The organism is Algicola sagamiensis DSM 14643, assembly GCF_000374485.1.
In the GTDB taxonomy this organism is placed as follows: Bacteria; Pseudomonadota; Gammaproteobacteria; order Enterobacterales; family Alteromonadaceae; genus Algicola; species Algicola sagamiensis.
Genome location: NZ_KB894491.1, coordinates 27,651 through 85,321, shown reverse-complemented (window position 1 = coordinate 85,321; position 57,671 = coordinate 27,651). Strand labels below are relative to the sequence as shown.

General features: G+C 42.3%; 44 protein-coding genes (1 of these 44 only partly in view). 29 read left to right on the top strand and 15 right to left on the bottom strand.

The features are described 5' to 3' along the window. Positions 1 to 1,246 carry the 5' portion of a signal peptide peptidase SppA gene (gene sppA, locus C505_RS0100345; RefSeq protein WP_018690604.1) on the bottom strand. The gene continues 653 nt to the left of window position 1, outside the view, so only the first 1,246 of its 1,899 coding nucleotides appear in the window; the start codon lies at positions 1,244 to 1,246; its stop codon lies off the left edge, out of view. Between the two features lie 208 nt (positions 1,247 to 1,454). Between sppA and C505_RS0100340 the strand changes: the two genes are divergently transcribed. The 3 genes from C505_RS0100340 to C505_RS23290 all read left to right on the top strand — a co-directional run bounded on the left by C505_RS0100340 (position 1,455) and on the right by C505_RS23290 (position 4,763). Then, entirely contained in the window at positions 1,455 to 3,488 is a 2,034-nt protein-coding gene (locus tag C505_RS0100340) for an oxidoreductase (RefSeq protein WP_018690603.1), read from the top strand. 97 nt (positions 3,489 to 3,585) lie between these two features. Then, entirely contained in the window at positions 3,586 to 4,014 is a 429-nt protein-coding gene (locus C505_RS23295; protein ID WP_018690602.1) for a DUF4124 domain-containing protein, read from the top strand. A gap of 140 nt (positions 4,015 to 4,154) precedes the next feature. Beyond that, a complete protein-coding gene (locus C505_RS23290; RefSeq protein WP_169336976.1) occupies positions 4,155 to 4,763 on the top strand; it encodes a class I SAM-dependent methyltransferase in 609 nt (202 codons plus the stop codon). A gap of 58 nt (positions 4,764 to 4,821) precedes the next feature. Here C505_RS23290 and C505_RS0100325 read toward each other — a convergent pair whose 3' ends face one another. Continuing rightward, positions 4,822 to 5,556, bottom strand: a complete 735-nt coding sequence (locus C505_RS0100325; RefSeq protein ID WP_018690600.1) for a substrate-binding periplasmic protein — start codon at positions 5,554 to 5,556, stop codon at positions 4,822 to 4,824. Between the two features lie 102 nt (positions 5,557 to 5,658). Beyond that, the gene (fur, locus tag C505_RS0100320; RefSeq protein ID WP_018690599.1) at positions 5,659 to 6,102 is read right to left on the bottom strand and encodes a ferric iron uptake transcriptional regulator; all 444 of its coding nucleotides are present in this window, start codon (positions 6,100 to 6,102) and stop codon (positions 5,659 to 5,661) included. A 156-nt stretch (positions 6,103 to 6,258) separates the two neighbouring features. Here fur and C505_RS0100315 point away from each other — a divergent pair, with 156 nt between their 5' ends. Next, complete coding sequence (locus tag C505_RS0100315; RefSeq protein ID WP_018690598.1) at positions 6,259 to 7,068, top strand: substrate-binding periplasmic protein; 810 nt, start codon at positions 6,259 to 6,261, stop codon at positions 7,066 to 7,068. Between the two features lie 161 nt (positions 7,069 to 7,229). Next, positions 7,230 to 9,557, top strand: coding sequence for a hypothetical protein (locus C505_RS0100310; protein ID WP_157368689.1), 2,328 nt, complete (start codon positions 7,230 to 7,232; stop codon positions 9,555 to 9,557). Between the two features lie 345 nt (positions 9,558 to 9,902). Here the strand turns inward: C505_RS0100310 and rsmF are convergent, their stop codons facing one another. Then, positions 9,903 to 11,345 (bottom strand): 16S rRNA (cytosine(1407)-C(5))-methyltransferase RsmF, encoded by a 1,443-nt coding sequence (gene rsmF / locus C505_RS0100300; protein WP_026317618.1) that lies wholly within the window; start codon positions 11,343 to 11,345, stop codon positions 9,903 to 9,905. 395 nt (positions 11,346 to 11,740) lie between these two features. Here rsmF and prpB point away from each other — a divergent pair, with 395 nt between their 5' ends. The 3 genes from prpB to C505_RS0100285 all read left to right on the top strand — a co-directional run bounded on the left by prpB (position 11,741) and on the right by C505_RS0100285 (position 15,351). After that, positions 11,741 to 12,631, top strand: coding sequence for a methylisocitrate lyase (gene prpB / locus C505_RS0100295; protein ID WP_018690594.1), 891 nt, complete (start codon positions 11,741 to 11,743; stop codon positions 12,629 to 12,631). A gap of 81 nt (positions 12,632 to 12,712) precedes the next feature. Then, positions 12,713 to 13,837 carry a bifunctional 2-methylcitrate synthase/citrate synthase gene (gene prpC / locus C505_RS0100290; protein ID WP_018690593.1) on the top strand — a complete coding sequence of 375 codons (1,125 nt, stop codon included), beginning with the start codon at positions 12,713 to 12,715 and terminating at the stop codon, positions 13,835 to 13,837. A gap of 65 nt (positions 13,838 to 13,902) precedes the next feature. Next, positions 13,903 to 15,351, top strand: a complete 1,449-nt coding sequence (locus C505_RS0100285) for a bifunctional 2-methylcitrate dehydratase/aconitate hydratase (RefSeq protein ID WP_018690592.1) — start codon at positions 13,903 to 13,905, stop codon at positions 15,349 to 15,351. A gap of 64 nt (positions 15,352 to 15,415) precedes the next feature. Here C505_RS0100285 and C505_RS0100280 read toward each other — a convergent pair whose 3' ends face one another. From C505_RS0100280 to C505_RS0100265, 4 genes are all read right to left on the bottom strand, one after another. After that, positions 15,416 to 17,383 carry a methyl-accepting chemotaxis protein gene (locus C505_RS0100280; protein ID WP_018690591.1) on the bottom strand — a complete coding sequence of 656 codons (1,968 nt, stop codon included), beginning with the start codon at positions 17,381 to 17,383 and terminating at the stop codon, positions 15,416 to 15,418. Positions 17,384 to 17,451: 68 nt separating this feature from the next. Beyond that, complete coding sequence (chrA, locus tag C505_RS0100275) at positions 17,452 to 18,651, bottom strand: chromate efflux transporter (RefSeq protein ID WP_169336975.1); 1,200 nt, start codon at positions 18,649 to 18,651, stop codon at positions 17,452 to 17,454. A gap of 25 nt (positions 18,652 to 18,676) precedes the next feature. Continuing rightward, on the bottom strand, positions 18,677 to 19,543 hold the full coding sequence (locus C505_RS0100270) for an MBL fold metallo-hydrolase (protein ID WP_018690589.1): 867 nt from the start codon (positions 19,541 to 19,543) through the stop codon (positions 18,677 to 18,679). Between the two features lie 63 nt (positions 19,544 to 19,606). Then, positions 19,607 to 20,128, bottom strand: coding sequence for a GrpB family protein (locus C505_RS0100265; RefSeq protein ID WP_018690588.1), 522 nt, complete (start codon positions 20,126 to 20,128; stop codon positions 19,607 to 19,609). Between the two features lie 125 nt (positions 20,129 to 20,253). On the opposite strand from C505_RS0100265, the gene C505_RS20935 reads away from it, so the two are divergent. After that, positions 20,254 to 21,144, top strand: a complete 891-nt coding sequence (locus tag C505_RS20935) for an MBL fold metallo-hydrolase (RefSeq protein WP_018690587.1) — start codon at positions 20,254 to 20,256, stop codon at positions 21,142 to 21,144. 72 nt (positions 21,145 to 21,216) lie between these two features. Further along, positions 21,217 to 21,909, top strand: coding sequence for an SIMPL domain-containing protein (locus C505_RS0100255; RefSeq protein WP_018690586.1), 693 nt, complete (start codon positions 21,217 to 21,219; stop codon positions 21,907 to 21,909). Between the two features lie 7 nt (positions 21,910 to 21,916). Here C505_RS0100255 and C505_RS0100250 read toward each other — a convergent pair whose 3' ends face one another. Next, positions 21,917 to 23,686 (bottom strand): ABC transporter ATP-binding protein, encoded by a 1,770-nt coding sequence (locus C505_RS0100250; RefSeq protein ID WP_026317616.1) that lies wholly within the window; start codon positions 23,684 to 23,686, stop codon positions 21,917 to 21,919. Positions 23,687 to 23,813: 127 nt separating this feature from the next. On the opposite strand from C505_RS0100250, the gene C505_RS0100245 reads away from it, so the two are divergent. The 13 genes from C505_RS0100245 (at position 23,814) to pyrD (ending at position 45,569) form a co-directional block, all read left to right on the top strand. Then, positions 23,814 to 24,281 carry a GAF domain-containing protein gene (locus C505_RS0100245; protein WP_018690583.1) on the top strand — a complete coding sequence of 156 codons (468 nt, stop codon included), beginning with the start codon at positions 23,814 to 23,816 and terminating at the stop codon, positions 24,279 to 24,281. Between the two features lie 9 nt (positions 24,282 to 24,290). Further along, entirely contained in the window at positions 24,291 to 24,581 is a 291-nt protein-coding gene (locus C505_RS0100240; protein ID WP_018690582.1) for a hypothetical protein, read from the top strand. Between the two features lie 13 nt (positions 24,582 to 24,594). Next, entirely contained in the window at positions 24,595 to 25,263 is a 669-nt protein-coding gene (gene proQ / locus C505_RS0100235) for an RNA chaperone ProQ (protein ID WP_026317615.1), read from the top strand. A 17-nt stretch (positions 25,264 to 25,280) separates the two neighbouring features. After that, positions 25,281 to 27,302, top strand: a complete 2,022-nt coding sequence (prc, locus tag C505_RS0100230; RefSeq protein WP_040439067.1) for a carboxy terminal-processing peptidase — start codon at positions 25,281 to 25,283, stop codon at positions 27,300 to 27,302. Between the two features lie 162 nt (positions 27,303 to 27,464). Further along, a complete protein-coding gene (gene nhaC, locus C505_RS0100225) occupies positions 27,465 to 29,045 on the top strand; it encodes a Na+/H+ antiporter NhaC (protein ID WP_018690579.1) in 1,581 nt (526 codons plus the stop codon). A 2-nt stretch (positions 29,046 to 29,047) separates the two neighbouring features. Beyond that, complete coding sequence (pepN, locus tag C505_RS0100220; RefSeq protein WP_018690578.1) at positions 29,048 to 31,642, top strand: aminopeptidase N; 2,595 nt, start codon at positions 29,048 to 29,050, stop codon at positions 31,640 to 31,642. Between the two features lie 98 nt (positions 31,643 to 31,740). Next, positions 31,741 to 31,974, top strand: a complete 234-nt coding sequence (locus C505_RS23975) for a DUF2835 family protein (RefSeq protein WP_083938169.1) — start codon at positions 31,741 to 31,743, stop codon at positions 31,972 to 31,974. A gap of 474 nt (positions 31,975 to 32,448) precedes the next feature. Next, a complete protein-coding gene (locus C505_RS0100215) occupies positions 32,449 to 34,635 on the top strand; it encodes a DUF1302 domain-containing protein (protein ID WP_018690577.1) in 2,187 nt (728 codons plus the stop codon). A 15-nt stretch (positions 34,636 to 34,650) separates the two neighbouring features. After that, on the top strand, positions 34,651 to 36,015 hold the full coding sequence (locus C505_RS0100210; RefSeq protein WP_018690576.1) for a DUF1329 domain-containing protein: 1,365 nt from the start codon (positions 34,651 to 34,653) through the stop codon (positions 36,013 to 36,015). Positions 36,016 to 36,084: 69 nt separating this feature from the next. Continuing rightward, the gene (locus C505_RS0100205) at positions 36,085 to 37,095 is read left to right on the top strand and encodes a WD40/YVTN/BNR-like repeat-containing protein (RefSeq protein ID WP_018690575.1); all 1,011 of its coding nucleotides are present in this window, start codon (positions 36,085 to 36,087) and stop codon (positions 37,093 to 37,095) included. A 2-nt stretch (positions 37,096 to 37,097) separates the two neighbouring features. After that, entirely contained in the window at positions 37,098 to 39,428 is a 2,331-nt protein-coding gene (locus tag C505_RS0100200) for an efflux RND transporter permease subunit (RefSeq protein ID WP_018690574.1), read from the top strand. A gap of 225 nt (positions 39,429 to 39,653) precedes the next feature. Further along, a complete protein-coding gene (locus tag C505_RS0100195) occupies positions 39,654 to 44,492 on the top strand; it encodes an NAD-glutamate dehydrogenase (protein WP_018690573.1) in 4,839 nt (1,612 codons plus the stop codon). 54 nt (positions 44,493 to 44,546) lie between these two features. After that, positions 44,547 to 45,569: a quinone-dependent dihydroorotate dehydrogenase gene (gene pyrD / locus C505_RS0100190; RefSeq protein ID WP_018690572.1), complete on the top strand. Its 1,023-nt coding sequence runs from the start codon at positions 44,547 to 44,549 to the stop codon at positions 45,567 to 45,569. Positions 45,570 to 45,590: 21 nt separating this feature from the next. Here the strand turns inward: pyrD and rnt are convergent, their stop codons facing one another. Beyond that, positions 45,591 to 46,256 (bottom strand): ribonuclease T, encoded by a 666-nt coding sequence (rnt, locus tag C505_RS0100185; protein WP_018690571.1) that lies wholly within the window; start codon positions 46,254 to 46,256, stop codon positions 45,591 to 45,593. 159 nt (positions 46,257 to 46,415) lie between these two features. Here rnt and C505_RS0100180 point away from each other — a divergent pair, with 159 nt between their 5' ends. Next, positions 46,416 to 47,279, top strand: a complete 864-nt coding sequence (locus C505_RS0100180; RefSeq protein ID WP_026317613.1) for a flagellar protein MotY — start codon at positions 46,416 to 46,418, stop codon at positions 47,277 to 47,279. Positions 47,280 to 47,317: 38 nt separating this feature from the next. On the opposite strand, the gene C505_RS0100175 is transcribed toward C505_RS0100180, so the two are convergent. The 3 genes from C505_RS0100175 to C505_RS0100165 all read right to left on the bottom strand — a co-directional run bounded on the left by C505_RS0100175 (position 47,318) and on the right by C505_RS0100165 (position 48,837). Further along, on the bottom strand, positions 47,318 to 47,659 hold the full coding sequence (locus tag C505_RS0100175) for a hypothetical protein (RefSeq protein WP_018690569.1): 342 nt from the start codon (positions 47,657 to 47,659) through the stop codon (positions 47,318 to 47,320). Between the two features lie 216 nt (positions 47,660 to 47,875). Continuing rightward, positions 47,876 to 48,421, bottom strand: a complete 546-nt coding sequence (locus tag C505_RS0100170; RefSeq protein WP_018690568.1) for a heme NO-binding domain-containing protein — start codon at positions 48,419 to 48,421, stop codon at positions 47,876 to 47,878. Continuing rightward, positions 48,418 to 48,837, bottom strand: a complete 420-nt coding sequence (locus C505_RS0100165) for a response regulator (protein WP_026317612.1) — start codon at positions 48,835 to 48,837, stop codon at positions 48,418 to 48,420. The genes C505_RS0100170 and C505_RS0100165 overlap by 4 nt, the downstream gene beginning before the upstream one ends. Positions 48,838 to 49,383: 546 nt before the next feature. Here C505_RS0100165 and C505_RS24165 point away from each other — a divergent pair. Beyond that, positions 49,384 to 49,545 (top strand): hypothetical protein, encoded by a 162-nt coding sequence (locus tag C505_RS24165; protein WP_018690566.1) that lies wholly within the window; start codon positions 49,384 to 49,386, stop codon positions 49,543 to 49,545. 133 nt (positions 49,546 to 49,678) lie between these two features. Here C505_RS24165 and mnmC read toward each other — a convergent pair whose 3' ends face one another. Further along, the gene (gene mnmC / locus C505_RS0100155; RefSeq protein ID WP_018690565.1) at positions 49,679 to 51,667 is read right to left on the bottom strand and encodes a bifunctional tRNA (5-methylaminomethyl-2-thiouridine)(34)-methyltransferase MnmD/FAD-dependent 5-carboxymethylaminomethyl-2-thiouridine(34) oxidoreductase MnmC; all 1,989 of its coding nucleotides are present in this window, start codon (positions 51,665 to 51,667) and stop codon (positions 49,679 to 49,681) included. Positions 51,668 to 51,800: 133 nt separating this feature from the next. Here mnmC and fabB point away from each other — a divergent pair, with 133 nt between their 5' ends. Next, the gene (fabB, locus tag C505_RS0100150; protein ID WP_018690564.1) at positions 51,801 to 53,012 is read left to right on the top strand and encodes a beta-ketoacyl-ACP synthase I; all 1,212 of its coding nucleotides are present in this window, start codon (positions 51,801 to 51,803) and stop codon (positions 53,010 to 53,012) included. Positions 53,013 to 53,089: 77 nt separating this feature from the next. On the opposite strand, the gene C505_RS0100145 is transcribed toward fabB, so the two are convergent. Continuing rightward, complete coding sequence (locus tag C505_RS0100145; RefSeq protein WP_018690563.1) at positions 53,090 to 53,659, bottom strand: hypothetical protein; 570 nt, start codon at positions 53,657 to 53,659, stop codon at positions 53,090 to 53,092. A gap of 134 nt (positions 53,660 to 53,793) precedes the next feature. On the opposite strand from C505_RS0100145, the gene C505_RS0100140 reads away from it, so the two are divergent. The 3 genes from C505_RS0100140 to C505_RS20930 all read left to right on the top strand — a co-directional run. Further along, a complete protein-coding gene (locus tag C505_RS0100140; protein WP_018690562.1) occupies positions 53,794 to 54,915 on the top strand; it encodes a 4-phosphoerythronate dehydrogenase in 1,122 nt (373 codons plus the stop codon). A 13-nt stretch (positions 54,916 to 54,928) separates the two neighbouring features. Continuing rightward, complete coding sequence (locus C505_RS0100135) at positions 54,929 to 55,945, top strand: aspartate-semialdehyde dehydrogenase (protein ID WP_018690561.1); 1,017 nt, start codon at positions 54,929 to 54,931, stop codon at positions 55,943 to 55,945. A gap of 134 nt (positions 55,946 to 56,079) precedes the next feature. Continuing rightward, positions 56,080 to 57,671, top strand: a 1,592-nt coding sequence (locus C505_RS20930; RefSeq protein WP_040438987.1) for a FimV/HubP family polar landmark protein, incomplete at its 3' end; no start/stop codon positions are given.

Below are 57,671 nucleotides of genomic sequence, written 5' to 3'. Positions count from 1 at the left end.
AAGCGATGACCGGTTTGCCTGCGGCTTTGATTTGCTCAACTTCTTGGCGGATTACTTCTGAAGCAAAAGCACTACCACCTGGGCTATCAACACGGAGGACAACCGCTTTAACCTTATCGTCCATGCGTGCTTTTCTCAACAGTCTTGCTGTTGATTCACCACCAATTAATCCGGGTTCTTGTTCGCCATCTAGGATCTGTCCAGAAGCAACAATGACCGCGACCTTATCTGTTTGTGGATTTTCAATGGGGAATGGCAGCTTATATAAGCTCAAATAATCGTAGAAGTTCACCTGTGCAAAGGTCTCTTCATTCTCTTTATCTTGGCCGACAAGTTCAATCATATATTGGCGCATTTCATCACGATTCTTTAAGCCATCGACCCAACCATATTGAAGGGCGAACTGCGCAAAGTCTGCATTGACACGTTCGTATTTCTCGATATAGCCTGCATAGGTCTCGTCGACATTGGAAATGTCCATGTTCTCACGACGTGAGACAATTTCTTCTTTGTATTGTGTCCAAAGCTCACCTAACCAAGCTTTCGCCGATTCTTTCGCTTCTGGAGACATGTCGTCGCGCATAAATGGTTCTACTGCAGATTTGTGTGTGCCAACGCGGAAAATATGTGTTGTGATTTTTAGCTTTTTCAATAACTCGCTGAAGTAAATGCGATAGGTGCTATATCCATCAATCAGTACACCACCATATGGATTGATGTAGATTTCATCTGCGTAACTTGCGAGGAAGTAAGGCCCTTTACCGAAGTAGTCGCCTTGTGCAATGACCTTTTTACCAGATGCCTTAAACTCTTGAAGCGCTTCACCAATTTGACGAAGCTTATCGAGGTGACCAGAAACACCTTGCACTTTGAGTAAAATAGCTTTGATTCTGTCATCTTTTTTTGCTTCATGAATGGCAGTGACAAGATCAGAAACAAGCACTTCTGTTTCTTGTTTTGGACCGCCAAAAGCTTCTGAGGTAATTTCGTCCATCGGATCGACGTAGGTTTTCTGTTCAACAAGATGGCCAGATAAATGAAGTACAAGCGCTGCGCCATCTGTTGGGATAGTGACTTTTTTATCGTCACTCGTCATTGCGCCAATCACAGCAATGAGGATCACGAGAAAGAATAAGTTGACGATTACATTACGGGAGAAATTAAAAGCATGCCAGATGAAGCAGAAGCCTCGTTTTACAATCCCCGGCTTGGGCTGTTTTGCATGCATGGCTGGATCATACGTCATAGTTACATCCTTTATAAAACGAATACTAAGTATAGATAATGCTATTTTACCGGACATGATAATAAAACAGAATTTAGATTTGTAACGAATTGTGTAGATCGTCAGCAGAATATACGCTTATGAGAGCAAATTACACTGCAATACTTGCTGAGGATGGTCAAAAAGGGTAAATTCCTTGCTAAGCAACAGGTATGACCAGATTAGTTGGATGGGCAAAATGACTGTGAATTCAAAGTATCCAAATCTATTGAAACCATTAGATCTTGGATTTACGACAATAAGAAACCGCGTGCTCATGGGCTCAATGCACACCGGTTTAGAAGAAGAAAAAAATGGGTTCGATAAGCTGGCTGCATTCTATGAAGAGCGTGCCAAAGGTGGTGTTGGGATCATTGTCACAGGTGGTATCAGCCCTAACCTACGTGGCCGACTCGCCCCTCATGGCAGCCAGATGAGCCACTTCTGGCATGTCAATAAGCATAAAAAGATCACAGAAGCAGTTCATAAATATGACAGTAAGATCTGCTTACAACTCTTACATGCGGGGCGCTATGGGTATCATCCATTTTCAGTTGCTCCCAGTAAAATCAAAGCGCCAATTTCTCCATTTTCTCCTAGTGCAATGAGTGACCGAAGCATTCGCGGAACGATCAATGATTATGCGAAATCATCAAAGCTTGCAAAAAAAGCAGGCTACGATGGCGTTGAAATCATGGGATCTGAAGGCTACCTCATTAATCAGTTTATCTGCTCAAGAACAAATAAAAGAGAAGACCAATGGGGAGGCAGCTTTGAAAACCGAATGCGCTTTCCTGTTGAAATTGTCAAAGCTGTTCGAGAAGCAGCGGGTGAAGACTTTATCATCATTTACCGCTTATCCATGCTGGATTTAGTCGAAGATGGCTCGACTTACGAAGAAGTGGTTGCTTTGGGGAAAGAAATCGAAAAAGCAGGGGCAACTCTGATTAATACCGGAATTGGCTGGCATGAAGCGCGTGTCCCAACGATTGCGACATCTGTGCCAAGAGGTGCATTTACTTGGGTTACTGGTAAGTTAAAGAAAGAACTGACTATTCCACTCATCACAACAAACCGAATCAATGATCCAGAGTTTGCTGAAGAAGTCTTGGCACGCGGGGATGGGGATATGGTGAGTATGGCAAGACCATTTTTGGCCGATCCTTATTTTGTGACCAAAACGGAAGAAGGAAAAGAAGAAAGCATCAATACCTGTATTGCATGTAACCAGGCTTGTCTTGATCATGTTTTCCAAGGAAAACGTGCCAGTTGCCTTGTCAACCCTCAAGCTTGCTATGAAACAGAACTGAAGTTTTATCCAACACAGGCGAAAAAGAAAATTGCGGTTGTTGGCGCAGGCCCTGCTGGGATGGCTTTTTCTTCTTATGCTGCTGAAAAAGGCCATGAAGTCCACTTATTTGATAAAAATCAAGAAATTGGTGGACAATTCAACTATGCCAAACAGATCCCGGGTAAGGAAGAGTTTTACCACACGATCCGGTACTTTGCTGACCGATTAAACAAAGCAGGTGTCCATATTCATTTGGGTGAAGTGAAAACAGTCGATGATCTCGCAAGCGGGTATGATGAAGTCATTCTTGCAACAGGCATTCAGCCACGTGATATCACGATCCCTGGTCATGATCATGAAAAAGTTTATGGCTATCTGGATGTGCTTCGTGATCACAAGCCTGTGGGCGAACGTGTTGCTGTGATCGGTGCTGGTGGCATTGGCTTTGATGTCTCTGAATATTTAACTGAATCAGAGTCATTGACGCTTCAACCAGAAAAATGGATGGCTGAATGGGGGATTGACCCCAGCTATGAAAATCCAGGCGCAATCAAACGACCTGAGCATCAGCCAGCATCAAGGCAAGTGTATTTGTTACAACGTAAGCAAACAAAGGTGGGTGCGGGCCTTGGCAAAACAACAGGTTGGATCCATCGTTCTACCCTCAAAAATAAGCGTGTAGAAATGCTCGCTGGTTGTACTTATAAGGAAGTGAACGATCAAGGGTTAATCATAGAAATCGATGGGCAGGAAAAGCTTCTTGAAGTCGATCATGTCATTGTTTGTGCAGGCCAGGAGCCGCTGCGAGATATGTATCAGGAACTGGCGGATAAGGGGGTTTCTGTACACATTATTGGTGGTGCTGATGTCGCATCTGAGCTGGACGCAAAACGTGCAATCCGTCAGGGAGCAGAACTCGCCAGCGAAATATAGTTTTGTTTTAAGGAAGGCAACGTCCGATTGCCTTCCTCATTCCCTTCTCGGAACCTATACTTGAATGAGGTATACTTGCAGTTTTAGGAGGTGTGCCATGAAGTTTCATTTGTTCTTTACGCTTTTATTTTTGCCGATACTCAGTCAGGCACAGGTTTATAAATGGGTCGATGAAAATGGCAAAGTCCATTATTCAGATAAACCGATGAACAAAAATGCGGTTGCTGTCGAACTAAAAGAACCGACGAATATGGGCGTTGTAAAGCCTTTACCAAAGAAAACGCCCAAAGAACCAGTCAAAAAACAAGTTGCTGCGAGTACGGATGATCCATGTGGCACAGGGTTGTCTAGTAGTGAGATGAATATTGTTCAATCCTACGTGAACAAAGTCATGGACTTATTTGATGCGCGTTTAAATACGTTAGACCAGTCAGAAAAGCAAAATTTAAACCAGCCGATAGATAAGAATAAAAAACCGATCAAAACAGAGCGTCCTTGCGCTAGTGATCTACTTAAAAGTAAATAAAGTTTACATACCAGATGCATACATAATTATAATTTTAATAAATTTTTCCGATAACAAATGACTGGTATTCATTTCAGGTGCTTGATATAACGTTGATGTACATTATTTTGGTACTTAGCTTTTTTTTGATGGTGTTTGAAATGGATGAATTGAATAGTATAAAGCTCACCTATGACCGAGATTATTCACTGCGATACGACGTAATCTCACAAGATCCAACGATGAACCATGCCCAGTATTTTTCTCATGTAACAACACTCTTTGAGAAGAATCTCTGGGGGACTGGTGATGTGTTGGATATCGGTTGTGGAACAGGCTTATTAAAAGAAATGCTCCTGGGTAACTTCCAGTTTACAGGGGTTGACTTGTCCAAAGATATGCTCAAGATTGCAGCAAGTCGAGGATATCGAGTTTATGAAGGGGCGGTTCAAGAATCTCTGTATGAATTCAAAGAGAATCAATTTGATTTTGTTTTTGCAATGAGCCTGCTCTATCACATTAATGATGTCTCAGAAATCATCGAACGTTTTCGAGCGATAGCCCGTAAAGCCGTGATTTTTACGCTTGAGGATATTCCGGAATGTTTTGAAAAGGCAACTTGGGAAACGCATCAGTTTCATATCTATAATCATTTTTCGCTGTCGTTTGACAATGCTCATCTAGACATGACGTTAGGTGGGTGGCAATCACCCAGTCGAAAGGAAAATTATGTGCCGCGGATGCGCCTTGTTTGCTTGACGGCTGAGTAAGTAGATAGGAATCGAAGTGGGCGCATACTGCGCCCAGATTATTCAATTGAGTGGGTGTCTATAAACCGTATTTCTTCATCACCTTATCAAATGTTCCATTCGACTTAATCTCTTTTAAACCTTCATTAAAAGAAGTAATGATTGTTTTATAGAGTTTATTCTTATAGCCAGATGTAACATGAAGATCGTTTTTTGATAATGGGGTCGGGCAAAACTCAATTTTCTCTAGAGCACTTGGATCCTCAGCTTTGATGAGTGCTTTTGCAACAACTTCATCTTCTAATGTCAGATCAACTCGGCCAGAGATAAGTTTACGGATATTCTGAACTAATGTGACCGTTTCTGAACGTTTAAAGTTTTTTGCTTGAAGAAACTTATCACCATAACCGTACCCTCGAACTGTACCAATAATTTTTCCATCTAGGCTTGGAATATCTTTATAACAGAAGCTATCGCCTTTCTTTTTGATGAACTTAATTTGGTTGGAAAGGTAGTGTTCACTATATTCAAGGAATTTATCCCGCTCTTCTGTATACCAGGTCGCGACGAGAATATCATAGTTTCCTTCTTTGACACCTTCGAGTGCTCTAGCCCAAGGCACAATTTTCATTTCAATTTCATGTCCCTTTTGCTGAAATGCAGCACGAACAATTTCAAGTGCAATTCCCCCATTTTCTGCTTTAGGATCGATGAAAGGAGGCCACGGATCACCTGCTGCTATCAGCTTTTTTGCCGCTAGGTTTTGTGAAAAAAGAGTGCAAAGGATGAGGGCTATTTGAATTATGTATTTCATAACTATCTCGCAGAGTTTAAAAACTAAGGAGATCTATAGTCAATGATAGGGTGGTAAGCAACTTGGAATGAGGCGGGTTACGTGCCCGCCAAAGGGAAAAAGCTAGCTGTTTTGGTTGGCGTATGCTTCACAGGCATCTGTATCTATGCATTCGCCATAAAGATACAAGCTATGGTTTGTAAGTTTAACACCATTTTTTTCAGCAATTTGCAGCTGTCTCTCTTCAATCACGTCATCTTCGAATTCGGTCACGCGGCCACATTTAAGACAAACAAGGTGATCGTGATGTTTTTTACTGGAAAGTTCAAAAACAGATTTACCACCTTCAAAGTGATGTCTTGTCACAATGCCAGCGTCATCAAATTGGTTCAGTACGCGGTAGACTGTAGCAAGGCCGATTTCTTCTCCCATGTCCAACAGGATGCGATAAACATCCTCTGCGCTGATGTGTTGATTTTCGGGCATCTGTAAAATTTCTAGTATTTTGACTCTTGGAAGAGTAACTTTGAGCCCGGCTTTCTTTAGTTCTTGATTATGATCTGACATTTAATGCTTATATCCCACGTCGACATTTCATCGCAGATTATAAAGCATATGCGGAGAATTAAAATATAGAAAACAGATAAACCTGGGATCGTTTTTTATTTTTTAACACTCCAAAGCTAAACTTGAGTCAGGTAATTTGCCGTAAAGGCTCCTTGAATGCGACTGATTGGCTTTATCTGGATCATAGTTTTCTTACCAAGTTTTAGCTTTTATACGGAGGCGAGTGAAAAGACAGTCTCTGTAGCTACACTCTATGGCTATCCTCCTTATACCTTCTTAAAAAAAGGACACAAACGTGGGTCTACTGAAATGATCTCAATTGGTGAAGATTCCGAGGCATTAAAGGGGATGAGCTGGGATTTGTTAAGAGAAGCTTTTCATAACCAAGGATACCGTATCAAGCTGAATGTATCTCTTTGGGCAAGAGCATTATCTGATGTGAAGAAAGGACATATCGAATTACTTTTCCCAGCTGGCAAAAACTCAGAGCGGGAAGCATATTTCAGTTATTCAAAATACCCAGTCAATGAGGCAACGTTTCTCGTTTATGTTCTAGCAGACTCAAAAATAGAATGGAAAGGATTAAGTTCTATGAAAGGAAAAACAATTGGTGTTGTTCGTGGGTTTAATCTGGGCGATAAATGGAATCAACAAAAATCCGCCCTATCAGTTTTTGATGTGCGTGATGTAAAAAGTGGTTTTAAAATGCTGGAACGGAAATATATAGAAGGTTTTGCAGGATATGAAACTAACTTTGATATGGTCATCAAACAGAATAAATGGCAAGGCAAATTCAAAAAATTGCCTTCATTTGGGGGGTCTGCTGAATATGTTGTTGGGCTAAAAAAATCTGAGAAGACGTTTGTTGTATTACAAGCTTTTGATCAAGGTATTGCTCAGATTAAAGAAAGTGGTCTCTATCAGGAAATCGTTGAAAAATGGCAATCCTATTCTCCCCAAAAGTAACGAGTGATCCAAGCCCTCTATTTAGGTCAACATCATTGAACGCAAAAATTAACCATAAATTTAAAATGTGAACAAAAAGAAAATAAAAATTTACTTTTAAATATTGTTCGTGTAATATCCTCGGTGCTTCAGACGGTTAAATGCTGTACTTGGAGGGGGATATGAAGCCAAGGTTTTTACCATTTACATATGTTGTATTCGCATTATCTGCATTTTCAATTCAGGCAGAAACAATGTGGGAGCACCAATCGCAACCAGATCACCATCTGGTAGATACCCCTTTATTGAAAAAGGCCAGCATTTACTCCTTAAAACAGGACGTGATGTTGCAGTTGTTACAAGATACAGAAGTTGTTGACATTCCGTTACCAGATGGAGAGACACTCAGCATTCGTATGATTGAAGACGATGTGCTGGATGAGCAACTCAAATCACAATTTCCACAGATCAAAACCTATATTGGTACACGTCAGAAAGATGGGCAACGCATTGGGCGCTTCAGCATGACGCAAGCTGGATTCTATGGAACTTTTCGTCATCTTGGTCAGCTTTATCTGATTGACCCGATTCAAACTGACAATGAGCGTGTTCATCGTGTTTATAAGGTGGAAGATCTTCAGACTGAAGAGGGCAATGTAGTTTCCTTCGAAAATGCACTCCAAGACCTCGAAAATACAACTGAAGAGAAACTGACACGTCATGTGTTAATTGCCTCGGAGCATCAGGCAACGCAGAGTAATGGTAATCGTGTTGAATCTTCAATCGGAAAAATAGCTGTATTATTAAATCGTGCGAATGAAATATTTGAGTCGGAAAAACGAATTAAACTTAAGCTCAGCCATCAGTCGACCAAAATGATCTTTACCCAGGAAGAAACGGATCTTTTCCATCGAAACAGCCTTCCTGTACAACCTTTATTACAAAAGCATATTGAGAAGACACACTATGATGTTGGATTGCTTGTTACCCAAACTGAAAGTATTTGTCTTGGTGACCCAAACTATTCGATAGTTCAGAGTCATACTCCACAGGTTGAAGGTCTTGTTTTAGCGCAATTTATACAGAAAGTTTCAGCTCAGCTTATGACTCCTGATGAAGCGGATGAGTCAGTCTGCCAGGTAGCTATGGAGAAAGTAGGAGCGACACCTGTTGAGAATAAAGCTCCAGTGATTGAGCTTCCTGAAACATATTCAGTACCAATGAATACTGCTTTAAAACTCACAGCGCAAGTGACGGATCCTGAAGAAGGTGCAATGTTGTTCTCTTGGGAACGCCAACTTGATAAGAGTGCACCTGTCTTGAAAGATAGTTTTTATGAGTCGGATATCTCTCATCAGAGTGATGAGGCTACCCGCTTTTTACCTCGCTTCAAAACCGTTCTAGAAGACGCATTTTCTGAAAAAGTAAAACAAACACATGTCTTACCGGATGAGATGGTATTCCAAATATCAGCAAAAGACATGAAAGATGGTGTAGCGAAACAGGCGCTGAAAGTACAGATTGTCCAAGGTGCTGGTCCATTTAAGGTTTTATCAAACTTTACAAGCGAGACATTACGTGGTGGTCGTCAGGAAAACTTCCTTTGGGATGTTGCCGGAACACTTGAATCACCGATCTCATGTGAAAAGGTCAATATTCAAATCGTAGAAACATCAGAAGATGGTCAGACACACGACGTTATGATGGAAACAGAAAATGATGGTAAAGCAACGATAACATTACCGAATAAGGATTTAAAGGGTGCAAAATGGCAAGTCAGCTGCCATGGAAATATTTTCTACGCTTTATCTGAAGGTACATTCTCGATAGAAAAAGATACGGCATATAATGATGACTCAGTAACCGTCACGAAAAGGTCAAATAGCTCGAGTTCGAGTACAGCTCCTGTCAATGCAGCACGTGGCGCGAGTGAACCAACACCTGCGGGTATTCCTGGATTTCCAGCAGAATCAGAGACGGCACAATCTGAGTCCAGCCAATCATCCGCGACTTCTTCCTCTGCGACTGAAGCAACTGGGAAAGAAGGTGCGCCAAAAGAGTCTCTTGTAGAGAAAAAGACAAATAAAAAAGGAAAGAATAAAAAAACAACCGTGAAATCCAACCTTGGTGCGTTAACAGCAGGCACGGCTAATCAGTCATCAGTGAATATTACGATGGACAGTGTTGATGTTTACACACCGACAGCAACCGCTTATACAGCTTGGCAACCGACGACGACTTCCACGACCACACAACGCAAAACAACAACAACCGTGAAGACAACCTCAGAACGTCCTCTTGTGGCACAAAAGTTAATCACAACGACTCATGTCCGTGAGGATGAGGTGAGTTATGACTTTAGCGCTGACGATACGTCTTTTGACTTTGAAGAGTCGACGGATAGTGAAATGATGGGTGGGTCAGAATCAGGTGGTGCATTATTCTGGTTGATTTCTATGCTTGCTTGTTTTGGGCTTGCAAGAAAAGAGTTATCAAAACTAGAAAGTTAGTTTATTCACAATAAAAGCATATGAGCTTCCGTATATTGTGAATAACTATAATGATGGATTTTACGTTCAATGAATTGGATGCGGTTTGGAAGGGCATGCTTTTTGAGATAAAAAATGCCCAGAACGAATCCGCATTGTTCTGGGCTTAGGGGAATGGCTCATTGTTGAGCCGTGCGCTAACTCTTTACTGTGTGTGGCTGTCTTGCCAGGAAGTTATTTAAGTGTAGACAAGACCCTCTTAAAAGGGAAAAAAATGCTCAAAAAATAACCTCTTTAATATCAGTCGTTTAGCTTACCCTTGATAATTTTATTCATTTTTTTACACAAAGATTTCAACGCTTATCCTCACGTTATTAACCTCTGGTCACGAACAAGTTCTCGAGGCAGGTTATTCTTTATCCTGCTTTTTTGCCACTTTCCAATGCCAACCGGATGGTTGTCATACATTAGGATCACCTCTCCCTGTTTTTGGGTTGTGCTTTGCAGAGGAACATCTTTACCTTGATACACAACCTTGAACTCTTCTGTGGATAAGTTGTATATATTTTGTGTGCAATCTGTGCCAAACGTCATCGCAAACTCATGGCTCATACGAAAGCCTTTCGTAAACTTTTCCGCAACTTTCAAGCCGATACGGTCAAATTTGATTCTCCCAAACAGTGGGATAATTTCATTTGGCACAATCCAATACTCTTTTCCTCTGATCATCAAAGACATTTGAATGGGCAAGGTCAGCTGATAATGCTGTTTCAGGTATTGAGCGAACTCAGAAACTTGCTTTTTCGTTGCAAAGTCAAAAGGCAGCTTACCTAATTTGCGTGTTGGGGATTCAGGCAAGGGGACAGGCTCAGTTTTGCGGATCCTTGCCACAAAAAAACCTTCGCTATCATAAACCTGTGGCCAAATGTGAAGAAAACCTTCCTTAGTTGTACATTCCTCGGCTCCAGGAAATAGTGTCGTCAAAGGTTCAAATGAAACCGATTCAGGAAACTCATGCAAAAGGTATTCACAAATGTCTTGGTTTTCTTCGTGGCTTAACGTACAGGTTGAATAGACGAGTAGGCCACCTGGCTTTAATGCATGAAAGGCATTTCGGATCAGATTTTTTTGAACGTCTGCAATCGCGAGAATACTTTCCTGATTCCAGTTTTTTAATGCATCTTCGTCTTTTCTAATCGTTCCTTCCCCAGAGCAAGGGGCATCGAGGAGAATACTGTCGAAAGTCTCAGGAAGGTAAGGACCAAAGACGCAGCCATCAAAATGAGTCAATGCAACATTGCGGATACCACACCGTAAAATATTGGAGTAAAGCCCTTTGATACGGCTGGAGGAAAACTCATTCGCGATAATGAGTCCTTTTCCTTGGGTATATGCTGCCATTTGTGTTGTCTTGGAGCCTGGGGCAGATGCAACGTCCAAAAATCGCTCGCCTTCGAGCATACCATCATTCAACATAGCAAATGGCGGCATCATGGAACTGGCTTCCTGAATATAGAAAAGCCCAGCCAAGTGTTCTGCGGTATTACCTAGTGGAATTGCAGCTTCCTCATTTTCAGGTCTTTGTATCCAGAAGCCTTCGTGGCACCAAGGTACAGGCGTCAACTGCCAAGACTTTTCTTGGACGCGTGATAGAAAGTCTTTCACAGAAATCTTTAGTGTGTTGACACGGATGCTCTTTCGCAGTGGCTTTTGACAGCTTGAAATGAAATCTTCCATCGACAGGTGTGCGGGCATGATGCTTGCCATTTTCTGTAAGAATTCATCAGGAAGGTAGCTGTTTGGATTCACTTTCTGGTCCTATCATTCAATCAAAAATCCGCGCGATTCTAACATAAATGCCAGGCTCTGTTGATCTTTCATCATATGTGAAAAATTTTAATATTGATGGACCAATGAAATCATACTTTGAGGTGATAAATTGAGTGACTATTCATGCTTGTAAACGATCATATACATGCAAAATGATGATATTACTCTTAGTCTGTTGACATCACAGTCAATAGGGCATCCAATAGAATGATTTGGTTGTACCCTTCGGGCGATCATGTTGTATTGTTGGATCACATAAGAAATAGTTATGCAAAAAGGCTTAGGCCTTGGATCCCTTTGATGCCCCTTGGCTACAGGAAGTACCAAATTGCATTGCAAAGATACATACTGACGAAGCGATAGGGGAGCCATGTATGTCGAAACAACTCTCACCGGGTAAAAAGCTCAAAGACGCCATTTCGGAAAATTCACCTTTGCGGGTTGTCGGAACCATCAATGCTTATTGTGCGATGATGGCAGAAAGACTGGGCCATCAGGCGATCTACCTCTCTGGCGCTGGCGTTGCAAATGCTTCCTTCGGACTGCCAGACCTTGGGATCACTTCAGTGAATGATGTGACGGAGGATATACGCCGGATCACAGACGCGAGTTCACTGCCATTACTTGTTGATGCAGATACAGGATGGGGCGGTGCTTTTAATATTGCTCGAACGGTCAGAGAATTTGAAAGAGCGGGTGCGGCTGGACTACATATCGAGGATCAGGTTGCACAAAAGCGATGTGGCCATCGACCAAACAAAGAAATTGTGACTGCTGCTGAAATGGTTGATCGTGTGAAAGCCGCTGTGGATGCGAGACGGGATGAAGACTTCTTGATTATGGCAAGAACGGATGCACTCGCGCAAAAAGGCCTCAATGCAGCAATTGATAGAGCACAAGCCTGTATAGAAGCAGGTGCAGATGCAATTTTTGCAGAAGCAGTGACTGACTTAAAGCATTATCAAGCATTTTCTACCGCTTTGGATGTGCCAATTCTGGCAAATATTACTGAGTTTGGGAAAACACCGCTCTATGACACAAACCAGCTGGCAGAAGTTGGTGTTGATATTGTCCTGTATCCGTTAACTGCATTTAGAGCAATGAACTTTGCTGCAGCAAAAGTGTACCAACACTTATTGGAACACAATGACCAAAGCGATTTAGTTGATCAAATGCAGACGCGAGAAGAGCTGTATGATTTTCTCAATTACCACGACTTCGAGAAAAAACTCGACGCGCTGTTTTCTCAATCCAAACAAAAATAAACACATCAACGCTTGATCATCAATGAGGGATCCATGATGAGAACAGGCCGAACTGTACCCGAATAAAACTCAGGGGGAAACATGGTTGACAAAAAATTAGGTGGTGCTGGTTTACGTGGGCAAGTGGCTGGGCAGACGGCATTGTGTACCGTTGGTATTTCTGGAACTGGGCTCACTTATTGTGGATATGACATTCAGGACTTGGCGGAGAACACGACCTTTGAAGAAGTCGCTTATTTGCTCAAACATGGCGAGTTACCGAATGCAGGCGAACTGGCAGAGTACAAAGCAAAACTCAAATCATATCGTGGTATGCCAACAGCCTTAAAAGAAGTCTTAGAAAGGATCCCGAAAGACGCACACCCAATGGATGTGATGCGTACGGGATGTTCCATGTTAGGCAATTTAGAACCCGAAGAAAACTTTGACCAAGCAGGTGATCGCATTGACCGTATGGTTGGGGTTTTCCCGAGTATTATCTGCTACTGGTATCGCTTTAGTCACGATGGCGTTCGGGTCAAGACGGAGACGGACGACGACACTATTGGTGCTCATTTCTTACACATGCTCCATGACGAAAAACCTTCAGCACTCCATGAGCGTGTGATGAGTGTTTCTTTGATTTTATATGCTGAACATGAATTTAATGCATCAACGTTCACAGCACGGGTTTGTGCATCGACCTTATCTGATATTCATTCTTGTGTTACTGGCGCGATTGGATCCTTGCGTGGGCCGCTCCATGGCGGTGCGAATGAAGCAGCGATGGCATTGATTGAAACCATGAAAGATCCTGATGATGCAGAGCAATCCTTAATGGGAATGCTTGAGCGAAAAGATAAAATTATGGGATTTGGTCATGCGGTTTACCGCGAGTCTGATCCGAGAAATGCTATTATCAAGAAGTGGTCAAAGGAACTTGCGCAGGAATTCGGAGACTCCCGTTTATATGATGTGAGCGAACGCTGTGAGGCAGTGATGTGGCGTGAGAAAAAACTCTTTCCGAATGCTGACTTCTTCCATGCCTCTGCCTACCACTTCATGAAAATTCCAACCAAACTGTTTACACCAATTTTTGTGATGTCGCGTGTTACAGGGTGGACATCTCATGTTTTAGAACAGCGCTATAACAACCGGATCATTCGCCCAAGTGCAGAATATACAGGGCCAGGTGAGCGCAAAGTAACCCCGATTGAGCAGCGTTAATTAATTGATGAATAACCCGCCATTGGCGGGTTTTCTGAATAAAAAAGAATTCAAAGGAGTACGCAATGAGCATGAATGTAGAACAAAATGAACGCCCGGATTATGATCGTGTGATCCAGGATATTGCAGACTATGTGATGGACTATCAAATTGACTCTCTGGAAGCGATGAATACAGCGAGGAATTGCCTTATCGACACACTCGGTTGTGGGTTATTGGCGCTGCGCTTTCCTGAGTGTACCAAGCATCTAGGCCCAATTGTCCAAGGTACAGTAGTGCCAAATGGGGCACGCGTTCCAGGGACTCAATTTGCGCTTGATCCGGTCAAAGCGGCCTGGGATATCGGGTGTATTATTCGCTGGCTTGATTTTAATGATACCTGGCTTGCTGCGGAGTGGGGGCATCCTTCAGATAATTTAGGCGGAATATTGGCTGTTGCGGATTATTTATCCCAATCAAGAGTGTCGCAAGGGCTTGAGCCGCTGACGATGAAGACTGTTCTTGAAGCAATGATCAAAGCGCACGAAATTCAAGGTGTTTTGGCGTTGGAAAACTCTTATAATCGAGTTGGCCTTGATCATGTGGTGTTGGTGAAAGTTGCCTCAACAGCGGTTGTTACATGGCTCAAAGGCGGCAACCGTGAGCAGATCATGGCTGCAGTGAGCCAGGCTTGGGTGGATGGCCAAGCGCTTCGTACTTATCGACATGCGCCAAATGCTGGCTCGCGCAAATCTTGGGCGGCAGGCGATGCAACCTCAAGAGCGGTTCGATTAGCGGATATTACGATGCGAGGTGAAATGGGGGTTCCTGGTGTATTGAGTGTGCCGAAATGGGGTTTCTACGATGTCTTGTTTAAAGGGAATGAGTTCCAGTTTCAGCGACCTTATGGCACATATGTGATGGAACAAATCTTGTTCAAGATTTCTTTCCCGGCAGAATTCCATGCTCAGACAGCTTGTGAGTGTGCTCGCATCTTACATCAAGAAGTGAAGGGACGATTGCATGACATCGATCGGATTGAATTAACAACTCATGAGTCGGCTATCCGTATCATTTCAAAAGAGGGACCATTGGCAAATCCAGCGGATCGCGATCACTGTTTACAATATATGGTTGCGATACCATTGATCTTTGGCCAATTAACGGCAGAGCATTATGAAAATGATTTCCATCAGCGCAACCCGATCATTGATGAGCTACGAGAAAAGATGGTAGTCACAGAAGATAAGTGCTATAGCGAAGAGTATCATGATCCAGACAAGCGCTCGATTGCGAATGCGATTCAGGTCTTCTTTCAAGATGGTACATCAACTGAACGTGTTGAGATCGAATATCCAATTGGGCATCGATTACGCCGTGAAGAGGGGATCCCAGTATTGGAAGATAAGTTTTATCGAAACCTGTTAACACGATTCCCACAGCAACATGCAGATGATATTTTTGCTCTATGTAAAGATCAACAGCTTCTTGAACAAACACCAGTGCATGATTTTATGGCGAAGTTTGTGATCTAGTTGTATCAGCTCGACGTTTCAGTCAGAGGAAACCAAGAACAGGTCCCGATTGTGCTTCTTGGTTTCACTTTACAATATAACTATCGATCTTATCACGCATATCCATTGCAATTTCAGCTAAGATGCCAGCAGATTCAGCAATTTGTTTTGCGCCAGACACGTTATCAGATGCTTGTTCATCAATACTCGTGAGGTTTGCATTGATCTCTTGGATCACGGTATTTTGTTCGCTGGCCCGGTATGCCACACCAGAGGTGATCCCTTCAATTGACTCCATATTACTCACAATAGTTGAAAGAACATGATTGACATTTTCAGCGCGACCGACTGCAATATCTGCTTTTTTCTTGCCATGTTCAATGACTTCAATTGCTTGATTGGCACCAGATTGTAACTCAGCAACGATCGTAGATATTTCAAGTGTGGATTGCTGCGTTCTTTGGGCCAAATCTCGTACTTCTGATGCGACAACTGCAAATCCACGACCTTGGTCTCCAGCCCTTGCCGCTTCAATTGCTGCATTCAACGCTAACAAGTTGGTTTGTTCTGCAACGGATTGGATCACATTGACCATGCCTGAGATGTTACCAACGCGATGATTCAGGTTTTCGATAGATTCACCAAGGTTGTCAACTTCCAAAGCAAGCTCTTGTATGCCAGCGACAGCTTGCTTGACTGCGTCTATACCAGAGCTAGTATCGGTGGCTGCGACTTTCACCGTCTCATTTCCCTCATTCATCGAATCGGTGACTTCATTCACGCTCACGCTCATTTCTTCAGCGGCGCTAGCGATGGTAGACACATCTTGTTGTTGCTTTGATAGGCTCATTTCTGTTGAGCTAATTGAAATTGCAGTTTCGTGGGTCGCAGTTGCAATTTTCGAGGCAAATTCTTGGAATGTTGATAAATCAGTCTTAAATTTATCAATGATGGCATTGATATCTTGGCCAGTCTGGCCAAGCTGATCATAGCTGATTGCTTCGACATCATTCGTTAAATCATTTCGATTGAGCACTTCATCGATGACTTCTTTGATATTTTGTGACTGGCAGCGATTGAGAGAAATCAACTGATACACAATGTATGCTGAGAGCAGAACGATTGCGCCCATTAAAGAATCAAATGAAAGCTGTTTTAGACTGTCATTTTCGATTGTGGTGGCTTGGGCTGAAATCTTGGATACAATTTTCTCTTTTGTGTCTTCCAGAAGGTTAATTCGATCGGTCGCAGCCTGAAACCAAACCATTGGGTCTTGGTTAAATCCACTTTGCCGGCTGATTGCAATTTCCCGAAACCGCTCAACAGCTTGTTGTTCAGGCGAATGAAGGAACGCTTTGTAGTAATCACGAATATTTCCAGGGGCTATTGCGTAAGACGATGTAAAATAAGTGTTTTGCTTTGTGACTAATTCAACAAATCTTTTATAGGTTTGTGGTGTAAATGCATCGCTTGCGAATACATTGCTTAAGATAGCACGTTCAATCCCAGCTTGTTCTTTCCCATAAGCGAAACTGTAAAGTGTCATAAACTCTTGTGTAATTAAGGTAATGCGCGAGTGGGTAGCTATCCAAGCGTTAAGATCAAGGACGATTTTAATTTTACTCGTGTAGTACTTGAGTGCTTCGGGGAGTTGTATATTTAGTGAGGAAATCCGTTGGCGGATATCGTCTCTTTTTTTCAGGAGTTGAAGAAATTCTTTCAAGGCTTTGATCAACTCAGGCTCGATATCATCACGATTTAAAAACTGTTCTAATTCGGCTAATTTTTTATCCGTCAGTTTGCGCTGTTCAATGATCTCGCTTTTAAATTTATTCCCTTTACTTCCTAAGTAGCCAGCAGACATGCCACGCTCTTTTTGCATTTCGTGAATCGCTTTACTTGTCAAACGAACGAGATCAGAGTAAATCACAACATTATGCGAATCTTGAAAGTTTTTCCTAGCAATATTGACCTCTATCCCTAATAAAATTGTAAACAAGATACAAGGAATAAAAATGAGTACAACTAAGTATTTGGATAGCCAGCGATACATAAAGATCATCACCTTGGTTGTTTGACTCTAGTATAGATATTGATCCGCGATCTCATCACTATTTTTAATTAAAACAATAAAGAAGAACTGCAAATCACACCAGCAAGAAGCGCAATGAGTGGAATACGGGTTTTCATGATGATAAAAATAATGAATGAAAACAAGACGTCAAGCGGTTCATGGATACTTGAAACGATGATGGGGTTAATGAGCGCAGCGCTGAGTAGACCAACGACACCTGTATTAAGTCCTGCAACCACAAACTGAACATGCACTGATTGCTGTATCTTTAGCCATAATGGCAAAATGAATATCAGTAGCAAAATGGAAGGGAGGAAAATGATAACGATTGCGATTAGTCCACCAAAAACCCCGTAACTCCCGCCATCAATAGAACTACCAAGGAAAGCAGCAAAGGTAAATAGAGGACCAGGAATTGCTTGAGCTGCGCCATAGCCGGATAAGAATGTTTGTAGCTCAACCTGACCACTCTCAACAAATTCAGCCTCTAATAAAGGAAGAACAACATGCCCTCCGCCAAAAACAAGGGAACCCGCACGATAGAATGAATCAAATACTTGAACGGCGTGAACATTAAAGCCAGCCGCGACAACTGCCCCAATGATGAATATGCTGATGAAAAGTGCAAACGCAATAAAGCTGGCTTTTTTGTTGATATCGAATGAGAGTTGTTTTGTTGATTGTACTTGGGGAATATTGCGAAGAAAGCAATAACCAAAAAGACCAGATAATCCGATCACTGATAATTGTGATAGTGGATGTTCTATCCATAAGCAAAGACATAAAGCAATGAGCACCCAAATGCGCCGACGAAAGTCAGGACATAATTGCTGACTCATTCCCCAAAGTGCATGCATAACCACTGCGATCGCAAAGAGTTTTAAACCATGAAATAGACTGAGCTCACGCCATGATTGTTCTGGAGATAAAACAAAAGCCAATCCGATCATCAGCAGTGCAGAAGGGGCTGTAAATCCAACCCATGCTGCGAGTGCACCAAGGTAACGCCCTTGCTTTAAGCCAATCGCCATACCAACTTGGCTGCTTGTTGGGCCAGGAATAAATTGGCATACTGCGACGAGGGATGCAAAATCTTCATTTGCCAGCCAATGTTTTGTTTTTACAAATGTTTGATGAAAGAAGCCGATATGAGCAAGTGGCCCACCGAATGCGGTGCAACCCAGCTTTAAAAAAGTCAAAAAAATGGTCCAGAGCGATATTGTTTGTTCGTGTTTTGGTATAGCCATTGACTGCGTCATTGATGCTGTGGTCTTAGTTTGTCTTCAGGTCAGGTCGCCACCCCATGCCAGACTCTTCGATGAGTCGTTCGTAAACACCTTCGATATTGAGTGGAAGCCATGCCTCGTATTGCCGGAAATCTTTAAATTCGTCTAAACGAATTTCCTTTTGCATCGCTTCTAATGTTTGTCCTTTTTGGATCCCAAGAACCACAGCATGATGCAGTGCTTGAAGGTAGTTGAAATAACGTCTCAGTTTCGGTTTAGTGCCAATATCTGCATGCCCACCAACGAAATGCTTAAAGTCCAGTTGAAGTACTTCATGTGTTGAATTGATGGTGCCAACAATGTCATAACTCCATAGTTTTTTCCAAGGCATTCGGCCAACAAGGGCCCAGTCAACAACGAATAATGTTTCTTCTTTCACAAAGAGCATGCTGATTGAACCGCGTCCATCATTCGGCCCATGATATCGAAGCTGCACTTCATGTTCACCAAGAAACAAAGACATTTGATCTTGAAAGGTGACTTCGGGCACAACCGTTTTTGTTTTTGTCGAAACGATATCTTGACGTGCCAGATGGTGCGCAATAAAAACCGTATGTGCCTCTTTGAACACCTCAGCACCATAAATATGGTCAGCATGATTATGACTGTATATGACATATTTGACAGGAAGATGAAAACGCGTCTGTATTTCTTTTTTGAGCCAAGTTGCCGCTTTTTGATTCATGGGATCAGTTACAACAACCCCTTGAGGGGTGACCAAAAAGACCGAGCGGTGTCTATCGTCAACAAACCGGTATAGTGAGCCGCTGATCTGCTCAATTTTAAAGGGCTCTGCAATTGCCCACCCAGCTTGCCAAACAAGAATGAGCATTCCTAGAAAATAACGATACATAATCAAAGATCCAACTCACATATGAATAATGTGAGTGTGATCAAAGAACTGCGGTTGTCCAGTTTATCGACTCTTTACCCACCCAAGGGCTTTTTGTTCATGCTTAACAACAAAGTCATGCTTATTGAGGCAGTAGATATCGTTATCATGATTGCAAGTCCGTGCGATTTCATATTTGAGGGACCCATAACTTCGAGCAATTTCAGGGTGCGCGATAAGATAATCACGAAACGCGAGATGACGAATGACATGCAGGCTTCCTGTTTCAAAAGCATGGATATGATGGGTCCGTAAATTTCCTCCTTTGGGGAAGAAACGTCGCCCAGGGATACCCAGCTCACCTTTGGGTTCATATCCGAATAAAATAAATAAGTCAGACTTTTGATCAAGCAATGTCAGATCATCGGTTTCTATCAAAATATCAATGATTGGTTTTGCAGCGAGACCAGGCACAGCGGTGCTACCGATATGATGGATTGCATAGATGCTGTCAGCCAGCGATTGTTTTAACTGCTGAGACTCTTCTTGAAATTGTATGGGCCAGTGTTCTTGATAGGGAAAAACTTCAATTTTACGTTGTAACACGATGTTCTTCTTTAGAAAAAAGTCGCAGTTTATCATATTGTTGAAAATACAACATTTGTTGAATGGGAATTGTGTGGATTGGAATTTAGGATCTGAAGGATTCAAAAATATGCGAAGGACCACCGATGAAAACAAACATTCAGCCCTTTTTTCATCCTGCCAGTTCCACCATCAGTTATATCGTTTTTGATGTTGAAAGTCGGGCTGCGGTGATCATCGACAGTCCACTGGATTTTTGTCCACAATCGGGTGTTCTGAGCACACAATTTGCGGATCAACAGATCGAATTTATCCATGCGCAACGTTTACATATATGCTGGATATTGGAGACCCACGCTCATGCGGATCACTTAACTGCGGTAAGCTATCTCAAACACAAATTGAATGCAAAGATTGCTGTCAGCGAAGACATTGTTCAGGTTCAAGCATCATTTCAATCCATCTTCAATCTATCCCAGCAGACAATACAAAAATCAAAACAAAGATTTGACCGACTTCTCTGTGATGAAGAGGAGCTGACTTTCGGTCAAACTATACTCAAAGTAATCAAAACACCAGGTCATACACCAGATAGTTTAACCTTCTTGATTGAAAATCATGCTTTTATTGGCGATACCCTGTTTATGCCGGATATTGGATCTGCTCGTTGTGACTTTCCAAAAGGGAGTGCTGCCACTTTATATAACAGTATTCAGCGAATTTATGCGTTACCCGAAGAAACAATATTGTGGATGTGCCATGACTATCAACCCAATGGTCGAGATGTTGCTTATCACATACCACTCAAAGAAATGCGGGAGAAAAACCTGCATATTCAGCACACAACAAATTTGGATGCGTTTGTATTGCAAAGAGAAGAGCGGGATCGGGGTTTAGCTGTTCCAAAGTTGTTATATCCAGCAATTCAAGTCAATCTGTGTGCGGGTACTTTGCCACAGGATGATCATGGGCAATGTTTTTTGAAGATCCCTGTGACTTTATCACAGCCAATCGAATGGGCTAAATTGAATGATTGAACATTCCAGTTCAGATTGAGTCAGACTGTCTATTCAAAGAATATATTGATCGAATAATAGGATAGTGAGAACATGAAAAAACGATTACTCCTCACACCACTCATGGCTCTTCTTGCGACTTCCCCTGTTTTTGCAGCCTCAGAGCGACTGATGGAAGATGTGCTCAGTGTGACTGGTAAAGGAAGTATTACCCATCCCGTAGATTTAGTGACGTTGAACTTTTCTTTTGAGCAGCGTTCTTCGTCGGTCGAAAAAGCAAAAGGCGTGGTAGACCATAAAGTTGATCTCTTTACTTCTCAACTTCTCAAGTTGGGTGTTGATCCATCCAATATTCAGGATGCGACCTATCGTGTTTACCCACACTACGACCAAAAGAAATCATCGAGTTCTGTTGAATTTCAAGTCACCCGTGGCGTAGCTTTAGTCTTGGAAAATTTAAAGCTTTACGCGAACGTTTTAGAAATGGCGGCAAATGTCGGTGTGACGCATATCGGTCATGCGGCTTATTCAATTAAAAATGAAAGCGAAATCTACGAGAAAGCACTCCGAGTCGCCGTAGAAAATGCGAAAAGAAAAGCGCAGCACTTGGCGAATGTAAGTGGCCGTAAGCTCGGAAAAATTATCGCAGTGACGGAACAGTCAGGATATGCACCTGCACCAATGATGGAAGGGGTGATGATGGCTGCTAAGTCTGGAGGCCGCAATTATCACCATGGGGGAAATTATGTTGAAGCCGCAGTTTCCGTCACATTTGATTTAGATTAATCGAGTCTCACCCATAGAGTGTTCGGTAAAGACCATCTTGGTGGATCAGTTCTTGGTGGTGGCCAGATTGCACAACCTGCCCATCTTCAAAAACATAAATTTTATCTGCCTGCTGGATTGCACTCAAGCGGTGAGCGATGATGATCACTGTTCTATCCGTGAAATATTCAGATAACGCGGCGTGTAATCGCGCTTCTGTTTTCGTATCTAGCGCTGATGTGGCTTCATCGAGAATAATCATATTGGGCTCAGAAAGCAGCATCCTCGCAATGGCAAGTCGCTGCTTCTGTCCACCTGAAAAACGAACGCCTTGATTGCCGATAATCGTATCTAATCCATTTTCACAGCTTGCAACAAATTGATCGAGCTGAGAAATAGCAAGGGCTTGCCAAAGGTCTTGATCAGCATGCTCATTACCCATGCATAGATTCTCTCGAATCGTGGCATTAAACATCCCCGGGTTTTGTAAGACGGTCGCAATATTTTCACGAACACGTGAATAACCAATTTCTTCAACAGGAATATTATCAAAGGCAATGTTACCTTCTTGTTTTTCATACAAGCCAAGCAATACCTGCACGAGTGTGGACTTGCCGCCACCACTTGCACCGACAATTGCAATTTTTTCGCCAGCAGGGATAGTCAGATTCACATTCTCGAGTACTTGCGTGTTTTCTTGATAGTGAAAAGAAACATTTTCCATATGAATCGAGCATGGTCGCTGTTTTTGGAATGGATCGTGAATTGCCGGGTGTTGTTTTTCTTCTTGTAAAAGAAGGACTTCATTGATCCGAAGCAACGCGGCATTTGCAGCAAAATATGAATATTGGATATTCAAAAGCTCCTGGACCGGACCAATCATAAACCAGAGGTAACCGAATACAGCGAAGATTTCTCCGACGGATAAATCTGAATAAATCACCATTAAAATGGCGATGGCTCGAAATACTTCAAAGCCTGAAAGAAAGGTGGTGAAGCTCAGTTTATTTGCAGCATCACTCTTCCAAGAAAACTGAATGGCATTCTGTTTGAGCTGATCTGCGGCATGACTGACACGATCAAAATAGCCGGATTGGCGATTCGCTGTTTTCAGTTGCTGAATTTGGTCGAGCGCTTCCGTTAAAGATGCTTGAAAAACCTCGAATGCCTTGTTTTCGTTCTTTTTCAACTCTTTGACATTTTTACCGATTGCACGAGATAAATAGATCACAAAAGGATTGAGAAGGAGGATAATCAAGCCAAGCAACCAGTCAATCCAGAGCAAAATGATTGCTGTCCCAATAATGGATAGGACACTAACGACAATTTTTGAGAGTGTTTCACCGATAAACTTATCAATGGTTTCCACATCAATGACACATCGGGAGGATAAGCTACCACTTCCCAAAGACTCGAATTCGAGCAAAGCGACTCGTTTGAGTTTTTTGGAGAGTTTTTCTCGAATTGAAAAGGAAATTGTTTTCCCAATAAACGCAAATTGTTTGGTGTGGGTAATGTTTAAAGTCAAGGATATTAAACGAAGCAAGAGTGCGATAATCAACAAAGCGACAACATAGCCAGTTGGTGTATGCCAGATTTCAGGAATGAAGGATTGCAAAAAAGGCAGCAAATGGCCTTGCTCTTTTAAGATGATCTCATCGATAGCAAGGGGCATGAGTAGAGGAAGAGGGATACCAAAACAGGTTGCTAATAAGGCAAGCGCATTTGCCGTAGATAACGCCTTTCTGTGTTTCGCCACTTGCCTGCTGATAGATTTCCAGCTCAAAATCTGCGTCATAATTGCTCACATGACCGAGAAAATTGTAAAAATCGAATGAATTTTGCCACGAGAGGTTTCTATTCTTCTTAAATAAGGTTAGTTTTAAGGGCATATTATTTCTTGATGATGTTAGTTATACCAGAGAATGGCAGAGAAAGCAGAGTTTTATACGAGTCTTGTCAAACAAGCAAGCGCGTTGTTGGAAGGGGAAAAGGACATCATTGCGAATAGCGCAAATCTAAGTGCACTTCTTTTCCAAAACCTGACGCAGGTCAATTGGGCCGGTTTTTATTTTTTAGATGAAGCCTCGCAAACACTGATACTTGGTCCTTTTCAAGGAAAACCAGCATGTGTTCGAATTCCTGTAGGACGAGGCGTGTGTGGGGCCGCTGTTGCTGAGCAAAGCATTCAACGGGTAGCCAATGTTCATGAGTTCCAAGGCCATATTGCATGTGACAGCGCGAGCGAATCCGAAATCGTGCTCCCATTTTTCCAAAATGGCCAATGTAAAGGTGTGCTGGATATTGATAGCCCCATCTTGGATCGATTTGATAACCTTGATCAAGAAGGCTTACAAAAGATCGTTTCCATCTTTGAAAAATCAATAGCATAATAGTGTGTTATGAAAGAATTAGTTGATTTGCGTGATTACTTAGTCACAGCGGAAGAGGTTGGTGATTGGTTTGGTGACGAGCAATTGGTTGCTGATCGATTGAATGAACTATATCATCTCTGCTGGACTCAAATCCCAGAAGACACTGCGCCTGACAAGGTTCGCGCAGTCCTTGATAGTATTTGGGAGCAGATAAGGGGCGATTTAACAATCGTCGAGGCAGAACCAGACGAATTGCACAGCTGGTTGTCGAATCATGTAGAAAACTGGCTGAATAGCCATGACAGCGATGGCGAATGACCAAGGTAGAATTATGGAAGCAAATGAGAAGTTAAAAGACGTAAATGAAGTAATCAGTTATTTGGCGGAGAAGTTCCCGAGCTGTTTTTTCATTGAAGGTGATGTAAAGCCCCTAAAAATCGGGATTTTTAAAGATATTGCAGAGCGCTTGGATGAGGCGGATAAAGTCAGCAAAACGCAGGTGAGACAAGCACTGCGTAAGTATACGTCGAGCTGGAAATATCTTAGAAGTGTTCAAGAAAACGACCATAGAATTGATTTAGATGGTCAGCAGGCTGAAAAGCTTGAAGAGCAGCACAAAGAATATGCTGCTAAAGTATTAGAAGAAAGCAGAGCAAAAGTTTTAGAGCGCCGCAAGAGCAAACCACGTAAAGAAGGTGGGCCTGCGAATCGTTCAAAACCACCACGTAAAGACCAACCATCTACTGGCCCACGTGGAAAACGTTTTGAAGGACAAAAAAGAAAACCGGATATTCAGGTTAAGCGTCGCGCTCCAAAGAAAAAGATTGAGCTGCAAAAGTTACCTGAAGAGCGTGTAAAACAGGGCGAAAAAGTTCGTGTTCAGCTTGGTCGAGCGCCAGTAGAAGGCGTGATTAATGAGATTAACAAGGATGATATTCATGTAGAACTCGTCACAGGCATGGTGATCAAAACTCAGATTGAGAATCTTTATTCGGCATGATGGCTAGGGGAGTTGATATGCATAGTATACGTTTAAAATTGCTGAGTGCTCTACTTTGTTCAGCCTCAATTTCCATATCTGCGCAAACAGCAGTGGAGAAAGATGCACTTCCAAAGTTGAAACAGGAAAGTCAACATGGAGTCTCAAGTGAAAGGGTTTCGCGTCACTTAACTCGGCAACATTATCTGAACGTATCTTTGGATGACCAGCTCTCTGAAAAAATGACTGAGCGATTCATCAAGTCCCTTGATTTCAATAAAAGTATTCTTCTTAAGAAAGATGTAGAACAGTTTGAAAAGAATCGTCATGTTCTGGACGATGCCGTCAAAGCAGGCAAGCTACATCATTTCTATAACTTCTTTAATTTGTCAATGGAAAGGCGATTTGAGCGTTATCATTATGCCATAAAGCTCTTAGATAAAGAGATGGATTTCACGAAAAAAGACGAATATGTCTATGATCGTGAAGACCTTGATTGGCCAAAGGATGAAGCTGAGTTGAATGAAATTTGGCGACAACGTGTCAAATATGATGCACTAAGCTTGAAGTTAACAGGGAAGAAGTGGAAAGAAATCAAAGATATTTTGACGAAGCGGTATTCCAATGCATTAAAGCGTCTGACGCAAACACAGAGTGAAGATGCTTTTCAAGTTATCATGAATTCACTTGCGCGAAGTATCGAGGCACACACTTCTTACCTCTCACCGAGAAATGCTGATCGTTTTAAAATGGAAATGAATCTTTCTTTGGAAGGCATCGGTGCAGTTTTACAGATTGAAGATGATTATACGACGATACGCAGATTGATCCCAGGTGGTCCAGCTGCACAATCGAAACGCCTCAAGGAAAAAGATCGTATTATTGCTGTTGCACAGGGTGATGAAGAGTTTGTTGATGTGATTGGCTGGCGGCTGGATGATGTCGTTGATCTGATTAAAGGCCCGAAAGGAACGACTGTACGTCTACAAGTCTTAAATGAAGGTGCAGACTCTCACCCGAAAGTCGTTGCAATGACAAGAGAGACAGTTCGTCTTGAAGATAGAGCTGCGAAGTCAGAGATATTTAAACCTGCCTTTGGCGAAGCAAGTTCAAAAATCGGTGTAATTTCTTTTCCGAGTTTCTACAACAACCTGAGTAAGGATGTGTTGAAAGAAGTTAATCAGCTGAAAAAAGACAAGGTTGATGGGATCATTATTGATCTCCGCGGAAATGGGGGTGGTTCCCTTCAGGAAGCAACATTATTAACCGGGTTATTTATCGATAAGGGACCCGTTGTACAAATTCGTGATCACAGTGGTGCAATTTCACTACAGAGAGATATGGACAACGTTATCGCCTACGATGGTCCTTTGACAATTCTTGTTGATCGATATAGTGCTTCTGCTTCAGAAATTTTTGCTGCTGCAATGCAGGATTATGGGCGTGCCGTTGTATTAGGTGAACAAACCTTCGGGAAGGGTACTGTTCAACAACATCGTGGTTTAGGCCGGATATATGATCTGTACGATAAACCATTAGGTAGCATCCAGTTCACTATTGCGAAGTTTTATCGGATTAATGGTGGAAGCACACAGCATCGCGGCGTCATTCCTGATATTAAGTTTCCAAGTGCGGTCGAGCCTGCTGAATGGGGTGAAAGCCAGGAAGAGAATGCTTTGCCGTGGGATAGCATTCATCGCGCAAAATACAATCAGGTGGATATTCTTGCAGATACGATTCATTCACTGAGAAAAGGTCATGAACAAAGAGTGAAGCTCGACCCTGAGTTCAAAATTATCAGTGAAAGAATTGCAGAATATATCAAGACAAAGGATGATATTTCAGTTTCTCTGAATGAAAAAGAAAGAATCGACAAAAAAGAACAAGAAAAGAAAAAAGACCTTGAAGTTGCCAATAAGCGTCTTAAAAGGTTAGGGCTTGATCCAATTACTAAATTGGATGATGCACCTGAAATCCTTGATGAAATTGATCCTTTCCTCCACGAAGCCTCTCGGATCACGACTGACCTGATCCAAACAAATCGTATTGCTAAAAAATAGCATTGAGCGGGTTAAAACCCGCTCAAACCCAATAGAAATCTACACATTGGACTTGTCACACACGCTGGAATGTGGATAATCCTGACTATCGGAATATTTTGATGCGCTTTTTTTGCATGAGTATTTTGACAGGGTTAAAAGGGTAATTTTTGGGTGAATCTTATGACAACAAACCGCAATCCCAGTTTATTGGATGCAATTATTCCCATCATCTCACTCATTGTGATGTTGTGTGTGTCCGTCATACTTTTTGGTAGTGACTCGTCTTATGGGCCGAACCAGATTGCATTGCTGCTTGCCGCAGGCATTGGTGCAATTATTGGTTTAAAAAATGGTTTCAAGTGGGAAGAGCTTGAGGCCGCGATGGTTGATGGCATCAAACTTTCTCTTGGCGCTGTTCTGATCCTTCTTGCCGTTGGTTCATTAATTGGTACATGGCTGCTTGCGGGTACAGTACCAACATTGATTTACTACGGGCTGCAAATTCTAAGCCCTGAATGGTTCTATGCTGCAAGCTGCATCCTGTGTGCTATTGTTGCAATGAGTATTGGTAGTTCTTGGACAACAGCAGCAACAATCGGTGTTGCATTAATTGGTGTTGCCGCGGGGATGGACCTTTCTGCACCGATAACAGCAGGCGCAATTATTTCTGGCGCTTACTTCGGAGATAAACTATCTCCACTTTCAGAAACAACAAACCTTGCACCTGCAGTTGCTGGAACAAAGCTATTTCCTCATATTCAGCATATGCTATGGACGACAATTCCAAGTTTTGTTACAGCACTTGTCATATTCCTGATTCTAGGATTATCTGGTGATACAGCAAGTGATATCAATCAGGTCGATGCTTACCTGCAAATATTGGATGAAAAATTCAATATCGGCCCAATGATGCTTGTTCCGCTTGTTGTTCTTGTGGTTTTAGCGGTGAAAAAAATGCCTGCATTTCCTGCTGTCGCAATTGGTGCAATCGTTGGTGCTGTATGGGCTGTGATCTTCCAAGGTGACATGATCCAGAGCATGTTAGCCAGTAAGCTTCATCCAATTTTGAGCCATATTAAGATTGTTTGGTCGACGCTCTTTAGCGGGTTTAGCATTGAAACAGGCAATGCAGACTTAGACTCGCTCTTGAGTGGTGGCGGTATGGCTAACATGATGAATACGGTCTGGCTAATTATCTGTGCAATGACATTTGGTGCTGTATTGGAGAAAGTCGGCCTGCTACGTAAATTCCTTGAAGTTATCTTGTCGATGGCTAAGAGCACGGGCTCTCTCATTACAAGTACGATCGCAACTTGTATCGGTACAAATATCGTGAGTTCTGATCAGTACATGTCTATTGTGATGCCTGGACGGATGTTTAAGGAAGAATATGAACGTAGAGGTTTGGATAACGTTAACCTTTCTCGGACACTTGAAGATGGTGGAACGATTACAAGCCCGTTGATCCCATGGAATACATGTGGTGCATATATGCACAGTGTTCTAAAAGTTGATCCACTTGAATATTTATTCTTCTGCTTCTTCAATCTGATCAACCCAGTGCTTGCGATTATTTATGCATACATCGGGTTTAAGATCTTGCGGATCAAACCAAAGAGTGCAATGCCAAAGCCTGAAGCAGAAGCAATGGCGCAATGCTTGAAAAATAACGCCATCATTGACAGGGCTGGAGCCGCCCTGCAATATAAGATATCGCGAAAGCCTGTATTTACAGGCTTTTTTTATATGGGAATACGATAACAATGACAACGACACATGATTTGCCGCAGGCGAAATATCTAAAAGATTACCAATCACCAGACTACACAATTTCTCATATTGATCTGGAAGCTCGATTAGATGATATGAGTACCCAAGTCACTGCAATACTGGATATAGAAAGACAAGGTAATCATCAAAAACCATTGATGCTTGATGGTTCTGATTTGGAGCTGATCTCAATCAGTCTCGATGGGATCGCATTAATGTCAGACCAATATGTCGTCTCCGAAACACACCTCACTGTCTATTCAGTTCCAGATAAATGTCAGCTACGTATTGTCAATCAAATTAGCCCGGTGCAAAATAAATCACTAGAGGGACTATACAAATCAGATGGGGCATTCTGCACACAGTGTGAGGCAGAAGGTTTCAGGCGGATCACTTATTATCTTGATCGCCCAGATGTGCTGGCGACCTATCATACGACAATTGTTGCGAAAGAGTCAGAATATCCTTATCTACTATCGAATGGAAATCTCGTCGAAACTGGTAGCTTGGAACAGGGTTATCATTATGCGAAATGGGAAGACCCTTTTCCAAAGCCTTGCTACTTATTTGCGCTTGTTGCTGGAAATTTCGATAAACTCTCAGATGAGTTTGTCACAGCTTCACAGCGTCAAGTTCAATTAGAGATCTATGTTGACCAGGGAAATGTGAGCCGTGCCGAGCATGCGATGGATTCTTTAAAAAGGTCAATGCGCTGGGACGAGGAGGTCTATGGGTTAGAGTATGATTTAGATCGTTATATGATCGTTGCTGTCGACTTTTTTAATATGGGTGCGATGGAAAACAAAGGACTGAATCTATTCAATAGTAAATATGTTCTGGCAGATAAGAAAAGTGCAACAGACACCGATTATCACGGAATTGAGTCTGTCATTGCGCATGAGTATTTTCATAATTGGACTGGAAACCGAGTGACTTGTCGTGACTGGTTCCAACTGAGCCTAAAAGAAGGGCTAACTGTATTCAGAGATCAAGAGTTTAGCGCAGATATGGGCTCAAGAGCTGTGAATCGAATTCAGCAAGTTGACTTGTTACGCTCGCGACAGTTCTCAGAAGATGCAGGCCCTATGGCGCATCCAATTCGCCCTGAAAAAGTCATCGAGATGAATAACTTTTATACGGCGACAGTTTACGACAAAGGGGCTGAAGTGATCCGGATGATCCATACGCTACTTGGCCAAAGCAACTTCCGTAAAGGCATGGACCTTTACTTTGAACGTCACGATGGTCAAGCAGTGACCTGTGATGATTTTGTTCAAGCCATGCAAGATGCTTCTGGGATTGATCTTGAGCAATTCAAACGATGGTATTTCCAAGCGGGGACACCAACAGTGTCAGCCTCGTGGAAATACGATGTTGATCAAAATCAACTAACATTAAGCTTATCTCAAAGAAATGACTCATTTCCTGAAAATAAACCCTCGGTGATCCCGGTTAAGCTTCAATTTATTTCTGAAGATGGGCAATCCATAGCAATAAATACGCAAGGAGATCAAAGCCAAGTACTGATCCTCAATGAGTCGACTCAAACCTTCCAGTTTGATCGTATTGAATCGCCAGTGATCCCGGTATTATTTGAAGGGTTTTCTGCGCCTGTGAAATTAGAACAAACCATTCCTGAGTTAGATCTACTTCGGATTGTACAGTATGCGCAAGATGGATTTGCTCGATGGGATGCCATGCAGTCATTTTGCACAAGAGTGATATTGACCGGTGAGTTGAGCTACTTTGATGAACATAAATCACTCTATCAGGCGCTGTTGCAGAAATTAGATGGTGACCTTGAACTCTATGCCGAGTTATTAGAAATTCCTGATATTCAAACACTTGCGGAACAAGTCGATGAAATTGATGTGTTCCAGATCCAAAGTCAGATTGATGCGCTTAAAGAAAGTTTAGCCAACGCTTTATCGAAGGAACTTATCGAGGCTTACCATTTGTTGAATGATGATAAATCACAGGATGAACGGCGACTTGTTGGGGTACGAGCTTTAAAAAACCAAGTATTATTGCTCCTTGCCCATTCATCTGAACAAGATGCGATCAGTGAGCTGGCAAAATTACAGTATACGTCGAGTGATACAATGACAGAACAACTGGGCGCACTCAAAGCTGCGAAAGTTGCCAATACGTCACTTTTTGCTGAACTCATGAAAGACTTTGATACGCGTTGGCAGCACGATGGTTTAATTATGGATAAATGGTTCGGTCTATACGCGCAAGTGGATGACGATGATACACTTTCAAGACTTGAAAAACTTCAATCTCACCGCTCTTATAATCCAGACAACCCAAATCGTGTACGTGCTTTAATCGGCCAGTTTATTATGAATAACCCGAAGCAGTTTCATCGTCCAGATGGAAAAGGTTATGCACTCCTCACAAGTGAGTTGATCCGATTGAATGAGTCAAATCCACAAGTTGCGTCTCGACTGATAACGCCATTATTAAGTTGGAAAAAATATAGCCAACCTCAGAAAAAACTCATGCAAATGGAGTTACAACGCTTATCAGAAGTTGATAACCTATCCCCTGATTTGTATGAAAAGGTCGAAGCAGCTCTATCATAAAATTCTTTCAGTCGATACAGGTAGGGCAATTGTTTTGTTGAGGTGTGTATGCAGCAGCACACCTCTGGCATATATTGTTGAAGTAAGGTTGAACACTGATGTCAAATAAGGTTTATTTTTTCTCAGTAAATCTCAGTAAAGAGCTTTGTTTAAGTTTCTACAGAGGCGAAACGCGTTATGTACACGTCGTCACTGATGGCGGCATACGCATCCAAATCCCTGTTCATCACTTTATGAACTTTGTGACTAACTCAGGTATTAAGGGAAGGTTCCGCCTTGTGTTGAATGAAAAAGCAACTGTGATTTCCCTCGAACAATTGACCCACAACTAGTTTTATTTTGCCGCTTAAGTCTGATCCCAATCTCAAGATTGGGGTTTTTGTGTACCTGTTCGATGGAATCAACGTTTTCTATCAGGACTATCCTTTTCGTATATATTTAGAGCAATAACTTCAAACAGTAACGGAGAGAATGGACTCGACATATGAGTTCTACAGGCTATGTTTAACAGGTTGTTCAAGAAAATACCTTTATTGGGCACTTGATGTTTAAAACAAATTATCAATAAATAGGTTCCCGAAATTACTCGGAACATGCTGAAAAATAAGTCAGAAATCTATCTTTCGAACAGTTATAGCCTTGCGGTGCCATTAAAATGATGTAATGATGTCGTCGCAATGGCTGGAGTAGGCTGTTCTGGTCGCTAGAAATAAAAAATAGGGCAGTTCAAAAACACAAACACGCCCTGACAATACGTTATCATTGCAGAACAATCACCTGTACAGGGACAGGGGAGACAATAAAATATGAGCAAAGGGCTAAGCAGCAAATTCACTAAAAACCCGATTGCCGTCGGTATTACCTCCGCTCTTTTGACGCTAACATCTCAACCGGTTTTATCCGCAAGTTTCAACTTCGGCGATTTTGATCTGACATTTGATTCCACCTTTTCAGTGGGAGCGAGTTGGCGGGTTGAAAATCGCGATATGTCAGCACGAGTTGGTAAAAGTAATAACGCAGAGCTTGACTGGAGTGATTATCAGATCACTGAGACACCAAGATATGACTCGGCATTTGTTTGGGATCAGACAGGTAGTTATTCAACCAATGGTGACAACGGAAACTTGAATTACGATCCCAGTGAAACATTTTCCAAGTTGTTTAAAGGGGTACATGATCTCGACTTCAAATATTCTGCACCAAGTGGTGAGTTTACGGGTGGGGCATTTATTCGGTTCATGTATTTCTATGACTTTGAACTGATGGATGAAGAAAGGCCTCACCAGAACATGGTTGCTTCACAGTCATCTGCACCTGTTGATGCAGGGACGGGGCCATGTGAGGACGAAGAAGCCAAAGATCTAGTTTGTCGAGATATTCGGTTACTTGATGGTTATCTTTATGGTGACTTTGAATTTGGTGAAAATGCGATCCCTGTTACGGTTCGTGTGGGGAATCAGGTACTTGCCTGGGGTGAGGCAAACCTTATCTCTCACGGGATTAATATTTCCCCTGTTGATATTGCACGTTTAAAAGCACCAGGATCAGAATTAAAAGAAGCATTTATTCCAACGGGGATGGTCTTTGTCTCTGTCGGTGCAACGGAAGACATCACGATAGAAACTTTCTATCAGTACCAATGGGAAGAAACCCAGCTTCCAGTGCCGGGAAGCTACTTTTCAACCAATGATTTTGCTGGAAAAGGAGGATATAAGAATAATGTCCAAATTTCCTTTGCTCAGCACCCAGATATGAACCTGCCGTTTTTGATTTCTCAGGTCAATGCATTTGGCTCTGGAATTGATGCATCCCAAAAAGCACTGATTGATGAATACCTCAATAGTGCAACATCAGAAACCCGCAAAAAACAAATTGGAGCAGCGCTCTCTTCTACGCTGGATAAATATGTTTTATTTGGTAGAAAAACAACATTACGTCCAAAAGATGGCGTGACTGAGCCAAAAGATGGTGGGCAGTATGGTTTTAAATTTGGAATATTACTACCAGAGTGGAATGATACTGAGCTTGGTTTTTATTACATGAATTACCATAGTCGGCGTCCACTTATTTCAGGCACAACGTCCAATTTTAACACCGCAGCGATGATTCGTGATTTGCAAAAGCTTGAACGTGGCTTAGTGACAGAGGATACGATCAGTGATTTAGAAGTTTACTCAAAAGCAACTTTATCCTATCCGGAAGATATCAAACTATTTGGTGTAAGCTTTAATACACCTGTTGGTGAATCTGCGATGGCTGGTGAACTTGTTTATCGCCAGGATGAACCTTTACAGGCAGATGATGTAGAGCTTCTATACGCAGCCGTTCCTGAGCAATTGGCTAATTCTGATTACTTGGCTGAAGGTGGCATTTCTCCAGACTCATCAGTCAGAGCACTGGAAGGGTTATCACAGCTTAAATTGAATGGAAGAAATGTGCTTCCTGGTGAGACTGCAAATGGTTTTATCTTGAAGGACTCTGTGCAAGCTGCGGTCAATTTATCCCATGTATTTGGGCCGGTTGGCTTCTTTGATAATTTGAGCTTATTTGGAGAAGTTGGTTTTCTTCATATTCTGGATATGCCACAACATTCTGAAATGCGACTAAATGGCCCAGGAACGGACAGAAATGGCGGCCTTGCAGGCAAAGAAGGTTTAGGTTTGACGATTCAAGACGGCTTTGAACAGAACCCATTCCCGAATGCTTCATCATGGGGTTATCGCTTCGTCACACAGACAGAAAATAACAATATTTTTTCTGGGATCAATTTAAAATCCCGTCTCGTTTTTTCACATGATGTGAATGGTATTTCTCCTGATCCTATTTTCTTATTTGTGGAAGATCGGCAGTCGCTTGGGATGACATTTAGTTTTAGTTATCAAAGCCGCTTATCTGCAGATTTTGCCTATAATGCATTCTGGGGTGGTGTTGGATCGACAAACACCATTGAGGATAGGGATTATGTGTCATTCAGCATCAAGTACTCAATTTAAGGGGATAAATTCAAAATGAAAAAGATTGCCCTGTTCACAACTGCGGTTACGATCGCACTGTCGAGCTACAGTACCTTGGCAAGAGTTTCTCAAGAAGAAGCACAAAAACTAGGAAAAACGCTAACACCTTTTGGTGCTGAACAAGCCGCAAATGCAGATGGGTCCATTCCTGCTTGGGAGGGAGGGGTAACAAAACCACCTGCGGAATATAAGAAGGGGATGCACCACCCAGATCCTTTTGCATCGGATAAGCCGCTTTTTACAATTACGGCACAAAATGCTTCTAGCTATCAGAAGTTTCTGACGCCCGGTGAATCTGCATTGTTGAAAACCTACCCCAAGACTTTCAAAATGCATATTTATAAGACTCGCCGTTCAGCTTCATATCCCAAGTATGTCTATGATGCGACTTTAAAGAATGCAACACGTTCTGAACTGGTCGAAGGCGGAAATGGTATTCGAAATGCTGCCGTTGGAATTCCTTTCCCGATACCGCAAAATGGATTGGAAGCGATTTGGAACCATATTGTTCGCTATCGTGGCGTTGCAGGAAAACGCTTTGGTGGGCAGGCTGCGCCAACTTCATCTGGTGATTTTACCTATATCGGATTTGATGAAAGCATTATGTTTGAGTATTCAAATCCAAATGCTTCACCAGAAACGCTCCAGAAAGACAATGTTCTTTTCCGCTTTAAGCAAAAAGTCACGCAACCTGCACGATTAGCTGGGACTGCACTGCTTGTTCATGAAACAATGGACCAGATAAAAACACCCCGACAGGCTTGGACGTATAATGCGGGCCAACGTCGTGTTCGGAGAGCGCCAAATGTTGCTTATGATGCACCGGGTACAGCTTCCGATGGTCTAAGAACAACGGATGATTTTGATATGTTCAATGGCTCACCAGATCGCTATAACTGGAAGCTTATGGGGAAAAAAGAAGTCTATATTCCTTATAACTCATATAAGTTACACAGTGATAAATTAAAGTATAAGGACATTCTAAAGGCAGGGCATATCAATCCAGAGTATGTTCGATGGGAAAAACATCGTGTTTGGGTGGTTGAAGCAACATTGAAGCCAGGAATGCGACATGTTTACAATAAGCGTATATTCTTTATTGATGAAGATAGTTGGCAGATACACGCAGCAGATCTTTATGATAACCGGAATGACCTTTATCGTGTTGCATTTGCTCATGGTTTGAATTACTACGAGATCCCAACACATTGGAGCACGCTTGAGGTGTACCATGATCTGAATTCTCGTCGCTATCTGGCCATTGGTTTGGATAATGAAGAAAAAATGTATGACTTCTCATTGAATTTTAAAAAGAGAGTTTTTACGCCAGCCCAGTTGAGACGAGAAGGTCGACGTTAATCATTCGAGGCGGTTAGCTTATGTTAGCCGCTTCTTCTCGAAGTTGGTGTTACTCTGAATAGGGTTGAAATGAAAAAGCTATTTGTTCCTATCATTCTGTCACTCTGGAGTATTGTAGCAATTGCCAGCGGTGATTTGGCAGCATTTAAGGCAAAGCTGGTCGAGAAATCTCTACTCACAGATATTGTGAAGTTACCCAATCGCAATATCGTTGCAGTCGGTGAACGTGGCCATGTGATTGTTTCTGAAGACGGTGAAAAATGGGTTCAATCAGAGGTGCCAGTTTCTTCGAACTTGACCGCAGTTCACTTCATTGATAATCGCAGAGGTTGGGCTGTTGGGCACCATGCCACAATTATTCATACCAGCGATGGTGGAAAAACATGGTTCCGTCAATTATACCTTCCTGACTTAGAAAAACCATTTCTTGATGTGTACTTCCGAAATGGTAAGGAAGGGATCGCAATCGGGGCTTATGGCCTTTTCTTTCGTACTGAAGATGGTGGTGCAACTTGGTCTGAGGAATTTCATGAAGAGTTTCTTTCTGAAGATGACCAGTTTTACTTAAAAGATTTACGTTTAGATGACGAAGAAGCTTATGAAAATGAGCGACGCTTTATTTTGGTCCACTTTAATCGAATATATGCAGATGGTGTTACGCTGTTCATGACCGGTGAAAACGGCATGCTTTCCAAAAGCAATGATATGGGTCGAAGCTGGATCAAATTACCAACAGTTTATATTGGATCGTTTTTTGATTTAATTCGAACACAACGAAGTAGTTTGCTTGCAGTGGGATTGCGAGGAACGATTTTTAAAAGTGATGATCATGGTGAGAGTTGGCACCGTGTTAATAGTAAAAGCACTTCGACGATTAATAGTGTTTTGGAAGATCAGTTTGGGCGGCTCGTCCTTGTTGGAAATGGTGGCGCAATTATGGTGAGCACAGACGACGGAAAGACGTTTCGTTCCGTACCACTTGATGGTGGAGAGGCAATCGTAAATGCAGTTCCACATAAAAACAAATTAATCTTGGTGACTGAAGCAGGTATCAAGGTCATAGAAGCTGGCGCATTGTAAGTATGAATATAACAGGTTTTGTGAATACATTTGAAGTGGCTATTTTCCGACACCGAAGTGCGGTACTCGGGATCTTCACCCTCCTTTCCTTGTTTTTCCTGTATCAAGCGACACAAATCAAGCTTGATGCGGGCTTTATGAAAAACATTCCTCTCAACCACTCCTACATGCAGACTTATCTGAAGCATCGAGAAGATCTGGGTGGTGCGAATAATATCCTTGTTGCCTTGTGTGATAAACGAAGTGATATATTCAATAAGCGCTTTTTTAATCGTTTAAAAAGTGTTCATGATGAAATGGTACAGATCCCAGGTGTCAATAAATCCCAAGTAAAGTCATTATTTTCACCTGGTACTCGCTTTGTTGAAGTCGTTGAAGATGGTTTTGCTGGAGGTCCGGTTATCCCGGCAGACTTTAAGCCGGATTATGACGGGCTTTCTATCGTTCGTTCCAATATAGAAAAAGCAGGGATTATCGGTCGGATGGTTTCCTCTGACTTTAAGTGTGCCATGGTGACGGCACAATTACTTGAAGTCAACCCGACTACAGGTGAAAAACTTGATACGATCACGTTTGCAAATACAGTAGAGCAGAAAATCCGAGGTACATTTGAAGACAAAAGTGTCACTATCCATATCATCGGTTTTGCAAAAATGATTGGTGATGTAGCGAATGGTGCAAAGAATGTCTTGGTCTTTTTTGCAATCGCAATCGGCATCACAGCCTTGATGGTTTTTTTCTTTTCTAGAAATATATTACTGACATTATTACCGATAACTTGCTCTCTTGTTGCTGTGATATGGCAAATGGGGTTATTGACGACACTCGGTTTTGGTATCGACCCGATGTCAATATTGGTGCCTTTCTTGATCTTTGCCATTGGTGTCAGTCATGGTGTCCAAATGATCAATGCTGTCGGTAAGCAAGTTGCAGAAGGGAAGTCTTCTAAAGATGCAGCACAGAGTAGCTTCCGACGTTTATTATTGCCAGGCGGCGTAGCACTGCTTTCTGACACTGTTGGCTTTATCACCCTGCTTGCAATCGATATCGGGATTATTCGGGAGCTGGCAATTACGGCAAGTCTTGGTGTGGCAATTATCATCTTCACAAACTTGATTCTATTGCCTGTGCTGATGTCTTATGTCAATTTCTCACAGAAATATAAAGACAGGGTTTCTCGTCCAAGTCAGCTCGCAGAAGAAGTTTGGCGCTTCTTTGCGTTGTTTGCTAGGCCGACTGCGTCAAAAGTGATCATCGTCATCATGATTGTTGGTTTTGTCTTTGGGTTTATTCGTTCTTTGGACATGAAGATTGGTGATTTACATGCAGGAGCGGCACCGTTGCATGAGTATTCGAGATATAACAAAGATACATTCCTGATTACAGATAAGTTTGCAATCACGACTGATATTATTAGTGTGATTGCCGAGGCTGAACCTCAGTCATGTACAGATTTTTCTGTGATGACACTGGTTGATCAATTCCAATGGCGTATGGCGAATGTTGAAGGGGTGCAGTCGACGGTCAGCTTAGCATCAATTTCTAAACTATTTAATGCGGCATTTAATGAAGGCAACCCGAAATGGCGTGTACTGCCGAGGAATGAACAAACATTGGCTCAGGCGACTTCTCGGATAGAAACAAGTTCGGGTCTATTAAATCGGGATTGTAGTGTCATGCCGATCCTTGTCTTTTTGGAAGATCATAAGGCAGAAACAATCGAGCGCGTTGTAAAGGCAGCGAAAGAAGCAAGCAAAGTTTTAGATTCTGGAAAAGTGCAATTCAAACTTGCTTCTGGGCCGGTTGGTGTGATGGCGGCGACCAATGAAGTTGTGAGTTCAGCGCAAATACCGATGATGCTTTATGTCTATGGTGCAGTCATTGCATTGTGTTTGCTGAGCTTCCGTTCTGTTCGCGCAACAATATCTGTCATTATCCCACTCTTTATTGTCTCGACACTGGCTCAGGCATTGATGACGAAACTGGAAATCGGGTTAACTGTTTTCACGCTGCCTGTCATCGCACTAGGTGTGGGGATTGGTGTTGACTATGGAATTTATATTCTTTCTAGTATGAGTCAACAGATCAGAGATGGCATGCCAATTCCGCAGGCATACCTCATTGCTTTACGTGAACGTGGGGGTGCAGTGCTATTTACGGGGATTACTCTGGCAATTGGTGTAAGTACGTGGGTATTTTCAACATTGAAATTTCAGATGGATATGGGAATTCTCCTGACATTTATGTTTATTGTGAACATGTTGGGAGCAATTGTGATGCTACCCGCAATTGCAGCAGTGCTTTGGCCCAAAAATAAGGAACAAAGGCGTTAGTCAATTTTATGAATAAAGATGGTGTGAGGGTGTATTTTTAATGCGCTTTCTCACCATTTATTGCATAAATTACTACTTTTAATGGAATGAACTCGTCTGGCCAGAAAAAAAGCTGAAAAAAGTACTCGAAATAGTTGCCAAATATTAATAAACTCCGGCTGTTAATCTAAGCTCTATATAATAAAAAAGTCCCTCTCGGGTCGGGTGATGAAATAGGAACGACATATGGCACTTAACGACGGTCAACCTCCCGTTCTCCTGGAAAATGTCAAAAGACTCATTAATCAGAAAGTCAAAAATGATCAGGCCGAACTGGTCGCAGATTTTTCCTCCGAATTATTCAGTAATATTTCTCGTGAAGATTTAACCAACCGAACAGACAGTGATTTATACGGTGCTGTGCTGAGCCTTTGGAATACGCTTTACGGATGTGGTGATACAGATGCGAAAATCAGGGTGTTTAACCCTGAGTTATCGAAGCATGGTTGGGAGTCTTCTCATACAATCATCGAGATTGTTGTGAAAGATATGCCATTCTTAGTTGATTCTGTTCGAATGGCTTTAAATCGAGTAGGGATAGCATCACATTTGTTGTTGCATACACCACTCAAGCTGTTGCGAGACAAGAGCAACAAAGTGAAAGAGATCCTTTCTCCTTCTTCGAGAAAGAAAGATGCAGTGAGTCAAACGGTCTTTCTGATTGAAATCGACCGTCAGACGGAACAAACTGCACTCGATGCACTTACAGAAGAACTTCATTCTGTCATGAAAGATATTGTTCTGTCTGTTGATGATTGGCCTCTGATGCAGCAGAAGCTTGAAGAGATCATCAGTGGTTTACCAAAGCGCACGCCATCGACATCAAAAGAAGAAGTGAAAGAGTCTGTTGATTTCCTCAAGTGGATCGCAGATCACAACTTTACCTTGATGGGCTACCGTCAATATGAAATTGATGCTGTGAAAGGTGATTATCAGCTGAAAGCAGTTGAAGGGACCAGTTTAGGGCTACTCAAAAATATTCCTTCAAAAGCGAAGTTTTTATCGAAGCTAACTGAATCCGCCCGCCATGAAGCACTCAGCTCCAGTGTTTTAGTTTTAACAAAAACAAATACTAAATCACGGGTTCATCGCCCAGCTCATATTGATTATGTGGGGATCAAGCGTTTTGATGATAAAGGAAACGTGATTGGCGAAGATCGCTTCATTGGTCTTTATTCTGCAAGTTTCTATAACAATAGTGCCGGAAATATTCCATTGCTCAAGAACAAACTTGAGCGGATCATGAAGGCAAGTGCTTTTGCAAATGGTACCCATTCATATAAAGCGCTGTTAAATATTCTTGAAAATTACCCTCGTGATGAGTTGATCCAGGCGTCTGAGAAAGAGCTGCTTGGTGTTGCACTTGGTGTCTTGCAAATGCAAGAGCGCGATATGACACGCGTATTCATTCGTAAGGATGTATTCGGGCGTTTTTACTCATGTATGGTCTTTGTGCCACGTGAACGTTATAACACTGCGCTGCGAAAAGAAACACAGCGTATCTTACAGCGGGAATTCAACAGTGATAGTGATGTTGAATTTACCACATTCTTCTCTGAGTCTGTCCTTGCGAGAACACACTATATCGTGCGGACGAAAGACAGCAACCAGACAATTAACGTGAAAGATATAGAAAGAAACCTGATTGAAGCAGCCAGAACGTGGGAAGATAAGCTTGAAGATGCGCTTCTTGGTTCATTTGGTGAGGCAAAAGGAAAAGCGTTAACGCGTAAATATGCGCTTGGATTCCCTCGAGCATATAAAGAGGCAGTGCTTCCTTCCTCTGCAGTCGTCGATATTGAAAAACTGGAACGACTTTGTGATGAAAAGAACCTGGAGATGCTTTTCTATCGTCCTCAAGAAGAGCAGGACGAGAAGCATGTCCACTTTAACTTGTTCCATAAAGATGAGCCACTACACCTATCTGATGTACTCCCAATGCTAGAGAACTTTGGTCTGCGGGTGATTGGTGAGACACCATATGCGGTCAAAGTGGGTGAAAACCGGGTTGACTGGCTGCTTGGATTTTCCATGATCTTCAAAGGCAGCAAGCCGTTAAAACTTGAAGAATGTCAACAGCGTTTCCAAGAAGCGTTTGCAGACGTTTGGTTTAACCACCTTGAAGACGATGGCTTTAACCGTCTAGTCCTTGGTGCGGGCCTTTCTGGCCGCGAGGCTTCAATCTTAAGGTCATATGCGAAATACGCACGTCAATTGGGTAGTACGTTCTCACAGAGCTACATCGAAGATACATTCGATAAATATCCGCATATCGCAGAATTGCTCGTCAAATTATTCAATAAGAAGTTCTCGCCAAAAGGAAAATATTCCGAAAAAGCGGTTGAAAAAATCATTGCGCAAGTGACAGAAGAGCTTGAGCATGTCGCGAATCTGGATGATGACCGTATCATTCGCATGTATTTAGACATGATGAATGCAACGCTCAGAACGAACTACTTCCAGGTTGATGCTGATGGGCAATTGAAAGACTATATCTCTTTCAAGGTTCAGCCAGAAATGATCCCGGATGCGCCGCTTCCATTACCGAAATATGAAATCTTTGTTTATTCTCCGAAGGTTGAGGGTGTTCACTTACGTGGTGGTAAGGTTGCCCGTGGTGGATTGCGTTGGTCTGACCGACGTGAAGACTTCCGTACGGAGGTTTTAGGCCTTGTAAAAGCTCAACAGGTGAAGAACACTGTTATTGTTCCTGTGGGCTCAAAAGGTGGCTTCGTTGGTAAACAACTACCAACTTCTGGTGATCGTGATGCCTTCTTCGAGGCAGGTAAAGAGTGTTACCGTACATTCATCCGTGGTCTTCTCGATATCACTGATAATATTGTTCATGGCGAAGTGGTATACCCTGAGTTAGTGGTTCGTCACGATGACGATGACCCGTATCTCGTTGTTGCTGCGGATAAAGGGACGGCGACGTTCTCTGATATCGCGAACGAAATCGCAGGGGAATATAACTTCTGGTTAGGTGATGCATTCGCTTCTGGTGGGAGTATCGGTTATGACCATAAGAAAATGGGGATTACCGCCCGTGGTGCTTGGGAATCTGTTAAACGCCATTTCCGCGAAATCGGTATTGATTGCCAGAATGTAGATTTTACCGCAGTGGCTGTTGGTGACATGGCTGGTGATGTATTTGGTAACGGAATGTTGCTATCGAAGCATACGCGCCTTGTTGCTGCATTTAACCACATGCACATTTTCTTTGACCCAGAGCCAGATGCAAAAACATCGTATGCTGAGCGTGACAGACTATTCAAATTGCCGCGTTCCAGTTGGGAAGATTACAACAGTAAATTGATTTCTGAAGGTGGTGGTATCTTCAGTCGTAGCTTGAAGTCAATTAAGCTAACGCCACAAATGAAGAGGGCGCTTGGGACTCAAAAGTCGAGCATGACTCCCAACGAGTTAATCAAATCAATTTTGAAAATGCCTGTTGACCTGCTTTGGAATGGCGGTATCGGAACATACATCAAAGCCGCGAACGAATCCCATGCAGACGCTGGTGATCGTGCGAATGATCCCGTACGAATTGATGGCCATGAGCTAAAGGCGAAGATCTTTGGTGAAGGGGGTAATCTCGGCGCAACACAGCTTGGTCGAATTGAGTATGCCGCGAACGGTGGTCGTGCAAACACAGACTTCATTGATAACGTTGGTGGTGTTGATTGTTCGGACAACGAAGTCAACATCAAAATATTGTTGAACAGTCTTGTCGCGGAAGGTGATATCACAGTGAAGCAACGTAATGCTTTACTTTATGATATGACTGATGACGTTTCTAAGATCGTATTGGAAGATTGTTATCGCCAGACACATACCATCTCTATTACAGCATTGCGCGGACCACAGCAGCTGAAAGAGCAAATTCGATTCATTCACGCATTAGAAAAAGCGGGTAAATTGGATCGTGAGTTGGAGTTTCTTCCATCGGATGAAGAACTTTCTGATCGCCTAGCTGATGGGAAAGGTTTGACTCGGCCGGAGCTTTCAGTCCTTGTTGCCTATGCGAAAATGGTATTGAAGGAAGAATTGGTTTCTCCAGAAATCACTGAACTACCATACTTCAAGCGTTTGCTGATTGGTGCATTTCCACCACTATTGCAAGATAAATTCAGTGATGCAATGGAAGCACACCCATTGCGTGCAGAAATCATTGCTACACAGTTGGCAAATGATATCGTGAATGACATGGGCCTCAATTTCGTTGAGCGGATGCGCGAAGAAACAGGCGCACCAATGAGTGAAGTTGTCGTATGTTATGCAATGGCACGCGAAATCTTTGAACTGCATCAAGTTTGGAATGAAATCGCGGAGTTGGATAACAAGATCCCATCGATTGTACAGACAGAAATGCTTTTCCAATTGAGAAGAACGGTACGTCGTGCAACACGTTGGTTCTTGCGTCATCGCAATAAATCACTTGGTATTGAAGAAACAGTGAATAGCTTCAAAGCAGCCTTTGCTGATTTAAGCAAGAATGTCTTGAAGTACCTTGACCCAGAAGAAAAGGATCAACTCGAATCAGTCTCTCAAGAATTGGCCAGAGAGTCTGTACCGAAGCCAATCGCAACGCGGATTGCTTTATTGAGTACATTATTCTCAGTGATGGATATTGCACAAGTTGCTGATACAGAAAATGAGAAGATCCAATTGGTCGCAGAAACTTACTTCAAGTTGGGTGCGAAGCTGGGTCTACATTGGTTCCTTGATCAAATCAATCATCAGCCTGTATCAAACCACTGGCAGGCACTTGCTCGTGCATCTTACCGCGAAGAGTTGGATTGGCAGCAGCGCGCGCTGACTTCTGTCCTTCTTCGTCAGAAGATTGAATCGAAGACAGCAACAGATATGATTGATGCTTGGGTTGCCGATAACTTGGAAGTGCTTGAACGCTGGCATCATATGCTTGCAGAGTTTAAGACAACGCAAACACATGAATTCGCGAAATTCTCAGTGGCACTTCGAGAGCTGATGCTTCTCAGTCATCACTGTGATAACGCAATGTAATGATCTTTTGAATCCAAGACCCCGGTTTTTCCGGGGTTTTTTTGAGAAAAAATAATGCTTTATGATTTAGTTCGTGCAGGGTTGTTTCGCTGCGACCCTGAATGGTCACATGATTTAGCGATTAAGAATTTAAGCCGCTTTGCTTCTACACCCGTTGACTTGTTGTGGCGTCAATGTGTGCCGAATATCCCAACGGAAGTCTGTGGGATACAGTTCAAAAACCCAATCGGCCTTGCAGCCGGATTAGATAAGAATGCAGAGTGCATTGATGCTTTTGCGGCGATGGGGTTTGGCTTTATAGAAGTTGGGACCGTTACACCAAGACCTCAGTTAGGGAATGATAAGCCAAGAATGTTCCGCCTCCCAGAAGCGAATGCGATTATTAATCGGATGGGGTTCAATAACAAGGGCGTGGATTATCTGGTTGAGCAGGTAAAACAATCACGTTTCCAAGGACCATTAGGGATTAACATCGGGAAAAATAAAGATACCCCGAACGAAAAAGGCAAGGATGACTATATTCATTGCTTAAGAAAAGTATTTACCCATGCAAGTTATGTCACTGTAAATATCAGCTCGCCAAATACACCAGGGCTGCGCGATCTTCAATTTGGAGAGTCACTTGATGACTTGCTAAGTGCAGTCCGAAATGAGCAGCTAGACCTATCTGCAAAGCATGGAAAACAGGTTCCAATCTTTGTCAAAATTGCGCCAGATATGGATGAAGTGGGCGTATCACAGGTAGCAGATGCACTAATGAAATCTGAAATGGACGGTGTGATCGCGACCAATACGACGCTTGATCGAAGCATGGTGGAAGGGATGGAACATGCACAAGAGCAAGGAGGGCTTAGTGGTGCACCCGTTCGTGAGAAGAGCACTCAGGTGATCAGGCGTCTGCGTGAACTGACCGAAGGAAGACTCCCCATTATTGGTGTTGGTGGTATTGATTCAGCAGAAAGTGCGACGGAAAAGCTGGATGCTGGTGCTTCTTTAGTGCAAGTTTATACAGGGTTTATTTATCAAGGCCCTGAGTTAGTGAAAACAATTGCGCAGGTACTAAAGCAGCAGAGATAACTTTCACTGATGCGTGAGCGATCATGATGATCGCTCGTTTTCATCCTCTGTTCCTGCTTCGATAAGTGGCCAACCACCAAGTGATTGCCAGCGATTGACGATATGACAGAAAAGCTCAGCGGTTTTCTCAGTATCATACAAAGCAGAGTGAGCTTGATGGTTATCAAAGTCGATTTGAGCAGCTTGACAGGCTTTTGCGAGCACCGTTTGACCTAGCGCAAGACCTGATAAAGATGTTGTATCGAATGAGACGAATGGGTGGAACGGGGAGCGCTTAATATTGCTTCGCTCAGTTGCAGCATTGAGGAATCCCATATCAAATGCGGCATTATGTGCGACCATGACACAACGCTGACAACCTGCATCCTTTTGGCCTTTTCTCGCGACTTTAAAAATTTCTTTGAGTGCTTCTTTTTCTGGCACAGCGCCGCGGAGTGCACTAAAAGGGTCAATCCCATTAAACTCGATTGCGGATTTCTCAATATTTGCGCCTTCGAATGGCTCGATATGGAAATGAATTTTTTCATTGGGAGAAAGCATCCCTTGGTCATCCATTTTCAATGTCACAGCTGCAATTTCTAGCAATGCATCTGTTTTTGCATTAAAGCCTGCGGTTTCCGTGTCGATAACGATAGGAAAGTAACCTCGAAAACGTTTAGCAAAAAGAGTTTGTTCTTGGTCTGACATAAGATAGTTTTGATTCTATAAAGTAATTAATACAGCTATCGCTATTATTACAAAGAACGGAGCACAAAGAAATGCGTGCGTGTCTTGACTAAGTAGGAATGAAAAAGGTATCGCGTAGTGAAGCAGTTAAAAAGAAGGTGTATGAATAAGGAGGCCGTGATGAAGACATGGTGTGCCCTTGTTGGAAGTCTATTTGTAGTGACACCTGTGGCAGCAGGTGTTCGTTATTATCAGGCGGAGCTTGATTCTTCGATATGGCAATATGAAAACCTGACGCGCCTACAGTGCTCTTTACAGCACGAAATCCCCCATTACGGCAAAGCAACTTTCACAAGTAAAGCTGGAAAAGAAGAAAACCTGAATTTTGAATTAGATATGCTTCGCTTACCTTCCAACTATAAAGTGTCGTCGGTTGCTTCCATTGCACCAAATTGGAGACCTGGTATTGCAGATGAACATGTTGCAAATATGCCACTCATGAAGCAATTTAATGGTGAGTTGGAAATGGAAAAAGCCTGGGTCTTGCTAACAGACCTTGAGCAAGGGCTGCAGCCTACATTTTATTACTCTGATTGGTATAACAAGCGAGATCATATTGCGGTGGGCCTCTCATCGATGAACTTCCGAGATGCTTATTTTGAATTTCTGTCTTGTTTGAAAAACCTGCTTCCATTTGGCTTTGAAGACATTTCGTTTACTGTACTGAATTATATTTCAAATAGTGATGAGCTCACATTAGAGTCGAAAGAACGCTTGAATATGATTGGTGAGTATGTCAAAAATGATCCAAAGATCCGCGAAGTCGTGATCCAGTCATACTCCGACAGTTATGGTGGTCGTTGGCACAACTTACAGCTTTCGAAAAAGCGTGCGAATAAAATCAAAGACTATTTTGCATCAATGGGCGTTGAAGACGGTGTGATCCAAGTCGAAGCATTTGGTGAGAAGCGACACGCAGAATCAAATAAAACAATACTAGGAAGAAATATTAACCGGAGAGTCGTGATTAAAATGGCGAAGTAGTGCTCTTCGCCATCCATTCAGAAATTCTTTTCGAAAAGTTATTGCTGTTCCATCACCATGATATCAACTTGTGTCCAGCCCTCAGCTTGGTCTGACACAATTATACGTACTTTCTTCTCATTCACGGTATAGTACAAGTGATAGTAACTGAATTGTTCCTCATTGAACTCTGGATCGCCCATACCCTCTTTGAAGTAATCGAGAACACTCATGATCGGCATTTTAAGAAATCCACTCAGGACGGCAGGGTATTGTCCCGCTAAAGTTGCTGACGTTTGGAAGTCATCCGGTAGTTCTATACCTTCAAACTGTTCTGCATTGGATGCGCTTGAGAACATCATGATGCCGAGGCTTAATAAAATTGCTGTTAATTTCTTCATCGTTGCATCTTTTAGCTAAATTAAACGGCGAACATTTTTGTCTATACAGTTCAATGTATTAGAAAAAACATCAAATATGTTTAACAATAACATATTCTTTACAAGACGCGCTACTCTCTGCGCCTTTTTTTATCGTCAAACAGAATCTGTTGTTCACCTAATGATCCGTATGCTATTAAGAATAGCGCCCTCAGGCATATTTTGTAGTTTTAAGTGCTATTCCAAACGGATCGTAAATGTCACATCTGTATGATCACCTGTTGTTGACTTATCATCGACTTCAATACTGGACTCGTAGCGGAAGTATTCCAAAGTGGCTTGGACGAGTCCATATGCAAGCTCCATCAGTGGACCAACGGATTTATATTGGATTTCGAGTACTTTTTCATCGAGCCTCCGGCAGGGTAAGGCAGGGAAGTCCGCATCGGGATAAACCTGATTCATACTGGGTCGTATACGCTTATCTACCGACTCAAGAAAGTCAAAAGGGTGCTCCATGTTCTCAAAAAACTCAGGATAAAGCTCTACAAATCGACTAAACAAGTACTCACCATACACATGGATGAGTTTTTGCTGATCGATGTTGGTTTCCCTTGACACCACATCTGCCATGGCAAGAAATTCTTCGTAGGGGTATGTTCCAACTGGGGTATAAACGCCATCATGATCGAACTGGCATTCGCGCAGAACCTGATGATGTAAATTTAGGGAAAATTGATTCTCAATCATTTCGAGAAACTCTGAGAAAACTATTCCTTTCATAGGTTACTCCAGGATAATTTTTTATGGCTCTTTTCAAAGTTTTTGATTGCTGCGCACACTTTTTCACCGGAAAAAGGCTTTGCAATAAAACCAGAAGCGCCCGCTGCAATGCTATCTCTGACATTGTCCGATGTGCATTCGCCACTTAACATGACAATGTGTAACTCTGGCTTCTCAGTTTTCATCTCGCGTAGGATGTCAATGCCATTCATATCGGGTAATTCAATGTCAAGAAAGATCAAGTCCACCTCTCGATTACGGATTGTATCCAAAGCCTCAGATCCGACTGATGCCTGAAGAATGCGAAATTGCGTACACGTAAAACACCCTTCTGCGTTCATATGTAAAATACTGTTGCGCAAAAGCTGCCTCGTGTAATCCACATCGTCAATGATGAGGACAACCATTTTCTTCATGACGCATTCCCTGAGTAATGAGGAATTTGTTAGAAAGCAGCCAAAATAATGACAGCTTCCGATATGGGTAAGTATAGAAAAGAATATAAAGAAGAGGTTAATTCTGATTTCTGAATCTTTTTACTCTCAATGGCGGGTAGAGGCTAGGCCTCTATTTTACGATAATGATCACAAAATTTGATTGGTGCTTATGATGCACCAATGCATTTGATTGGGCATTATTTTGAATAAACATGTTATTAAGTATGTGTACATTGAAACCTAGGCAAAAGAAAATGAGTATATTCACCCGATGGTGCTTTTTCTTCATATTTGCTTTGCAATGGCAGCTTAGCAGACTAAATCAGAGTAGATAAACCTTATCCTGTCAGTTAACTGGGAACTGTTTACTGGACAGCAGATTGATGGTGGGATTGTTGTCCAGATATTTTTGGCTGTACTAGTGGTATGGACCTAGTTCAATGTTGACTGGTTTTATTGATTACTTCAAAGTCGAACTTCACGGGTATTGAGCTTATACTTTTGCTAAGGAATTGAGCAATCGTCATGGTAAACATGTCTCTATTTTTGTATGTCATCATCGCTGTTATCGGCTTTCTGCTTTGCTTGGTCATATTCCGTTTGCTCCTGCCACAACTCATTGATTACTTTCTTCCTCCAATGGATGAAGAAATGAAGTACCGAAAAAAAAGTGAAACCCAAAAGTGATTAATGTGCGATAACTTTCCTTCTTATACTTGGCTTGTACAGATTTCAATAATGCTATTTTATTAAATTCTTCGAGGGCTACATTGAAATATATAGCTATAAATTCTTGTTTTTGTATTCTAAAATAATTTTGCTATTTCCTGTGTTCTGGTTTTTTTCGCATTTTTCGGATCACGAAACGATTCGGAGTGACAGCACAGTAGACATCCTTAGAAACAGGGAATGGAGAATGGGTGAGTTGAGCAACAAGAATATCTGCACAAAGTGGCGCGCTGCATAATCCACGGGCACCTAAACCATTCAGAGTGAATAACCTTGGTAAGTGAGCAGGCGGTTCTTGGTTATGCTTTTTTGTGTCTTGGTGCAGATCAGCATACTGTATTTGCTGCTTTGGGACATCGGGGTGAATACCAACCATGGGGAGGTGATCGGATGTGGTTGCACGTAGGCGGGTATTCCCCGAGTGAATCTTCATATCATTTTCATGGAATGTCGTAAATGATTGGGTGAACAAGCCGATATTTTCCTGATGTGCCCGCTCGGTGACTTCAAAATCTAAGTTCTGCTTGTTAAATGTTGCGCCAATACAATGGATATTGTCAAAGCTTGGGGTCATATATCCCTTATAACACAGTACCGTCTTTAATTGAGCGATATTTTGATTGGATTGGACATAAGACACTTGCCCTTGTACTGGGCGAATCGGTAGCTGTTGTTCTTCAGATAATATCTGCGGATATGCGCCGGTACAGAGGATCACATAATCAAATGATGCTTCACTTGCTGATGTGTTCACTTGCCATCCGTTTGTTAATTGGATGAGTTGTTCTACTTGGTCTTTTACTCGAATCTGCAACAGGTTTGTTGATTGCGCACGATCAATGATTGCGCGAATCAATGTTGGTGGATTGACCCAACCACCTTCTGGATAAAACAAGCCATCATAGTGACAGATAAATCCCGTTTTTTCGATGATTTCCTGATTCAGCATGGGGTGTACAATCGTGTCAGGGTATTGCTCAGATTGAATAATCTTCTTTTGTCGACGGTTTGCTTCATCAGAGAAGCCAACTTGCAAAACACCACACCAGTCATGTGCAAATGAATATCCTTCAGCATGAAGTCCTTTGTAGTAACGGGTCGCAGTTAAAAATGCATGACTATAAAATTCACTTGCACAATTCCACTGTGCTTGTAGCAGCGGATATACTGCGCCTTGTCTATTACTTGAGGCGCCTTGCGCAAGGTCATCTTTGCAAAATAATGTACATTGTATGCCTTTTTGGGTGAGTTTGTCAGCGATACATGCGCCAGCAATTCCGCCGCCAATAATTGCAACTTGGTCAGTGATGGAAATTGGAGTACCACTTTTGGCTTGATAATAGTGAGGTAGTGTTTGATAGGTGGGTTTATTTGTCAGCTGACCTACGCTCATATCGCGTTTGTTCCCAAAGCCTTTGGTTTTTTTGACCTCAAATCCAACTTCCTGAAGGCCCCGGCGTACGAAGCCTGCTGCTGTAAACGTTGCAAAAGTACAATTCGATTTGCCAAGTGCTGCCATGGCTGAAAAAAGCTCAGGTGTCCACATATCCTTATTTTTACTCGGTGCAAAGCCATCCAGATACCAGGCATCTACTAGGCCTTCATTTGTGGTGATTAGCTGTGCTAAGCCATCGTGGATATCGCCAATCCAAAGATCGAGTGTGATATTTCCTTCTTCAAAGACCATTCGGTGGAAGCCAGGAAGTGCGGGTGGATATTGTTCGATGAGTGACTCTGCCATTGATTTAAGTTGCGGCCAATGGGCAAGGGCACTCGATAGATCATTTTTTTGCAGTGGGAATTTTTCAAATGAAATAAAATGAAGCTTTGGTTTTGGAGCTGAGTATTGTAACCATTGTTGCCAAGTGGCAAGGAAATTCAATCCTGTACCAAATCCTGACTCTGCAATAACAAACGATCGTGCACTGTGATGATCCCAACGTTCTGGTAGCTGGTTATTTTGAAAGAAAACATACAGAGATTCTGCGAGACCATTTTCATTCGAGAAATAAACGTCATCGAACAGCTCGGAAACAGGTGTGCCGTTATCATTAAAGTGAATTTTTGCCGTATTTGTCACAGGAAAGCCATTAACTTACTTCATTATGGTGACGTATTTTACGTTAAGAAATCATGAAGTCGATAAAAGCAGACCACTTTTCAATACAAATCAGCATACAATAGAGCAATCTTAGAAAGATAGGAAATGCGCGATGACTAAAAGAGCCGTCATCACTGGTATGGGGATTGTCTCCAGTATCGGTAACAACGTGGAAGAAGTACTCAACAGTCTGAAACAAGGAAAGTCGGGTATTACTGCCTCTGAAGAATTTGCGGAATATAAATTACGCAGTCAGGTTTGGGGAAACATTAAACTGGATCCAGCGGATCATATTGATCGAAAAGCAATGCGTTTCATGGGTGATGCAGCAGCTTATGCCTATATTGCGATGCAACAAGCGATCGAAGATGCTGGACTTTCGGAAGCCCAGGTTTCAAACCCACGGACTGGTTTAGTTGTTGGTTCTGGTGGCGCTTCCTCAAAGAACCAAGTTGAAGCTGCCGACATCCTAAGAGAGAAGAATGTTAAGCGTGTTGGTCCATATATGGTCCCGCGTACAATGTCGAGTACCTGCTCAGCATGTCTTGCAACACCCTTCAAGATCAAGGGTGTGAACTACTCGATCAGTAGCGCTTGTGCGACAAGTGCGCATTGTATTGGGCATGCCGTAGAGCAGATTCAACTCGGCAAACAGGACATCATTTTTGCAGGTGGTGGTGAAGAGCTTCACTGGACGCTTGGTATGGAGTTTGATGCGATGGGTGCACTCTCCACAAAATATAATGAAACACCAGAAAAAGCCTCGCGGACGTATGATACAGATCGTGATGGTTTTGTTATCTCTGGTGGTGGTGGCATCCTCGTTGTTGAAGAATTAGAACACGCTCTTGCGCGTGGCGCGACAATCTATGCAGAAATCACGGGGTATGGTGCAACTTCAGATGGTCTTGATATGGTTGCACCAAGTGGTGAAGGTGCTGTTCGTTGTATGCAAATGGCAATGAATGAGCAGCAGATTGATTACATCAATACGCACGGTACAAGTACTCCAGTGGGTGATGTCAAAGAGCTTGAGGCAATCAAAGAAGTCTTTGGTGATCAAGCCCCACCATTGAGTGCTACAAAGTCAATGACGGGTCATGCGCTTGGTGCAGCAGGTGTTCATGAAGCAATTTATAGTCTTCTGATGATGCAACATGGTTTTATTGCACCATCAATTAATGTTGAAACTCGTGATGAAAAAGCACAAAGTTTACCTTTGGTGACAGAAACACAAGTGGCAGACTTAAATCGTGTGATGAGTAACAGTTTTGGTTTTGGTGGAACAAACGCGACCTTGGTCTTTGAAAAGTACAAAGGCTAATCGACCAACCATAAAAGCAATGGCAATGCGCTCAATGACTCAATGTATGAGCGCATTGTTTTAAATTTTCATGTTGATCACTGTAATTCACATGTGTGAAATAAGACTTTACCTTTGTACTCAACAACGGTTTTCATGACTTTCCCAGTATCTCCAAATGGCTTACGATAGATGCCATGTAGTTGTTTACCTACACCTTCTTTGAGAGGCTGGTTTTTATATGCAATGAATGCCTTTTTCAGGTAAATCGCTTCTCTGAGCGTGTTATCCATGATGGTACCTGCATAAATAGCGTTTGTTAACTCTTGTGTATTGAGTGGGTCAACAGGCTTTGTCAGATCTTTATCTTGAATCAACTCATCTTTTTTTATATTTGATAAGCGTTGAATCAAATACGCATCGGCTTTTCGCAGATATTGTGGATGTTGGGATTTATTAAGATTGATAATGGTGATCATCTCTTTAATGGGGACAATGACTTTCGCTATCTTTGTAGATTGATGATACACAGCTGGCTTATCAAAAGTAGTTGCAAAGGTGAGCTCTTGTTGTGAAATAACCTTCAATGTCGGTAACTGACACGGATCCTTCCCTACAGAATAAGTATAAAACGGCAGAAATAATAATGAGATGAGTCGCCTTTTCACACACAAGCCTTAAGAAAATGTAATGTAACATCAATCATATCCTGAAATCTATTTAACGTCTTCTTGAGATTTCTTTCCTTATCAAGTTTCCGTAGAATGGAATGACCATTTCAAGTTGATGTGAAGAAGTCACCATGCAAATATTGGTGGATGAAAATATCCCCTATGCAGCTCAGATGTTGCACCCATTTGGTCAAGTTACATCCTTCCCAGGGAGAGAATTGAAGCCTAACCAACTCAAAGATATAGATACACTGCTTATCCGAAGTATTACCCAAGTCAACGCGTCTCTTCTTGAGCATGCAAATTGTCTGAAGTATGTGGGGACGGCAACGATCGGTACTGACCATGTTGATCAGTTCCTTCTTGCTAAAAAAGAAATTTTATTCTCAAGTGCACCTGGCTGTAATGCTAAGTCTGTCGCAGATTACATTCTCTCTGCATTGTGTCACATTGAAGAAAGTGAAGGGTGGCAGTTAAGAGATAAAACGATTGGGATCGTTGGTATTGGGAATATAGGTCGCCAGGTTGCATCAATGCTCAAAGCGTTGAATGTTCGCTGCCTGCTGTGTGATCCATTGGTAGAACCCGACCCAGTATTGGGTGAGTGGGTTGATTACGCAACTTTGTTATCCCAATCAGACTGTGTGACCTTTCATGTTCCTCTCACCAAAGAAGGGAAGTTCACAACGTATCAAATGCTTTCTGATGAACAATTAGCAATCATGAAACCGAATGCGGTGATCATGAACGCATCCAGAGGTGATGTTATCGATAACCAAGCGCTGCTTCGAGCAAAGCAAGGAGGCAGAAAGATGCCACTTGTACTGGATGTTTGGCAAGGTGAACCAAAAATACTTGAGGAACTTATCCCTTTCACGCAAATTGCCACGGCACATATCGCCGGATATAGCTTGGAAGGAAAGGCAAAAGGGACTTACCAGCTGGCTCAGTGGCTTTCCCAACATGAAAAAATCACCCTCGAACAGCCGTTTTCTTCCTTTCTACCAGCATCACCATTTGAAGAAATCCATATCGGTCATCCGATGACTTGGGAAACGGTCAGAAAATTTGTTCATCTTGTCTATGATGTCCGTCGAGATGATGTTATGTTTAGACGTCTATTCAATGAGAAAGGGTTTGATTGGTTGCGTAAGCACTATCCAGAGCGCCGAGAGTTGAGCGTTCTGCCCATCAATATTGCTGATCAAGATTCAAAGCACGTTTTATCAGCATTAGGTTTCACAGTTTTATAAGGATCAAGGCAAAATGTCACGCCAGTTCAACATCGCTGTTCTTGGTGCTACCGGTCTCGTCGGTCAGCACTTGATTGAAATACTTGAAGAAAGAGAGTTTCCTGTTGCGACGCTCTACCCACTCGCAAGCTCTAGAAGCGCAGGTGGGACTGTCCAATTCAAGAGTCAAGATATCACAGTGATTGATGTAGACACATTTGATTGGTCTCAGGTTGATATCGCATTTTTCTCAGCAGGTGGGAGTGTCTCAAAAAAGTATGCACCCATCGCTGCAGAAGCGGGTGTAATTGTTATCGACAATACATCCCAATTCCGCTATGAACCAGACATTCCTTTGGTTGTACCGGAAGTGAATGCGTATGAGCTTGAGAATTATCGAAACCGAAATATCATTGCAAATCCGAATTGCTCAACGATTCAGATGTTGGTTGCATTGAAGCCAATTCATGAAGCAGCGGGAATTGAGCGAATCAATGTTTGTACTTATCAGTCTGTGAGTGGGGCTGGAAAGTCAGCACAAGAAGAGCTTGCTAATCAGACAACTGCTTTATTATCAGGTAAACCTTCTGAGCCAGAGGTTTTTTCTCATCAAATTGCATTTAATGTGATCCCTCAGATCGATACATTCCAAGACAACGGATACACCCGTGAAGAAATGAAGATGGTTTGGGAAACCCATAAAATCATGGGAGATGAAACTATTCGTGTCAATCCAACAGCAGTTCGCGTTCCTGTATTTTATGGTCATGCTGAAGCAATTCATATTGAAACCCGATCGCCTATTGATGCGGAATTCGCAAAATCACTTTTGCGTGATGCGCCAGGCATTGTTTTATTGGAAGATGATCAAGACTTTCCGACACAGGTCAGTCATGCAAGTGGGCAAGATGACGTTTATGTAGGCCGAGTTCGTAACGATATTTCTCATCCGAATGGTTTAAATTTATGGGTTGTTGCCGATAATGTGAGGAAGGGTGCTGCAACGAATAGTATCCAAATTGCCGAAGAGTTAATCCAAAGTTACTACTAATTTATTGTTTCGTGCTGCAAATGATGCAGCACGCGTCCTTACAGCATAGATAATCTATGCTAAGTAGTTTATAGTTGTAACATTGGAACACAGTTTGCAAGTTACGAATTTTCAACGAAAAGTAAGGACGATCCATGGGACGTATCGGGGTTGTTTTATCAGCAATCATTTTCACAACGATTTTAGCGTCTGCGCACCTCGTTGCGGAAGAACAAAAAATACAATTACGTGGGCCGAAGGGGACTGATCACCTTCAACGAGGTAAGAATTTTGGACCGATAGATGAAACGCATACACTATGGAGTATTGCGAAGAGTACACGACCAAATACAAGAGTAACTGTCTATCAAATGATGGTGGCTCTATTTAAGAAAAACCCACACGCCTTTGCAGATAATAACTTGAACCATATTAAAGTTGGTTCGATGCTGGTTATTCCTTCTCTTGACGAAATCAATCAAATTAACCCAGAAGAAGCGCGTTTACGTGCAGATGAGGACGAATCTGACTGGAGTTCGATTGTCCATGGTAAAGGTGTTCCCGCAAAGTCTATTGAGAAACGCACTAAGTCTAAATCTGCGAAAGTCGCTGACATCGAAAATGTTAAGAAAGAGATAAAAACGAAGCTAGTAGACATTAAAGAAAATCAGAAAGCTCGTTTTGATGAAATCAAAGATAAAGTTGTTGATGCTGCTGGCACAGTGAAAGCGATTAAAGATGAAAATGAGCAGCTCAAAGGCCAGTTAAAAGACGTCACGGATAAAATTACTGACATTGACAAGCGCCTTGATGAAGGCACTGAGGAATTCGACAAAATAAAAGATGCAACAAAAGAAATTCTTGAAAAACAGGAAAAGCAAATTGCTTTACAGGAAGAAGAACTCAATACGGCTTTTAATCAATTCAAAAAACTTGCTTCAGAAAACCTAGCTGTCCAGATTGCGCTAGGCGTGGTTCCTGCCTTAATCGCTATTTTAATGCTTGTCTTCTTCTTAAAACGTAGAAAACGTCAAGAAGAAGAGCCTGAATTTGCAATGCCAGAAGCTGCACCAGCCGTTGCTGAAAAGAGCATGCCACTAGAGCCGGATATGCCGGAAGATGATTTTGATATGGGCATTGGTGACTCAGCTGAAGACGATTTAGCGGATGACTCTGATGCCATTCAGCTTGATGTGGATGATGGGTTTGATTTAGGTGAGGATTCATTAGATCTGCCAGAAGATGACTCTCTGGACGATCTTCTTGAAGAGGAAAGTTTTGAAGACGATACACTTGATGACCTGCTCGATGGTGATGACGATTTAGGATCACTTGAAGAGGATTCCGTTGATTTAGTTCCTGAAATGGATTCAGATTCTGACAGTTTAGAGGATGATTCTCCAGAAGAAATCATGGTTGAAACAAACATTGATGACCTGATGGAGGAAGGGGATCATGATTTAGCTGGTGACGGTGACTTAGCACAAGATTTAGATGAAATTGAACTGGATTTAGACGCATCGGATGAAGAAAGCCTTGATGTTGATTTAGATAGTGCGTTGTCTGAAGATGATGCCTCTGTTGATGAAAGTTCTGACTTAGACTTAGATGAACTGCTATCAGAAGGTGGGGAGTCAGATTTAGCACCGGATGAGGAAGAGCTGGTTGTGGAGCTCGAATCGGATGCAGATGATGACCTTGATGCTTCACTTGTAGAAGATATCTCTGAAATATCGCTTGAGGAAGC

Excerpts from the sequence above, each read along its gene's own strand:
- C505_RS0100170 (WP_018690568.1), bottom strand. The coding sequence starts at position 48,421 with ATGAAAGGAATAGTTTTCTCAGAGTTTCTCGAAATGATTGAGAATCAA.
- C505_RS0100285 (WP_018690592.1), top strand. The coding sequence starts at position 13,903 with ATGAGCATGAATGTAGAACAAAATGAACGCCCGGATTATGATCGTGTG.
- prc (WP_040439067.1), top strand. The coding sequence starts at position 25,281 with ATGCATAGTATACGTTTAAAATTGCTGAGTGCTCTACTTTGTTCAGCC.
- C505_RS0100325 (WP_018690600.1), bottom strand. The coding sequence starts at position 5,556 with ATGAAATACATAATTCAAATAGCCCTCATCCTTTGCACTCTTTTTTCA.
- pepN (WP_018690578.1), top strand. The coding sequence starts at position 29,048 with ATGACAACGACACATGATTTGCCGCAGGCGAAATATCTAAAAGATTAC.
- rnt (WP_018690571.1), bottom strand. The coding sequence starts at position 46,256 with ATGTCAGACCAAGAACAAACTCTTTTTGCTAAACGTTTTCGAGGTTAC.
- C505_RS0100280 (WP_018690591.1), bottom strand. The coding sequence starts at position 17,383 with ATGTATCGCTGGCTATCCAAATACTTAGTTGTACTCATTTTTATTCCT.
- chrA (WP_169336975.1), bottom strand. The coding sequence starts at position 18,651 with ATGGCTATACCAAAACACGAACAAACAATATCGCTCTGGACCATTTTT.
- C505_RS0100240 (WP_018690582.1), top strand. The coding sequence starts at position 24,291 with ATGAAAGAATTAGTTGATTTGCGTGATTACTTAGTCACAGCGGAAGAG.
- C505_RS0100255 (WP_018690586.1), top strand. The coding sequence starts at position 21,217 with ATGAAAAAACGATTACTCCTCACACCACTCATGGCTCTTCTTGCGACT.
- C505_RS23290 (WP_169336976.1), top strand. The coding sequence starts at position 4,155 with ATGGATGAATTGAATAGTATAAAGCTCACCTATGACCGAGATTATTCA.
- C505_RS0100165 (WP_026317612.1), bottom strand. The coding sequence starts at position 48,837 with ATGAAGAAAATGGTTGTCCTCATCATTGACGATGTGGATTACACGAGG.
- nhaC (WP_018690579.1), top strand. The coding sequence starts at position 27,465 with ATGACAACAAACCGCAATCCCAGTTTATTGGATGCAATTATTCCCATC.
- C505_RS0100250 (WP_026317616.1), bottom strand. The coding sequence starts at position 23,686 with ATGACGCAGATTTTGAGCTGGAAATCTATCAGCAGGCAAGTGGCGAAA.
- C505_RS24165 (WP_018690566.1), top strand. The coding sequence starts at position 49,384 with ATGGTAAACATGTCTCTATTTTTGTATGTCATCATCGCTGTTATCGGC.
- C505_RS0100135 (WP_018690561.1), top strand. The coding sequence starts at position 54,929 with ATGTCACGCCAGTTCAACATCGCTGTTCTTGGTGCTACCGGTCTCGTC.
- C505_RS0100310 (WP_157368689.1), top strand. The coding sequence starts at position 7,230 with ATGAAGCCAAGGTTTTTACCATTTACATATGTTGTATTCGCATTATCT.
- C505_RS0100315 (WP_018690598.1), top strand. The coding sequence starts at position 6,259 with ATGCGACTGATTGGCTTTATCTGGATCATAGTTTTCTTACCAAGTTTT.
- fabB (WP_018690564.1), top strand. The coding sequence starts at position 51,801 with ATGACTAAAAGAGCCGTCATCACTGGTATGGGGATTGTCTCCAGTATC.
- pyrD (WP_018690572.1), top strand. The coding sequence starts at position 44,547 with ATGCTTTATGATTTAGTTCGTGCAGGGTTGTTTCGCTGCGACCCTGAA.
- C505_RS0100215 (WP_018690577.1), top strand. The coding sequence starts at position 32,449 with ATGAGCAAAGGGCTAAGCAGCAAATTCACTAAAAACCCGATTGCCGTC.
- C505_RS0100210 (WP_018690576.1), top strand. The coding sequence starts at position 34,651 with ATGAAAAAGATTGCCCTGTTCACAACTGCGGTTACGATCGCACTGTCG.
- prpC (WP_018690593.1), top strand. The coding sequence starts at position 12,713 with ATGGTTGACAAAAAATTAGGTGGTGCTGGTTTACGTGGGCAAGTGGCT.
- proQ (WP_026317615.1), top strand. The coding sequence starts at position 24,595 with ATGGAAGCAAATGAGAAGTTAAAAGACGTAAATGAAGTAATCAGTTAT.
- C505_RS0100270 (WP_018690589.1), bottom strand. The coding sequence starts at position 19,543 with ATGTATCGTTATTTTCTAGGAATGCTCATTCTTGTTTGGCAAGCTGGG.
- C505_RS23975 (WP_083938169.1), top strand. The coding sequence starts at position 31,741 with ATGTCAAATAAGGTTTATTTTTTCTCAGTAAATCTCAGTAAAGAGCTT.
- C505_RS0100175 (WP_018690569.1), bottom strand. The coding sequence starts at position 47,659 with ATGAAGAAATTAACAGCAATTTTATTAAGCCTCGGCATCATGATGTTC.
- C505_RS0100140 (WP_018690562.1), top strand. The coding sequence starts at position 53,794 with ATGCAAATATTGGTGGATGAAAATATCCCCTATGCAGCTCAGATGTTG.
- C505_RS20935 (WP_018690587.1), top strand. The coding sequence starts at position 20,254 with ATGAAAACAAACATTCAGCCCTTTTTTCATCCTGCCAGTTCCACCATC.
- C505_RS0100200 (WP_018690574.1), top strand. The coding sequence starts at position 37,098 with ATGAATATAACAGGTTTTGTGAATACATTTGAAGTGGCTATTTTCCGA.
- prpB (WP_018690594.1), top strand. The coding sequence starts at position 11,741 with ATGTCGAAACAACTCTCACCGGGTAAAAAGCTCAAAGACGCCATTTCG.
- C505_RS0100195 (WP_018690573.1), top strand. The coding sequence starts at position 39,654 with ATGGCACTTAACGACGGTCAACCTCCCGTTCTCCTGGAAAATGTCAAA.
- C505_RS0100180 (WP_026317613.1), top strand. The coding sequence starts at position 46,416 with ATGAAGACATGGTGTGCCCTTGTTGGAAGTCTATTTGTAGTGACACCT.
- C505_RS0100340 (WP_018690603.1), top strand. The coding sequence starts at position 1,455 with ATGGGCAAAATGACTGTGAATTCAAAGTATCCAAATCTATTGAAACCA.
- C505_RS0100245 (WP_018690583.1), top strand. The coding sequence starts at position 23,814 with ATGGCAGAGAAAGCAGAGTTTTATACGAGTCTTGTCAAACAAGCAAGC.
- C505_RS0100205 (WP_018690575.1), top strand. The coding sequence starts at position 36,085 with ATGAAAAAGCTATTTGTTCCTATCATTCTGTCACTCTGGAGTATTGTA.
- C505_RS23295 (WP_018690602.1), top strand. The coding sequence starts at position 3,586 with ATGAAGTTTCATTTGTTCTTTACGCTTTTATTTTTGCCGATACTCAGT.
- fur (WP_018690599.1), bottom strand. The coding sequence starts at position 6,102 with ATGTCAGATCATAATCAAGAACTAAAGAAAGCCGGGCTCAAAGTTACT.